The 57671-nt window shown below is 30.0% G+C and carries 59 protein-coding genes (2 of these 59 only partly in view); 26 read left to right on the top strand and 33 right to left on the bottom strand.

Annotated features, from left to right (window positions below; all coding sequences use genetic code 11):
* A protein-coding gene (locus tag PB7211_RS04210; protein WP_008544257.1) for a sugar phosphorylase crosses the window boundary here: on the top strand, window positions 1–837 show its end. It extends 891 nt beyond the left edge of the window; 837 of the gene's 1728 nt are visible here — the last part of the coding sequence; the start codon falls outside the window, past its left edge; the stop codon is at window positions 835–837.
* 30 nt (window positions 838–867) lie between these two features.
* Here PB7211_RS04210 and PB7211_RS04205 read toward each other — a convergent pair whose 3' ends face one another.
* Together PB7211_RS04205 and PB7211_RS04200 are read right to left on the bottom strand one after the other, a co-directional pair.
* Window positions 868–1659 (bottom strand): TauD/TfdA dioxygenase family protein, encoded by a 792-nt coding sequence (locus PB7211_RS04205; RefSeq protein ID WP_008545514.1) that lies wholly within the window; start codon window positions 1657–1659, stop codon window positions 868–870.
* A 6-nt stretch (window positions 1660–1665) separates the two neighbouring features.
* A complete protein-coding gene (locus PB7211_RS04200) occupies window positions 1666–2730 on the bottom strand; it encodes a tartrate dehydrogenase (protein ID WP_008545955.1) in 1065 nt (354 codons plus the stop codon).
* 44 nt (window positions 2731–2774) lie between these two features.
* Here PB7211_RS04200 and PB7211_RS04195 point away from each other — a divergent pair, with 44 nt between their 5' ends.
* Window positions 2775–3734 carry a glycosyltransferase family 9 protein gene (locus PB7211_RS04195; RefSeq protein ID WP_008544951.1) on the top strand — a complete coding sequence of 320 codons (960 nt, stop codon included), beginning with the start codon at window positions 2775–2777 and terminating at the stop codon, window positions 3732–3734.
* Between the two features lie 16 nt (window positions 3735–3750).
* Here the strand turns inward: PB7211_RS04195 and PB7211_RS04190 are convergent, their stop codons facing one another.
* Genes PB7211_RS04190 through PB7211_RS04175 form a run of 4 tightly spaced genes read right to left on the bottom strand, consistent with a single transcriptional unit; the run spans window position 3751 to window position 6478 of the window.
* Window positions 3751–4023 (bottom strand): hypothetical protein, encoded by a 273-nt coding sequence (locus tag PB7211_RS04190; protein WP_029454752.1) that lies wholly within the window; start codon window positions 4021–4023, stop codon window positions 3751–3753.
* Window positions 4023–5318 carry an SAF domain-containing protein gene (locus tag PB7211_RS04185; protein ID WP_008545450.1) on the bottom strand — a complete coding sequence of 432 codons (1296 nt, stop codon included), beginning with the start codon at window positions 5316–5318 and terminating at the stop codon, window positions 4023–4025. Before PB7211_RS04185 ends, PB7211_RS04190 begins: the two co-directional genes overlap by 1 nt.
* Before the next feature lie 5 nt (window positions 5319–5323).
* Window positions 5324–5728: a gamma-glutamylcyclotransferase family protein gene (locus PB7211_RS04180; protein WP_034398996.1), complete on the bottom strand. Its 405-nt coding sequence runs from the start codon at window positions 5726–5728 to the stop codon at window positions 5324–5326.
* On the bottom strand, window positions 5729–6478 hold the full coding sequence (locus PB7211_RS04175) for a competence/damage-inducible protein A (protein WP_008544186.1): 750 nt from the start codon (window positions 6476–6478) through the stop codon (window positions 5729–5731). It abuts the gene before it with no gap.
* 20 nt (window positions 6479–6498) lie between these two features.
* Here PB7211_RS04175 and sfsA point away from each other — a divergent pair, with 20 nt between their 5' ends.
* Genes sfsA through grxD form a run of 9 tightly spaced genes read left to right on the top strand, consistent with a single transcriptional unit; the run spans window position 6499 to window position 13725 of the window.
* Window positions 6499–7197, top strand: coding sequence for a DNA/RNA nuclease SfsA (sfsA, locus tag PB7211_RS04170; RefSeq protein WP_008545781.1), 699 nt, complete (start codon window positions 6499–6501; stop codon window positions 7195–7197).
* Window positions 7190–7960: a type I methionyl aminopeptidase gene (gene map, locus PB7211_RS04165; RefSeq protein ID WP_008545886.1), complete on the top strand. Its 771-nt coding sequence runs from the start codon at window positions 7190–7192 to the stop codon at window positions 7958–7960. Before sfsA ends, map begins: the two co-directional genes overlap by 8 nt.
* 3 nt (window positions 7961–7963) lie before the next feature.
* Window positions 7964–9256, top strand: a complete 1293-nt coding sequence (gene purB, locus PB7211_RS04160; protein WP_008545654.1) for an adenylosuccinate lyase — start codon at window positions 7964–7966, stop codon at window positions 9254–9256.
* A complete protein-coding gene (gene purC, locus PB7211_RS04155; RefSeq protein WP_008544878.1) occupies window positions 9256–10041 on the top strand; it encodes a phosphoribosylaminoimidazolesuccinocarboxamide synthase in 786 nt (261 codons plus the stop codon). Before purB ends, purC begins: the two co-directional genes overlap by 1 nt.
* The gene (purS, locus tag PB7211_RS04150; RefSeq protein ID WP_008544767.1) at window positions 10038–10280 is read left to right on the top strand and encodes a phosphoribosylformylglycinamidine synthase subunit PurS; all 243 of its coding nucleotides are present in this window, start codon (window positions 10038–10040) and stop codon (window positions 10278–10280) included. The genes purC and purS overlap by 4 nt, the downstream gene beginning before the upstream one ends.
* A 4-nt stretch (window positions 10281–10284) precedes the next feature.
* The gene (gene purQ / locus PB7211_RS04145) at window positions 10285–10968 is read left to right on the top strand and encodes a phosphoribosylformylglycinamidine synthase I (RefSeq protein WP_008544708.1); all 684 of its coding nucleotides are present in this window, start codon (window positions 10285–10287) and stop codon (window positions 10966–10968) included.
* Window positions 10965–13157: a phosphoribosylformylglycinamidine synthase subunit PurL gene (gene purL / locus PB7211_RS04140; protein WP_008544104.1), complete on the top strand. Its 2193-nt coding sequence runs from the start codon at window positions 10965–10967 to the stop codon at window positions 13155–13157. The genes purQ and purL overlap by 4 nt, the downstream gene beginning before the upstream one ends.
* Window positions 13157–13387 carry a BolA/IbaG family iron-sulfur metabolism protein gene (locus PB7211_RS04135; RefSeq protein WP_029454763.1) on the top strand — a complete coding sequence of 77 codons (231 nt, stop codon included), beginning with the start codon at window positions 13157–13159 and terminating at the stop codon, window positions 13385–13387. The genes purL and PB7211_RS04135 overlap by 1 nt, the downstream gene beginning before the upstream one ends.
* Window positions 13387–13725: a Grx4 family monothiol glutaredoxin gene (grxD, locus tag PB7211_RS04130; protein WP_034398993.1), complete on the top strand. Its 339-nt coding sequence runs from the start codon at window positions 13387–13389 to the stop codon at window positions 13723–13725. Before PB7211_RS04135 ends, grxD begins: the two co-directional genes overlap by 1 nt.
* Here grxD and PB7211_RS07840 read toward each other — a convergent pair whose 3' ends face one another.
* Window positions 13726–16551, bottom strand: a complete 2826-nt coding sequence (locus PB7211_RS07840; RefSeq protein ID WP_008544421.1) for an autotransporter family protein — start codon at window positions 16549–16551, stop codon at window positions 13726–13728. It lies immediately after the preceding gene.
* A gap of 367 nt (window positions 16552–16918) precedes the next feature.
* Between PB7211_RS07840 and PB7211_RS04120 the strand changes: the two genes are divergently transcribed.
* Both PB7211_RS04120 and PB7211_RS04115 read left to right on the top strand, forming a co-directional pair.
* Window positions 16919–17257, top strand: a complete 339-nt coding sequence (locus tag PB7211_RS04120) for a hypothetical protein (protein WP_008544629.1) — start codon at window positions 16919–16921, stop codon at window positions 17255–17257.
* 52 nt (window positions 17258–17309) lie between these two features.
* On the top strand, window positions 17310–18503 hold the full coding sequence (locus PB7211_RS04115; protein ID WP_232208832.1) for a hypothetical protein: 1194 nt from the start codon (window positions 17310–17312) through the stop codon (window positions 18501–18503).
* A 63-nt stretch (window positions 18504–18566) separates the two neighbouring features.
* Here the strand turns inward: PB7211_RS04115 and rpsD are convergent, their stop codons facing one another.
* From rpsD to PB7211_RS04065, 10 genes are read right to left on the bottom strand one after another with little or no spacing between them, the layout of a single operon-like run.
* The gene (rpsD, locus tag PB7211_RS04110; protein WP_008545739.1) at window positions 18567–19184 is read right to left on the bottom strand and encodes a 30S ribosomal protein S4; all 618 of its coding nucleotides are present in this window, start codon (window positions 19182–19184) and stop codon (window positions 18567–18569) included.
* A gap of 40 nt (window positions 19185–19224) precedes the next feature.
* Window positions 19225–19938 carry an RNA methyltransferase gene (locus PB7211_RS04105; protein ID WP_008545244.1) on the bottom strand — a complete coding sequence of 238 codons (714 nt, stop codon included), beginning with the start codon at window positions 19936–19938 and terminating at the stop codon, window positions 19225–19227.
* A 19-nt stretch (window positions 19939–19957) separates the two neighbouring features.
* Window positions 19958–21559 (bottom strand): citramalate synthase, encoded by a 1602-nt coding sequence (gene cimA, locus PB7211_RS04100; RefSeq protein ID WP_008544359.1) that lies wholly within the window; start codon window positions 21557–21559, stop codon window positions 19958–19960.
* Window positions 21556–22905: a cysteine--tRNA ligase gene (cysS, locus tag PB7211_RS04095; protein WP_008545985.1), complete on the bottom strand. Its 1350-nt coding sequence runs from the start codon at window positions 22903–22905 to the stop codon at window positions 21556–21558. The genes cimA and cysS overlap by 4 nt, the downstream gene beginning before the upstream one ends.
* A gap of 45 nt (window positions 22906–22950) precedes the next feature.
* Entirely contained in the window at window positions 22951–23688 is a 738-nt protein-coding gene (nadE, locus tag PB7211_RS04090; protein WP_008544120.1) for an NAD(+) synthase, read from the bottom strand.
* A 38-nt stretch (window positions 23689–23726) separates the two neighbouring features.
* Entirely contained in the window at window positions 23727–25106 is a 1380-nt protein-coding gene (locus tag PB7211_RS04085) for a class II 3-deoxy-7-phosphoheptulonate synthase (RefSeq protein WP_008546012.1), read from the bottom strand.
* 38 nt (window positions 25107–25144) lie between these two features.
* Window positions 25145–25762, bottom strand: a complete 618-nt coding sequence (locus tag PB7211_RS04080) for a dihydroxyacetone kinase subunit L (protein ID WP_008545276.1) — start codon at window positions 25760–25762, stop codon at window positions 25145–25147.
* A gap of 1 nt (window position 25763) precedes the next feature.
* Window positions 25764–26759, bottom strand: a complete 996-nt coding sequence (locus PB7211_RS04075; RefSeq protein ID WP_008545500.1) for a dihydroxyacetone kinase subunit DhaK — start codon at window positions 26757–26759, stop codon at window positions 25764–25766.
* Between the two features lie 44 nt (window positions 26760–26803).
* Entirely contained in the window at window positions 26804–28624 is a 1821-nt protein-coding gene (glmS, locus tag PB7211_RS04070; RefSeq protein WP_008545794.1) for a glutamine--fructose-6-phosphate transaminase (isomerizing), read from the bottom strand.
* 2 nt (window positions 28625–28626) lie between these two features.
* Complete coding sequence (locus tag PB7211_RS04065; protein WP_008544529.1) at window positions 28627–29244, bottom strand: DapH/DapD/GlmU-related protein; 618 nt, start codon at window positions 29242–29244, stop codon at window positions 28627–28629.
* A 69-nt stretch (window positions 29245–29313) separates the two neighbouring features.
* Between PB7211_RS04065 and PB7211_RS04060 the strand changes: the two genes are divergently transcribed.
* The 4 genes from PB7211_RS04060 to PB7211_RS04045 are packed head-to-tail and all read left to right on the top strand — an operon-like array spanning window position 29314 to window position 33574.
* Window positions 29314–29997: an HAD-IA family hydrolase gene (locus PB7211_RS04060; RefSeq protein ID WP_008544243.1), complete on the top strand. Its 684-nt coding sequence runs from the start codon at window positions 29314–29316 to the stop codon at window positions 29995–29997.
* 54 nt (window positions 29998–30051) lie between these two features.
* On the top strand, window positions 30052–31554 hold the full coding sequence (locus PB7211_RS04055; protein WP_008544431.1) for an MmgE/PrpD family protein: 1503 nt from the start codon (window positions 30052–30054) through the stop codon (window positions 31552–31554).
* Complete coding sequence (gene prpB / locus PB7211_RS04050; RefSeq protein ID WP_008544732.1) at window positions 31554–32450, top strand: methylisocitrate lyase; 897 nt, start codon at window positions 31554–31556, stop codon at window positions 32448–32450. Before PB7211_RS04055 ends, prpB begins: the two co-directional genes overlap by 1 nt.
* Window positions 32450–33574: a bifunctional 2-methylcitrate synthase/citrate synthase gene (locus tag PB7211_RS04045; protein ID WP_008544453.1), complete on the top strand. Its 1125-nt coding sequence runs from the start codon at window positions 32450–32452 to the stop codon at window positions 33572–33574. Before prpB ends, PB7211_RS04045 begins: the two co-directional genes overlap by 1 nt.
* Here the strand turns inward: PB7211_RS04045 and PB7211_RS04040 are convergent.
* From PB7211_RS04040 to PB7211_RS04025, 4 genes are read right to left on the bottom strand one after another with little or no spacing between them, the layout of a single operon-like run.
* Window positions 33565–34128: a nitroreductase family protein gene (locus PB7211_RS04040; RefSeq protein ID WP_008544894.1), complete on the bottom strand. Its 564-nt coding sequence runs from the start codon at window positions 34126–34128 to the stop codon at window positions 33565–33567. The genes PB7211_RS04045 and PB7211_RS04040 overlap by 10 nt on opposite strands.
* Window positions 34129–34133: 5 nt before the next feature.
* Entirely contained in the window at window positions 34134–34787 is a 654-nt protein-coding gene (locus PB7211_RS04035) for a class I SAM-dependent methyltransferase (protein ID WP_008545631.1), read from the bottom strand.
* Between the two features lie 2 nt (window positions 34788–34789).
* Window positions 34790–35797, bottom strand: a complete 1008-nt coding sequence (locus PB7211_RS04030) for a ribonucleotide-diphosphate reductase subunit beta (protein WP_008544435.1) — start codon at window positions 35795–35797, stop codon at window positions 34790–34792.
* Window positions 35788–37725: a ribonucleoside-diphosphate reductase subunit alpha gene (locus PB7211_RS04025; protein ID WP_008544655.1), complete on the bottom strand. Its 1938-nt coding sequence runs from the start codon at window positions 37723–37725 to the stop codon at window positions 35788–35790. The genes PB7211_RS04030 and PB7211_RS04025 overlap by 10 nt, the downstream gene beginning before the upstream one ends.
* 179 nt (window positions 37726–37904) lie before the next feature.
* On the opposite strand from PB7211_RS04025, the gene PB7211_RS04020 reads away from it, so the two are divergent.
* A complete protein-coding gene (locus PB7211_RS04020; protein WP_008545430.1) occupies window positions 37905–39359 on the top strand; it encodes a phosphomannomutase/phosphoglucomutase in 1455 nt (484 codons plus the stop codon).
* Window positions 39343–39630, top strand: a complete 288-nt coding sequence (locus PB7211_RS04015) for a hypothetical protein (protein WP_008544154.1) — start codon at window positions 39343–39345, stop codon at window positions 39628–39630. The genes PB7211_RS04020 and PB7211_RS04015 overlap by 17 nt, the downstream gene beginning before the upstream one ends.
* A gap of 105 nt (window positions 39631–39735) precedes the next feature.
* Here PB7211_RS04015 and PB7211_RS04010 read toward each other — a convergent pair whose 3' ends face one another.
* On the bottom strand, window positions 39736–40134 hold the full coding sequence (locus tag PB7211_RS04010; protein ID WP_008545247.1) for an HIT domain-containing protein: 399 nt from the start codon (window positions 40132–40134) through the stop codon (window positions 39736–39738).
* 61 nt (window positions 40135–40195) lie between these two features.
* On the opposite strand from PB7211_RS04010, the gene PB7211_RS04005 reads away from it, so the two are divergent.
* Window positions 40196–40396 carry a DUF2061 domain-containing protein gene (locus PB7211_RS04005; protein ID WP_008545817.1) on the top strand — a complete coding sequence of 67 codons (201 nt, stop codon included), beginning with the start codon at window positions 40196–40198 and terminating at the stop codon, window positions 40394–40396.
* 8 nt (window positions 40397–40404) lie between these two features.
* On the opposite strand, the gene PB7211_RS04000 is transcribed toward PB7211_RS04005, so the two are convergent.
* From PB7211_RS04000 to dctP, 6 genes are read right to left on the bottom strand one after another with little or no spacing between them, the layout of a single operon-like run.
* Window positions 40405–41712, bottom strand: a complete 1308-nt coding sequence (locus PB7211_RS04000) for a malonyl-CoA decarboxylase domain-containing protein (RefSeq protein ID WP_008545990.1) — start codon at window positions 41710–41712, stop codon at window positions 40405–40407.
* 13 nt (window positions 41713–41725) lie between these two features.
* Window positions 41726–42562 (bottom strand): sulfite exporter TauE/SafE family protein, encoded by an 837-nt coding sequence (locus tag PB7211_RS03995; RefSeq protein ID WP_008544667.1) that lies wholly within the window; start codon window positions 42560–42562, stop codon window positions 41726–41728.
* The gene (dusA, locus tag PB7211_RS03990; RefSeq protein WP_008545399.1) at window positions 42562–43566 is read right to left on the bottom strand and encodes a tRNA dihydrouridine(20/20a) synthase DusA; all 1005 of its coding nucleotides are present in this window, start codon (window positions 43564–43566) and stop codon (window positions 42562–42564) included. Before dusA ends, PB7211_RS03995 begins: the two co-directional genes overlap by 1 nt.
* Window positions 43556–44887 carry a TRAP transporter large permease gene (locus PB7211_RS03985; protein WP_008546011.1) on the bottom strand — a complete coding sequence of 444 codons (1332 nt, stop codon included), beginning with the start codon at window positions 44885–44887 and terminating at the stop codon, window positions 43556–43558. The genes dusA and PB7211_RS03985 overlap by 11 nt, the downstream gene beginning before the upstream one ends.
* The gene (locus tag PB7211_RS03980) at window positions 44887–45381 is read right to left on the bottom strand and encodes a TRAP transporter small permease subunit (protein WP_008544142.1); all 495 of its coding nucleotides are present in this window, start codon (window positions 45379–45381) and stop codon (window positions 44887–44889) included. Before PB7211_RS03980 ends, PB7211_RS03985 begins: the two co-directional genes overlap by 1 nt.
* 53 nt (window positions 45382–45434) lie before the next feature.
* Complete coding sequence (dctP, locus tag PB7211_RS03975) at window positions 45435–46445, bottom strand: TRAP transporter substrate-binding protein DctP (protein ID WP_008545301.1); 1011 nt, start codon at window positions 46443–46445, stop codon at window positions 45435–45437.
* Between the two features lie 88 nt (window positions 46446–46533).
* On the opposite strand from dctP, the gene PB7211_RS03970 reads away from it, so the two are divergent.
* Genes PB7211_RS03970 through PB7211_RS03950 form a run of 5 tightly spaced genes read left to right on the top strand, consistent with a single transcriptional unit; the run spans window position 46534 to window position 51622 of the window.
* Complete coding sequence (locus tag PB7211_RS03970) at window positions 46534–47676, top strand: CaiB/BaiF CoA transferase family protein (RefSeq protein ID WP_008544738.1); 1143 nt, start codon at window positions 46534–46536, stop codon at window positions 47674–47676.
* A 23-nt stretch (window positions 47677–47699) separates the two neighbouring features.
* Window positions 47700–49133 (top strand): aldehyde dehydrogenase family protein, encoded by a 1434-nt coding sequence (locus tag PB7211_RS03965; RefSeq protein WP_008544195.1) that lies wholly within the window; start codon window positions 47700–47702, stop codon window positions 49131–49133.
* 1 nt (window position 49134) lies between these two features.
* On the top strand, window positions 49135–49518 hold the full coding sequence (locus tag PB7211_RS03960) for a VOC family protein (RefSeq protein ID WP_034398987.1): 384 nt from the start codon (window positions 49135–49137) through the stop codon (window positions 49516–49518).
* A 3-nt stretch (window positions 49519–49521) separates the two neighbouring features.
* Entirely contained in the window at window positions 49522–50439 is a 918-nt protein-coding gene (locus PB7211_RS03955) for a homocysteine S-methyltransferase family protein (RefSeq protein ID WP_008544733.1), read from the top strand.
* A gap of 19 nt (window positions 50440–50458) precedes the next feature.
* The gene (locus PB7211_RS03950) at window positions 50459–51622 is read left to right on the top strand and encodes a serine hydrolase domain-containing protein (protein ID WP_008545268.1); all 1164 of its coding nucleotides are present in this window, start codon (window positions 50459–50461) and stop codon (window positions 51620–51622) included.
* 3 nt (window positions 51623–51625) lie between these two features.
* Here the strand turns inward: PB7211_RS03950 and PB7211_RS03945 are convergent, their stop codons facing one another.
* The 4 genes from PB7211_RS03945 to PB7211_RS03930 are packed head-to-tail and all read right to left on the bottom strand — an operon-like array spanning window position 51626 to window position 56054.
* Entirely contained in the window at window positions 51626–52486 is an 861-nt protein-coding gene (locus PB7211_RS03945; RefSeq protein WP_008545563.1) for an HpcH/HpaI aldolase/citrate lyase family protein, read from the bottom strand.
* 53 nt (window positions 52487–52539) lie between these two features.
* Window positions 52540–53436, bottom strand: a complete 897-nt coding sequence (locus tag PB7211_RS03940) for a DMT family transporter (RefSeq protein WP_008546010.1) — start codon at window positions 53434–53436, stop codon at window positions 52540–52542.
* Window positions 53433–54857, bottom strand: a complete 1425-nt coding sequence (locus tag PB7211_RS03935; RefSeq protein ID WP_008544875.1) for an amidase family protein — start codon at window positions 54855–54857, stop codon at window positions 53433–53435. Before PB7211_RS03935 ends, PB7211_RS03940 begins: the two co-directional genes overlap by 4 nt.
* Window positions 54858–54863: 6 nt before the next feature.
* The gene (locus PB7211_RS03930; protein WP_008544589.1) at window positions 54864–56054 is read right to left on the bottom strand and encodes an iron-containing alcohol dehydrogenase; all 1191 of its coding nucleotides are present in this window, start codon (window positions 56052–56054) and stop codon (window positions 54864–54866) included.
* A gap of 40 nt (window positions 56055–56094) precedes the next feature.
* Between PB7211_RS03930 and PB7211_RS03925 the strand changes: the two genes are divergently transcribed.
* On the top strand, window positions 56095–57027 hold the full coding sequence (locus PB7211_RS03925; protein WP_008546126.1) for a DMT family transporter: 933 nt from the start codon (window positions 56095–56097) through the stop codon (window positions 57025–57027).
* Here PB7211_RS03925 and PB7211_RS03920 read toward each other — a convergent pair.
* A protein-coding gene (locus PB7211_RS03920) for a quaternary amine ABC transporter ATP-binding protein (RefSeq protein ID WP_008544913.1) crosses the window boundary here: on the bottom strand, window positions 57020–57671 show its 3' portion. It continues 395 nt past the right edge of the window; the window shows 652 of its 1047 coding nt (coding positions 396–1047); its start codon lies beyond the right edge, outside the window — the gene reads right to left on this strand; its stop codon occupies window positions 57020–57022. The two genes, PB7211_RS03925 and PB7211_RS03920, sit on opposite strands and share 8 nt — an antisense overlap.

The following is a 57671-nucleotide window of genomic DNA, read 5'->3' as shown; positions in this document are numbered from 1 at the left end:
AATTGGATTTATAACTTTTCCCTACCTCCCCTATTAATTTATAGTTTTTTATTTGAAAATAGCTCATATCTCAACAGTTGGAACAAAAAATTACCACAAACAAAAAAAGGAAATAGTTATCTAAATTTTATTGCTTCACATGATGGTATCGGAATGAGACCTGTTGAAGGTATTATAAATAAAAACAATAAAGATAAATTTCTTAAAAGATTAAAAAAAAATGGCTCAAAATTCTCATACAGAAAAGTTCAGAATAAATCGAAAAAAGTTTATGAGGCAAATATTACAATTTTTGATGCTTTAAAAAAATCAGACTATGATCCAAAAGGTAAGTATTTTTTAGAAAGATTTGTTTCTGCTCACTCAATTATGATTTCTTTCGAAGGAGTTCCTGCAATATATTTTAATTCATTATTTGGAACATCTAATGATGAGGCTAAGTATATCATCACTGGAAATAATAGAGATTTAAATAGATACAGGTGGAACCATAAAAATATCACCAAAAAACTTAAAAACTTAAAATCAAAACAGAGTATTTTTTATAAAAAAATTACTAACTTGTTAGAAATTAGAAGAAAACAAAAGGCCTTTCATCCCAATGGGATAAGGTCTAGTGTCAATATCGGTAAAAAAATATTTTGTTTTAAAAGACAAAGTGTTGATAAAAAACAAACTATCCTATGTATAACTAATTTATCCTCTAAAGTTCAAAGTACAAAAATAAATCAAAATTTTTTAACATGGAAAAATTTACTATCTTCTAACAATAATCATATTTCAAATAAAATAATCAAACTTGAACCATTCGAGACTGTTTGGTTATCTAATAGATAATTCTTAATCTAACAAAATTGATTGTAAATATTAATGTATTGTAATTCTATGCATTATTCTGTTGCCTTTAAATGGTGTTGCTTGATGAAGCATTGATCTATTGTCCCAAATAGCAAGCTGGTTTTTTTCCCATTCTAATGAATATTGAAATTTTTTCTTAACTTGATGATTTAATAATAATTTTTTTAGTTTTATTTGATTTTTAATTTCAGGCTTAAAATCTATTAAATGACCAGGGCTACAATAAATTGCGTAATTTTTATTTATTTTTTTTAAAATTTTATGAGTGGAAATTAATTCTTTAATTTTTCTACCCTTTTCCTTAACTCTTTCTTGTGTTGTTATTGATATTGGCCCCTCAGATGAATAAACACCCTTAGATAATCTTAATTTCTTTTTAATTTCAGCTGGTAATTGTTTATAAGCTAAATATTGAGAACAAAACTCTGTATTAGCTAAACCTTTTTTAGGAACAAGTTTTGAAAACAACATCGTAAATCTTGGTGGTTTTTTTGTGTAAATCGAGTCTGTGTGAAACTGTTCACCAAAACTAGGTCCTTTATCTGAAGATTTTCTTTGAACTACAGTAATTTGAGGATACTTTTTACTTAAACCTTTAAGTCTTGGATATTTTGCTAATTTCCCAAAATTTTTAGCAAACTTAATGTAAGAACTTGATGTTAAAATTTGTTTTCTAAAAAAAATAACACCATATTTATAAAGCGCTTGTTTTATTTTTTTCAAATCTTGATTTGAGATTTTCTTTAAATCACATTCAATTTCAGCTCCAATATCTTTTTTATTTGGAATAATTTTAATCATTTTTAATTATAAATTATCCAATACTGCTTGAGCACACTGAATAGTATTGCTTTCTCCATTTAAATCTTTTGTTCTATTCTTTTTATCAAATAAAGTTTTTTCAATTGATGTCATAATTGAATTAGCAGCTTCTTTTTCACCAAGATAATCCAACATCAAAGCACCAGACCAAATTTGTCCGATAGGATTAGCAATGCCTTTTCCTGCAATATCAGGAGCAGATCCATGAACTGGTTCAAATAATGATGGAAATTTTTTTTCAGGATTGATATTTCCAGATGGTGCAATACCAATGGTTCCGGTACAAGCTGGACCAAGATCTGACAGAATATCTCCAAATAGATTAGAAGCTACAACAACATCAAACCATTCAGGATTTAAAACAAATCTAGCAACTAAAATATCAATATGAAATTGATCAGTTTCAATATCTGAATAATCTTTTTTATTTTCATTAAATCTTTCATCCCAGTATGGCATTGTAATTGAAATACCATTTGATTTAGTTGCACTAGTAAGTTTTTTTCTTTTTCTAGATTTAGCTAATTCAAAAGCAAATTTTTGAACTCTATCAATTCCATGCTTAGACATAATGGTTTCCTGAAGTGCCATCTCTCTATCTGTGCCCTCAAACATTCTTCCACCAACTGACGAATATTCTCCCTCTGTATTTTCTCTAATAATAACCATGTCAATGTCACCAGGTTTTTTGTCTGCTAATGGTGATTTAACACCTGGAAACAATTTTACCGGTCTTAAGTTAATGTATTGATCAAATTCTCTTCTAAACTTTAATAATGAACCCCATAAAGTTATGTGATCAGGATATCTGTCAGGCATCCCAACCGCTCCAAAAAAAATAGCGTCATGTTTTTCAATTTTTTCTTTCCAGTTGTCAGGCATCATTTTTCCATGTTTTTCGAAGTAATCACAAGATGCAAAATCAAATTCATCAATTACTAATTTGAATTGATGTTGTTCTGAAATTTTTTTTAAAACTTTGTGTGCTTCTGGAACAACCTCTGTACCTATCCCATCTCCAGCAATTGATGCAATGTTGTATGTTTTCATGAGATAACTTATAACTTATCTAAATTAAATTTGAACAGTTTATAATGAAAATTTTAATTTATAATTCTGGTGGGGGATTGGGAGATTCTATTCAACTTTTTAATCTTATTTATAGTTTAAATCTAAAATTTAAAAATAGTCAAATATGGTATCTTGGAGCTCACGAAAATCATTTTCAAAATAGTCTTAAAGAATACAACATAAAAACTAAAACATATGATTTAAGTTTGAAATACTTTGGTTTTAGATGGAAGCATTGGTTTCAAGTTAAAAATAAACTTAAAAATGATTTAAATATAAATTTTGATTTAATAATAGATTTACAGTCAAAATTCAGAAATACAGTAATATTAAAAAAAATTAAATCTAAAATATTTTATTCACCAACACTAAATTTTTCATTTTCAAGTGAAAAAAAAAATTATATTAGTGCTAAGAATAATATAGATAATATTTTATTAAACCTAGAAAAACTTTTAGAAATAAATATTCCACTAATTAATTACGATATTAACAAAATTGATAAAGTATTTTTTGATGAAGCAAAAAAACTGTTACCAGATAATGATTATATTGGTTTTTCAATTACACAAGGTAACAAATATAGAAAAAAAACTTGGCCAACAGAAAAATTTATAAATGTTGCGAACAATTTAAATAATCAAATACCAGTTTTTTTTATTGAAAAAAATAATAAACAATTAATAGAAGAAATTTCTTCAAGAGTAAAAAAAGCAATATTTCCTGAAACTAATACATCTTTATCATGCCCAGCATTAATTACTGCTCTTTCCACAAGATTAAAAAAAGCTATTACAATTGATAATGGAATAATGCATATGATGGGCTTAGCTAATATACCTATGATAACTTTATTTGGTCCTACTAATTCAGAAAAATTTGCTCCTAAAAAACGAAATGTTATTATTCTTGATAGTAAAAAACTTTATAACTCTAATGATATTTCAAAAATTACTGAAACTGATGTTTTAAGAGAGATATAATAAAAATTAATATATTTTACTGCTTATATTGAAACTCTAAATTACCTCTAGAATTTACTCTTTTTTGTACATGTTTATAATAACTAACATCATTCAAAAGTTTAATTAGGTCTATTCCCTTATCTTCATATCTTCTTTTTATTGTATTTCTTGAAACCATTACAAAATTTAAATTTTCAACAAAACTTTCTGACCATTGTTTTTCTATCTTATCTTTAATCATCTTTTTTAAAAACAGCCTGAAGTCTGAACAGCTGATCATTTTTATTTTATCATTAACTAAAGTCATTATTTCAATGTATTATACTGATATTCCCTTGCTTTAACAATATCTTCGGGAAGATCTAAATCAACATCATCTAATTTTATAATATCATCTTTGTTAATATCTCTTATTAAAATAGCATTATCTGTAAGACCCAATGGTAAGATTTTATCTTTTTTAGATTTTTCAGATGTCACTAAGCGTCCTCTTGCACAAAATCCACCCTCGCCATCAAGTTTATCACCTTTTTTTAAATCTTTTTTTGCATAACTTGCAACATCTGCATTATAATTTTTTGTATATCCTGTTGCCCTATTATCTAAAGCAATTGAATAAATAGATTGAGCAAGTTCTAAGCCTATATAATGGTAAGGCCTCCAAATAGCTGAATAATTTCCAGATGTATCTGTGACCATTCCATAGTCTTTAAAACAATTTTTTACATATTCATTTTGTGCTTTAATGACAATGTAAACACCCCATCTTAAATCATTTTCTATATCTTTTTTATCAAAATCAATACTTGATATAACTTCAACCTGTCCTTCAAAGTCTAATAATCCACCATCGGACTTTGGTATCATTTTTTTTGCTATATCATAAACTCCTATTGGTGGAAATGTTAAACCATTTTCAGGACATTTTAGATTAGCTGCATTACTTACTGCACACATTTCAATAGCTGACTTATCACCACATAAAAAACTATTAAACATTTTAGGATTCATACCAGACTCAATTTCAGCACGTTCTTTTGTTAATCCATAGTAATCCCAAACTGTATCGGGTGTAGAGTATTCAAATGTTGGATGATACTTTGTGCCTTTTCCAGCACATACTACAGAAAAACCATTTAATCTTGCCCATTCAATTTGCTCTAATATTAACGACGGTTGATCGCCATAAGCCATAGAGCAGATAACATTATTATCTTTTGCAAGATCGGATAGATATTTACCACAAGTAATATCTGCCTCAACATTAACCAAAATTAAGTTTTTCTTATTTTTGATTATTTTTACAGCATGAACAGTTCCAATAATCGGGTTTCCTGTTGCTTCAATAAAAATATCAATATTTCTATCTAAAATATCATCCAAGGAATTTGTAAAATTTATTTCATCGATTGAGGACGATTTAATGCCGCTATTTATACAATTTTTCTTTGCTATATCTATATTTAAATCAACTATGCTATCAATTTTGATTTTATCTAAATGATTGTATTGAGCTAGAAACATGCTCACAAATTTTCCACAACCTATAAAAGCAATTCTTATAGGTTCTTTTCTATTTTCTAATTTTGTATGTAAAAACATTTATCTTAAATAGCTTTTAATCCCTGGTTGAGAAATTTTTTATCAAGACCACAATCTCTATATCCACGTTTTACAACATTTAAATACCGTTCTGTTGGAAATTTAAAAGGAGATTTTTTAACCATTGTATAGGTCATTACTTTTTTTCCATAATAACTAAAATAATATTTCTTATATAAAGTTGGAAAATCTTCATAAAGATCTAGTTTTTTTTCATCGCTTTTTGAAATTTCAAACAAACCACCTGGTACAATAGAATTCTTCTTTGGCTCAATATCGGCAGCTCTATATTTACTTCTAAATGTTAATCTAAAATCTTTAAGATTTATTTTTTTTAAAAAAATACTATCTTTGCATCTACGTTTCATTTGAAAATGATGTAAATTACTTCCATAAGCAAAATAAAGCATTTAACGGTCCACTACTTCAATATTTTTTTCATTAACAAAATTTAAAATCTGTAAATTGCATTCATCAATTCTGGATTGATTTTCTGAACGTAAAACGATTGACACTCCTAATTTTCCAGCATGAAAAAAAGGGTAGCTTCCAATTTCAACATCTTTATTATTATCTTGAACTTCTGTTAAAGAGTTTGCTATTTCGCTTTCAACAGTTTTTAAACTAATTGTATGGCTTAAAATAGGTTCCCCACCAACTATCTTATTTATTAATCCGCCTAACATCGATTTCATAATTGATGGAACACCAGGAAGGCAAAATACATTTTCAACACTAAATCCAGGTGCACCACTTGTTGGGTTTAAGATTAATTCAGCGTTCTCAGGCATCCATATCATCTTTTGTCTACCTTCGTTAAATTCACCTGGTTTATAGTAAGCCTCTAAAATTTTGTAACCTTCTTTATGGATTTTATATTTTAAACCAAATGCTTTTGAAACAGATTCTGCTGTTATGTCATCATGAGTTGGTCCTATACCTCCAGTTGTAAAAACATAATCATTTTCTTTTCTTAAAACATTTAAAGTATCTACAATTGTTTTTTCAATATCTGGTATTACTCTAACTTCCTGAACTTTTACCCCAATTGAATTTAACCAAGTTGCTAAGGTTGAAGTATTAGTATCTTGAGTTCTCCCAGATAAAATTTCATTACCAATAATTAAGATTGCAGCATTAACTTTTGTGTTTTTAGTCATTTTAATTGTATAATTTAGAAATGGAATTTACCAAGTCTTTAGTAAAAGGCAAACTAATCAAAAGATATAAACGCTTCTTTACCGATATAAAATTGGGTAAAGAAATTGTCACAGCACATTGTCCTAATACGGGCTCAATGAAAGGCTTATTGGAAGAAGGAAATGATGTCTACTTACTTCCAAATAATGATCCAAAAAGAAAATTAAAATATGGACTTGAAATCATAAAAACGCGAAAAAATTTAGTTGGTGTTAACACTCATATGGCCAACAAAATAGCTCAACATGCTTTAGAAAATAATCTTATCAAAGAACTTAAAGACAATAATTTGGTAAAGCCTGAAGTTTTTTTTAATAAAGAAACTAGATTTGATTTTCTACTCGAGAAAAAAAAACAAAAAATGTTTGTTGAAGTTAAAAATGTGACCTTATTTAGAGATAAAAATACAGCTGAATTTCCAGATGCTATCACTTCACGTGGTTCTAAACACTTACTTACCCTTATTGATGCCATAAAAAAAGGTTATAAAACATATCTATTATTTTTAGTACAAATTCAAAATATGGAATATTTTAAAATAGCAAAGGATATTGATACTGAGTATTATAAAAATTTTTTAATTGCAAAAAAAGCTGGTGTAAACTTTTTAGCTTATAGGTGTGATATAAGTTCTAAAAAAATTTTTATTGATAAAAAACTAAAAATTATTGATGACTGATTATAAAGAAAAATTTGAAAAGATGAGAATTGCAGGAAGACTAGCTGCAAACACGTTAGATATGTTAACTGAAAATATTAAAGAAGGTGTTTCAACAGACTTTATAGATAAACTTGGATATGAATTTATTAGGGATAATGGCGGACATTCAGCACCACTATATTACAGAGGCTTTACAAAATCTCTATGTACATCTTTAAATCACGTAGTTTGTCATGGTATTCCATCTGATAGAATTTTAAGAGATGGAGACGCAATTAATGTGGATGTGACTGCAATAGTTGATAAGCATTATGGTGATACTAGTAGAATGTTTTCTGTAGGCAAGACTTCAGTCAAATTGAAAAATCTTATTGATACAACATATGAGTCTATGATGAGAGCTATAAAAATATTAAAACCTGGAATTAGATTAGGTGATATAGGATATGAAATTCAATCTTTTGTCGAAGAAAAAGATTTTTCTGTTGTAAGAGATTTTTGTGGTCATGGAATAAGCACAACCTTTCATGAACCACCAAATATTTTACACTATGGAAGTAAAAATTCAGGTATGGATTTAAAACCGGGTATGACATTTACGATCGAGCCAATGATTAATGCCGGTAAATATGATGTAAAAATGTTGAATGATGGTTGGACAGCTGTTACAAAAGATAAATCTTTATCTGCACAATTTGAACATACGTTAGGAATTACTGAAAATGGTTATGAAATCTTTACAGAATCTGCTAAAGGTTTTTCTAAGCCCCCGTACTTATAATTAATGATTAAAAGATACTCGCGTAAAGAATTAACTGACATTTGGTCAGAAGAAAATAAATATCAAATTTGGCTTGATGTTGAAATTGCTGCAGCTGAAGCAATGGAAAAACTAGGTCAAATACCAAAAGGTGTTGCCTCAGTTGTTAGAAAAAAAACAAAAATCAATGTTAATAGAATTCATAAAATAGAGTCTAAAGTCAAACATGATGTTATTGCTTTTTTAACATCAGTTACAGCGAAAGCAGGTATTAAAGCTAGATATTTACATCAAGGAATGACTTCATCTGATGTATTGGACACAAGCTTTAATATCCAAATGGTTCAATCAGGAAAAATTATTCTTAAAGATATTGATCAAATTTTAAAAGTTTTAAAGAAACAAGCTAAAAAACATAAATTTACTCCATGCATGGGAAGAAGTCATGGCATTCATGCAGAACCTTTAACCTTTGGATTAAAATTAGCATCATTTTATGAAGAATTTAAAAGAAACCGTAAAAGATTAGTTGATGCCATAGATGAAGTTTCAACTTGTGCAATTTCAGGTGCAGTTGGGACTTTTGCAAATATCAATCCAAATGTTGAAAAACATGTTGCAAAAAAATTAGGTTTAAAAGTAGAACCCATATCAACACAAGTGATCCCTAGAGATAGACATGCTTTTTATTTTTCAATTTTAGGAATTATTGCTGGATCAATAGAAAGAGTTGCAATTGAAATAAGACATTTACAAAGAACAGAAGTGTATGAGTTGCAAGAATATTTCTCAAAAAATCAAAAGGGCTCTTCAGCAATGCCTCATAAAAAAAATCCTATTTTAAGCGAAAACTTAACGGGGCTTGCACGAATGGTCAGAAGTGCTGTAATACCTGCTTTAGAAAATATTGCTTTATGGCATGAAAGAGATATTTCTCATTCAAGTGTTGAAAGAAATATTGGACCTGATGCAAATATTACAACTGACTTTGCTTTAGTAAGATTAACAAATATTTTAGACAACATGATTGTGTATCCAAAGAAAATGATAGAAAATTTGAATATCACCAAAGGTTTAATCTTTTCACAAGAAGTTATGCTTGAATTAACAAAATCAGGTTTAAGTAGAGAGCAATCCTATAAAATGGTTCAAAGTTATTCTAAAAAATGTTTTGCTGAAAATTTAGATTTATTTGATGTTATTTCATCTGACAAATTAATTATGAGTAAAATTACACCAAAAAAATTAAAATCTATATTTAGTTACGCTAAGCACTTTAAAAATGTAAATTTGATCTTTAGAAGAATTTTTAAATAATGAAAAAAGGTAAAAAATTATACGAAGGTAAAGCTAAGATCATTTATGCTACAAATGATAAAGGTTTAGTAATTCAATATTTTAAAGACGATGCAACAGCTTTTAATAATCAAAAAAAATCTGTAATTGAAGGAAAAGGTGTTTTAAACAATAGAATATCAGAACATATTCTCTCAAATTTATCACAAATAGGAATTAAAAATCATTTGGTAAAAAGACTTAATATGCGTGAACAAGTTATTAAGTTAGTTGAAATCATCCCTATTGAATTCATTGTAAGAAATGTAGCATCTGGTTCTATAACTAAAAGGCTGGGAATAGAAGATGGTACTGTTCTAAAAGAACCATTAATTGAGTATTGCTTAAAGGATGACAAGCTAGGTGATCCGTTAATCGCTGAAGAACATATTTTAGCTTTTGAATGGGCTACTAAAAAAGAGATCGAAAAAGTAAAAAAAATGATCTTGAGAATTAATGATTTTATGATTGGAATGTTTAGAGGTGTTGGAATAAAACTTATTGATTTTAAACTAGAATTTGGAAGGCTAAAAGTTAATGGTAAAGATGAAGTTATACTAGCAGATGAAATAAGCCCTGACACTTGTAGACTTTGGGATAGCATAACAGATAAAAAATTAGATAAAGATAGATTTAGAAAAAATTTAGGTGATCTTATCCCAGCATATACAGAGGTTGCAAAAAGGCTTGGAATACTTCATGAGCAATCAAATGTATCAGCAGTAAATGTTACAAAACTATCATCTGTAAAAAGAAAACGAAAATGAAAATTTCAGTAATTATAACTCTTAAAAAAGATGTACTTGATCCTCAAGGTAAAGTTATTCATCAAACTTTAGACGGAATGGGTTTCAATGATGTCAATGAAGTAAGACAAGGAAAATATTTTGAAATTGATACTAAAGAAAGTGATCCAAACAAAGCTAAAGAAAAAGTTGAAGAAATGTGTAAAAAACTTTTAGCCAATTTAGTTATTGAAAATTATAAAATTATTGATGCACAATAACTAAATGAAATCATCCGTTATTACATTTCCTGGTTCTAATTGTGATAGAGATATGGATGTTGCTCTAAAAAAATTTGGTTTTAAAAATAAAATGGTTTGGCATGATGATGCTGAACTTCCCAAAAGTGATTTGGTCGTATTGCCTGGGGGATTTTCTTACGGTGATTATTTAAGATGCGGAAGCATGGCATCAAAGTCAAAAATAATGAAGTCAGTTATGAACTTTGCAAACTCAGGTGGAATGGTGATGGGAATTTGTAATGGATTTCAAATTTTAGTTGAAACTGGATTGGTACCTGGAGTTTTATTAAGAAACAAATATTTAGAATTTATTTGTAAAAATGTATTTGTAAAAATTAAAAATAAGAAAAATACCTATTTTCAAAACATTGATAATGATGTTTTAGAATTTCATATTGCTCATAATGAGGGAAATTATTTCTGTACGAAAGATCAGTTAACAGAAATTGAAGATAATGAACAAGTTGCAATTAATTACTGTGATAAAGATGGAAAAACAGAAGAACAATTTAATCCTAATGGGTCAATAAAAAATATTGCAGGTATTTTTAATAAAGAAAAAAATGTTTTAGGAATGATGCCTCATCCCGAGAGGATGATTGACCCTTCACTATCAGGTGAAGACGGTTCACTTTTTTTTAATAATTTGATTAATAACCTTAAATGACAGTAAACGAACAAGTAGCGATCGATCATGGTCTTAAAAAAGATGAATATGCTAAAATTTGTGAGTTACTGAAACGAACTCCAAATATTACAGAACTTGGCATTTTCTCAGCTATGTGGAATGAACATTGCTCTTATAAATCATCAAGACTTCACTTAAAAAAACTTCCTACTAAAGGAAAACAAGTCATTCAAGGACCCGGAGAAAATGCAGGAGTAATTGATATTGGTGACGATGATGCAATCGTTTTTAAAATCGAAAGCCACAACCACCCATCATTTATTGAACCTTATCAAGGAGCTGCAACCGGTGTTGGTGGAATAATGAGAGATGTATTTACAATGGGAGCAAGACCTATTGCTAATTTAAACTCTATTCATTTTGGATCTCCTCAACATAAAAAAACTAAAAACTTATTAAGAGGTGTGGTTCACGGTATTGGTGGATATGGTAATTGTATGGGTGTTCCAACAATTGCAGGTCAGACAAATTTTGATAGCTCATATAACGGTAATATCTTAGTTAATGCGATGACTTTAGGGTTGGTTAAAAAAGATAAGATTTTCTATTCAAAAGCTGCAGGATTAAACAAACCTGTAATTTATGTTGGATCTAAAACGGGTCGTGATGGAATTCATGGTGCTAGTATGGCTTCAGCTAGTTTTGATGAAAAAATTGAGGAAAAAAAACCAACAGTTCAAGTTGGAGATCCTTTTACTGAAAAACTATTACTCGAAGCTTGCTTGGAGTTAATGGCAGGTGACTCTATAATTGCCATTCAAGACATGGGTGCAGCTGGACTTACTTCATCTAGTATTGAAATGGCATCTAAAGGAAATCTTGGAATTGAAATTAATCTTAATAAAGTTCCTTGTAGAGAAGCAAAGATGACACCATACGAAATTATGCTTTCAGAAAGTCAAGAGAGAATGTTGATTGTTTTAGAAAGTGGCAAAGAAGAACAAGCCAAAAAAATATTTGATAAATGGAACTTAGATTTTGCTGTAATTGGTAAAACTACTAAATCAAAAAAAATTGAACTTTATTTTGACGATGATCAAGTGGCTGATATTCCAGTTAATACTTTAGTTGAAAATTCACCTATGTATGACCGTAAATGGAAAAAAGCAAAACTACCTAAAAAAAATAAAATTAAAAAAGAAGATCTTAAAAATTTAAAGATAATTGATGTCTTAAAAAAAGTTTTAGCAAATCCAAATGTTTGTAGCAAAGAATGGATTTGGCAACAGTATGATCATACAGTTATGGGAGATACTATTCAAAAACCAGGTGGGGACTCGGGAGTTGTTAGAGTTCATGGAACAGATAAAGCTGTTGCAGCATCAGTTGATAGCTCTGCTGTATATTGTTGGGCACATCCTTTGACAGGTGGAAAACAAGTTGTTTGTGAAAGTTTTAGAAACTTGATTTCTGTTGGTGCTAAACCAATAGCCATTACAAACTGTTTAAACTTTGGTAGCCCTGAAAATGAAGAAAACATGGGTGAGTTTGTTGAGTGTGTTCAAGGTATAGGTGAAGCAGCTGAATACTTAAAATTCCCAGTCGTTTCAGGAAATGTATCTTTTTATAATCAAACAAAAGATGAAGGTATCAAGCCTACTCCATCGATTGGTGGTGTTGGTTTGATTAAAGATTATAAAAAAATGATCACAATGGACCTTAAAGAGGTTGATAATATAGTGTTAGTTATTGGCAAAACTGAAGGTCATATTGATCAAAGCTTATTTGCAAGAAATATACTAGATGAAAAAAATGGACCCCCACCCGAGATAAATCTATTTAATGAAAAAAATAATGGAGAAACTTTATTAAAATTAATAAATAGCGACTTAGTTCAAAGTGCTCATGATGTATCAGTTGGTGGAATAATCACTGCAGTTAGCAAGATGTGTATTAAAGGAAATAAGGGTATTGATCTTAAAAAACCAAAATATTTAATTAATGAAATTGAATACTTTTTTGCTGAAGATCAAGGTCGGTATATAATTGAGATTACCAAAAAAGATCTAAAAAAAGTAACTGATATACTTAATAAAAATGCTGTCCATTTCGATGAATTAGGAACGGTAAATGAAAACGAGCTATTTATTAATGAAAAGACAAAAGTTACAATTGACGAATTAAAAACTTCTAATACAAGTTGGTTAACTAAATATATGAGTAAATAATGGCAATGGATTTAAAAGAAATTGAGAGCTTAATTAAAGAGGCACTATCTGACGCCACAGTTGAAATTCAAGATTTAGCTGGAGATGGTAATCATTACTCAGCAACTGTGACTTCATCTCAATTTTCAGGTAAAAGTAAAATTGAACAACACAAAATGGTATATAACTCACTTAAGGGTAAAATGGGTAACGAACTTCATGCCCTAGCAATTAAAACAAAGGAGCAGTAATGGACGAAAATACAAAAAACACAATTCAAAATCATATCGATACAAATGAAATATGTCTGTTCATGAAAGGAACGCCTGACGCTCCTCAGTGTGGATTTTCAATGGCAGTAACAAATATGTTAAAACTTCTTGAGGTAAATTTTCATAGCGTAAATGTTTTAGAAGACCAAAATATTAGAGAAGGTATTAAAGCTTTTAGTGACTGGCCAACTATTCCTCAGCTTTATATTCAAAAAGAATTTGTTGGTGGTTGTGATATTGTAAAAGAGATGTACGAGAGTGGAGAATTATCAAAACTACTTGAGGCTAAAGGAATAAGTTTTAAAGCTAAAAACTAATTAAAACGATCTTGATAAAGATACATTAGCTGTCTGATCAGAGTTTTCACTTAAAGATCGGTTTGCGTAAAAGTTTATATCAAATCCATTTACATTTTTTGTAATATCAAATCCAGCATTTAAATCTTCAGATCCATCAATGCTCATTGCATATTCTGTCTCTCGTTTAGATTTAAAGTTAACAGATACATTCAAAATATCAGTTTGCTCACTCTCATTACCTTGAATTCTTTTATAGCTTGAAATGATTTCTAGATTATCTTTTGTAATATATTCAAAGCCAATCACAGAGGTAATCAAATGATTAGAATTTGCGCCTTGAGTGTATGTATAAATAGTTGAAGTATCTGATACATAATTCATCTTAGCTTCTGATGAATTACTAAAATCCATTCCATATTCAATGGATCCAAATGGCTTTAATTTATTGTCATTAAATTTTACAATATCACTTAACTCTAGTCCGACGGAAGCTAATCCACTTTCAATAGTTTGCTTACCATAAGACAAAGCATCTGTTCCAGTCTCTTTGTACGCATCTAGTTCAGTGTATCCTAAATCAATACGTCCAATAGGCGTTAAATTAAAATCTCCTTTATCTAAAGTTTTACCATAATTAATTGACCCAAATATTTGTGTTCCACTTCTAGATCCAGTTAGTGTATTAGCACCACTTATCCTTTTTAAATCACTTTCTATTAAACCAACCCCAAACATTCCTTCAATAAAGTTATCGTCATCTAAAGGTCTTGTTCGATAAATTGATATATTTATATTTTCACTATCCGTTGAACTTCCACTGGATCCAATATCCGTATCACTTTTGCCATACTGAATAGCAAATCCTAATAAATCACTATCATTTAATTTTGTATCAAATCCAAATGCAAGAGCTTGAGCATCTGTCTCACTTGAAGATGAGCCTGTTCTATCTCCTATTTTAGAAGAACTTAATGACCCTTCAGACCATGAAGACCAGTTATCTGGTATTATTGATTTATCATTTTTAGCTAAAAGCTCATTTGTGAGTGATGTTAGAATAGCATTACCAAAATCTAATTTAATATTTTGTTTTGATAAATTTTGATTATCTTTATTTTGTCTTAAATAACTCAATCTACTTGAAACTGTAATAGTTGATTGAGTAATTGAATTTTTTGCTAAATGAGATTGTACATCAATTGAACCTACTACATCTTTAACAGTAGTTGGATCAACCATACTTTCAGTTGTAAAACTTAATGCTGTTGTTGAGCTTATCCCAGTGTATGATCCACTACTAACATCATCAAACGCTGTTGCATCAATTAATACATAATACTCAGTTTCTGCTTCGAAATTAGAGGTTGGATTTATAGTTATTTGAGTAGTTCCTGTGCCAGTTACATTTGAACTTGTAACATCAATTGTCTCAAAAGTACTATCATCTGAGGTTTTCTTGATAGTTATGTTTCCAGTTTTAACATCAACTATTTCACTAAAGTTAAAAACTATATTTGCATCCCTTGCAACGTCTGTTGCATTATCGGCTGGGGTTGATGAGCTTAAAGTTGGCAAAACGTTAGCTGTTGTAAAACTTAAAGCAGTTGTTGAACTGATACCTGCGTAAGAATTACTTGAAATATCATCAAAAGCTGTTGCATCAATTAAGACATAATATTCAATATTAGGATCAAAATTTGAAGATGGATTTACTGTGATTTGACTTGAACCTGAGCCACTAACTTTACTTCCAGTAACACTAAAACTTTCTACAGTTGAATCATCTGATGTTTTTTTAATTGTAATGTATCCAGTTTCAGCATCAACACTCTCACTAAAGTTTAGAACAATATTTGCATCTATAGCAACTGCTGTTGCATTATCAGCTGGCGATGATGAACTAAGAGTTGGTGCTGTGGTGTCATATGTAATTTCTAAAGATCCGTTACCAGTAGCTGTTGTGTAACCTTGTGTGTGCGTAGTAGATGAACAATAAGTTGGATCACAGTAAGATGATCCTCCACCACCACCACCGCCAGCGTCACTTCCATTTTTGTGACCTCCACCGCCGCCGCCGTAATAGCCACCGCCACCACCACCGCCGTGTCTACCAGAGTTACCGCCTTGACCACCGATGCCTAGTGTTCCATCTGAACCTGACACAGAGCCTCCAGCTCCACCAGCCGATGAAGTACCACCTCCACCACCAGCTCCGCCTCCTGTAGCATTAGGGCCTCTAGTTAAATCTGAACTTGATTGATTGGTTCCACCACTTCCACCTTTTGATCCAGCTCCACCAGTAGTACCTCCACCGTGACCGCCATCTCCGCCGGGTTGTGACTCCCTTCTTTGATTTGCACCACCTCCGCCACCACCGGCAACATAAATTCTATTAGATAATGCGGTACCACCAAATCTTATATCTGTAGCTCCGCCTCCTGCGCCAGCAGAAGTTTGACCTCCCTGAGTTCCACCATTGAAACCTCCTTGGCCGTTTCCAGCTTCATATGGATTATAGCTTGGTTTGTAATTTGCTCCAGGATTTGATGTGGTGTTACCACCTGAACCTCCGACATATATGTTTAGTGTAGTGCCAGGTGTTACACTGATATTAGTTTGAACTCTTCCACCTAATCCTCCACGACCATTTCGGTCACTTGCTCCATGGCCTCCCATAGCACCATAACCATCTACAGTAATTAATGTAACTCCACTTGGTACTGTCCATGTTTGTGCAGAGCCAGTATAACTGAAAGTTACAGTGACAGCGTTAGCAATACTTGCATTTAAAAATAATGTAAATGTTAATAGTAAAAAGTATTTTGGAAAATTTAAATTTTTCATTTTTAATATGATGTTAACAATATTAAAAAATTTAAATTTTTTAATAATCACTTATCATTTATTTAATTAATACAAAAAAAAAAATAATTAAATTTACTACCAAAAACTAATACTAAAAAATTTTATTAAATTGTTATTGGTATACTTAGTTTTTAAACCGTGAAGAAAACAATACCTTATGTGATAATTTAGCACTTTAACATAACAAGAATATTATCAAAATTTAGTATCAAAAATTAATATTAAATAAATGATATTAAATGGGCCTAAAAGACATTAAGCTCTGATCTCAATGCATATCTAAAGTGACATATTATCACTGTAAAACTACCAACAAATAGTAATAAATTATAGTAATTAAATTTTTATGAATTCAAAATTTTTACAAATTTCAAAAGATTTAATTAACAATTCACGCGACAAAGGTGAGATATCTTATATTTTTAAAACTAAAGTTCATGCAATAATAGTTTTTCAAATTTTTGGAAATAAAAAGATTACCTTTGAAGATTTATGTAAAAATTTAGTCACTGTTGCCAGTAGAACTACTATTCAATCTATTTTGATAGATGGTGTAAATAAAGATTATTTATCAAAAGAAGTAGATCAAAAGGATAAAAGAAAAAAATATTATAATTGTAATAATCTTAAAGAAGTTATAACTAAATGGTTTCAAAGAAATAAGCTTATATTTACTTCACAGTAGTATGCATAAGCTACTTAAACAGATTTATTTCATAATCTTTTTTTATTCATTATTGTTCTTAAATACTATTGGGTATTCAATTGAAGTTTCTTCATTTCAACCTGAAAAAAGATTAGAATTTAATGAATTATTTCCCCAAAAAATTTGTGACGATATTTATAGTAACAGTAATTTTGGTTTAGCAAAAAAACCAGAAAGAGAGATTATGTTAATGAATTATATTAATCTCAAAAAATTAAAACTAAATGAAACAGATGCAGAATTTACCATTTATCTCGATCAAAGAACTTATTCTTATAAAGAGCCAAAATTAGATTTAATAATTTTTAGAAGTTTATCAGACGATTTTTCTGATCAAATACAATCAATTACAGAAAGAATCACAAAAGCAGGCACAAAAAAAATAGTAGTATGTGAATATGATTTGGCTAGTTCATTAAAAAATGGAAAGTTTTTTGATTTTAAAATGTCATTTGATAATTCTTTAAAGGTACTTACAAATGAAAATCCACAACTCCAACCGAAAATCTTAATTTATTATGATGGAACTATAGAATATGTTCATTTTGATGAAGAAATATATTATGCAGTTCCAGAATTTGATTACAGAATTTACCCTTTTGACAGCCATCAATTCAGATTTTCTATATCATCAAAAATCTATGAAAATTTATATTTTGAAAATTCAAATAAATTTAAGTTGCTGTTAGATGAAACAAAGAAAAATAATTACTTAAATATATCCTCACCTGGATGGACAATTAATCGTTATATTTCTTACTCAGCAGTAGACTCTTTAACCGATGCTTACTCTGAGTATTCAAAACATTCAATAAAATCTGATTTAATAATGGAGAGAAACTGGTTACCATATTTATTAAAATTTATTATACCAATTATCGTAATATCATTACTTTCTTATGCCTGTTTATATATTTCTTTATCTCACGGTAGAGCGACTTTATTAGGAACTTTGTTAGTATCATTTGTAGCTTTTAACTTTGTATTAATTGGAAGGATACCTGAATTACCTTACGTAACACTGTTAGATTGGACAATTTTGATGGGATATTTAATCTCTGTTTTGTCCATAGTTGCACTATGTGTTGAGTCTTTTTATTTAACTTATTATTTTAAAGGATCAGTAAAAAAAAAATTGAGTAAGGTTACAGTTTTTTTTAAAATAGCATTTCCAATTTTTTATATATCGTTATTATTACTTGGATTTCAAAAATTTATTTTTTAAAAATTTAAATTTAATTAAATTTCAACTTAAGATTTAATAGAGTGAAAATCAGAGGTAATTATATTATCTAGAATAATATTCTATAACTAGATTTGGTTCCATTACGATTGGATATGGAACTTCTTCGAATTTAGGTGTTCTTACAAATTTAAATTTTTTATTTTTCTCATCCATTTGAATATATTCTGGAGCTTCTCTTTCTTTGTTAGCTAAAGCAATATCAATGATTGCAAGTTGCTTAGACTTATCTCTAATTTCAATTGAATCTTCTTCTTTAACTAAATAACTTCCAATGTTAACTTTTTTACCGTTAACTCTTACATGGTTATGATTGATTAATTGTCTTGCAGAAAAAATTGTAGTTGCAAACTTTGCTCGATAAATAACCGCATCTAATCTTCTCTCTAATAAGCCAATTAAGTTTTCACCTGTATCACCTTTAAGCATAACTGCTTTTTTATAAATATTTCTAAATTGTCTCTCGTTGATATTTCCGTAGTAAGCTTTTAATTTTTGCTTAGCTTGTAACTGAATTCCATAGTCTGATGGTTTACCTTGTCTTGACTGACCGTGTTGTCCTGGTCCGTAAGCTCTAGTATTAAATGGACTTTTAGGTCTGCCCCATAGGTTAACTTTTAATCTTCTATCTACTTTATGTTTAGAGTTTAATCTTTTAGTCATTTGATAGAGGGGTTTATAAGCTTACAGGATATTTTGTCAATCAACGTTTTTTACCCAAACTAGCGAATACACTAGCTAATATTCTTGTCTCTTTAGCTGATAATTCCATTTTATAGAAAATATTTCTTAGATTTTCCAACATTATAGGTTTCTTTTCTTTGGGTTTAAAAAAGTTAATTTCATCCAAGTTTTTAATACATAAATTAGTCATAGCGTGTATTTCTTTTTTTGATGCAGTTTTAACTTTTTTGGATTTTTTAAAATTAGATGTCTTTGATTTAATTATACTTGAAACATATTGAGCAATAATGATTAGACTATGAGATAGATTTAAAGATTTAAAATCAGGGTTGGTGGGTATTTGTAGTGTATAATTTGCATAACTAACCTCATTATTAGATAAGCCTGATGCCTCTGATCCAAAAAGAAACGCTATTTTTTTTGTAAAATCAATTTTTTTTAAGTCTTCTAATTGAATATGTTTAATATTTTTGTTTCTAAATCTTGCTGATGTTGCAATCACATAATCAATGTTTTTTAATGCTGGTTCTAGATTGTCAAAAACTTTACTTTTACTAATTATATTTTTTGCACCAACAGAAGTTGCTAAAATTTTATCATTTGGAAAAATAGGTTTTGGATCTATTACAATTAATTTTTGAAAATTAAAATTCTTCATCCCTCTCGCACAAGCTCCAATATTTTCTGATAGCTGGGGTTTATGTAAGATAAAAGTAATATTGGTTGATGACATAATATTAATGTATCAATTCTTATAAGCTTGCAGGAGCTTTATCCTTAAATAGCTTGTAATCTAAACTATCAACCAATGCCTTAAAAGAAGCATCAATTATGTTAGGTGATACCCCAATTGTAAACCAATTTACTCCTTTTGAATCTGTACTTTCAATTGAAACTCTAGTTACCGCTTCAGTACCAGTGTTTAAAATTCTAACTTTATAATCAACTAATTTTAAATCTTTTAAATATTCAGAATATTTTGCAAGTTTATTCACATTTTTTCTAATTGCATTGTCTAAAGCATTTACAGGTCCGTTACCTTGACCTTCACACAATATTTTTTCACCATCAACAACTAGGTTGGCTTTTGCATGAGAAATAATTTCACCTGCATTATCCTTTTTAACTGAAACATCGTATTCATTAATCAAGATATATCTTGGTATTTCACCCATTAATCTTCTAGCTAACAATTCAAATGAAGCATCAGCTCCATCATAACTATAGCCAATAAACTCTCTATCTTTTACTTCACTTAAAAGTTTTTTAATTTTTGGATCATTTTTTTCAACCTCAATGCCAATTGATTTTAATCTAGACATTATATTTGATTGACCAGCCTGATCAGATACAACAATATTTCTTGAATTTCCAACTTCTTCTGGATCAATGTGTTCATAAGTTTTAGGGTTTTTTTGAACTGCTGAGACATGCATACCACCTTTATGCGAAAATGCTGATGCACCAACGTATGGTAAATGTTTATTAGGTTTTCTATTTAATAATTCATCTAATAAACGAGAACATTGAGTTAAATTTTGTAAATTTTCATGTTTGATATTGATTTCAAATTTTTCACTAAAATCTTTCTTTAAGAATAAAGTTGGAATTAAAGACATTAAATTTGCATTTCCACATCTCTCCCCTAATCCATTTATTGTACCTTGAATTTGTCTCACTCCTGCTTGAACTGCAGCTAAACTATTTGCAACTGCATTTTCTGTATCATTATGTGCATGAATTCCTAAATTTTCACCTGGAATATGTTTTGCGATCTCTGAAACTATCTTTGATACTTCATGTGGAAGAGTTCCTCCATTGGTATCACATAATACAATCCATCTAGCACCTTGATCATAAGCTGCCTTTAAACAAGAAAGTGTGTATTCTGGATTAGCTTTATAACCATCAAAACAATGCTCTGCATCAAACATAAACTCTTTACCTGAGCTAACTATATGCTTAGCACTCTCACTTATATTTTCTAAATTTTGTTCATTAGTAATACCTAGTGCTACATCAACTTGAAAATCCCAAGATTTGCCAAATAAACATACTGAAGAACTTTTTGAATTGATTAGAGATGCCAACATAGGATCATTTTCTGCACTATGTTCAGACTTTTTAGTCATACCAAAAGCAGTAAGTTTGGCATTTTTAAAACCCTGGTCTTTATTGAAAAATTCAGTATCTGTCGGATTGGCTCCTGGCCACCCGCCTTCAATATAATCAACCCCTAGAGCATCTAAAGAAGTAGATATTTTTTCCTTATCATCAATTGAAAAATCAACTCCTTGAGTTTGTGCCCCATCTCTTAACGTTGTATCAAATATATATAGTCTTTCTTTACTCATTTAAATTTCCAAATTGTTTTACCATCTTTATCCTCTATTAAAACTCCTTTATCTAAAAGATAATCCCTAATATTATCAGCTTCCTTATAATCTTTATTAGCTCTTGCAGTATTTCTAAGCTGTATTTTGTTTTCTATTTCTTCTTCGGAAATATCTATTTTATCTTTTTTATGATTTAACCACACTTCTTTTGTCTCTTGAAGTAAACCTATAAAATTACATGCAGAGTTAAAAATTTGTTTATCTTTTTCATCTCCTTTATTGGCTTTATCATAAAGCTTATGTAAATTTGCAATATAACCAGGTGTATTTATATCATCATACAAAGGTTGGATAATTTCTTCGTCCAAATCGTTATCAGATGGCAAATAAACATTGTACCATTTATCAATTGTATTTTGACAATCTTCTAAAAGTTTATCATTCCAATCCAGAGGTTGTTTATAATGAGCACTTATTAACGCTAGTCTTAAAACTTGACCACTAACTTTATTTCTAAAATCTTTTATCTTTAAAATATTTCCCTGAGATTTTGCCATTTTTTCATTAGACATTGTAATAAAAGCATTATGTAACCAATAATTTGCAAAAACATCGGTATCATTTGCACATCTTGATTGTGCAATTTCATTTTCGTGATGAGGAAAAATTAAATCTATACCTCCCCCATGAATATCAAATTCATTACCTAAAAATTTCTTAGACATTGCTGAACATTCTAAATGCCAACCTGGTCTTCCCTTACCCCATGGTGAGTCCCATGCTGGTTCATTGTCTAAAGATGGTTTCCATAATACAAAATCTTCTGAATTTTTTTTGTTATCACTAACTTCAATTCTAGATCCTGCTATTAAATCCTCTAATTTTTTATTTGATAATTTTCCATAATCATCAAATTTTTTTACTTCAAAATAAACATGTTGATTATTTTCATAAGCAAAACCTTTTTTAATTAATTCAGAAATCATCTCAATCATTAAATCAATATGTTCAGTTGCTTTTGGTTGTTGTGAAGGATTTTCACAATTTAAATAATTACAATCTTCATTAAAACTTTTTATAACAGTTTGAGTTAAATCAGAGATCGATATGTTTTTTTCTTTTGATGATTTAATTATTTTATCATCAACATCAGTAATATTTCTAACATAAGTTACATTTGAAAATTTTTTTTTAAGAACTTTAAAAAGAATATCAAAAATTACAATTGGTCTTGCATTTCCTATATGAGGATCATCATAAACTGTTGGGCCACAGACATACATACCAATATTTTTTTCATCTAAAGGGACAAACTTTTCTTTTTTGTTACTTAGATTATTAGTTAAAAAAATATCATTTCCCATGATTTTAGAAATATACTTAAAAAATAGATTTGTGAATCTATTTGATTAATTCGGAATGATGCATACCGGAATTGGCTCCATTTTATGCATATTTTGTTTTCTTATAGTTTCGTATTTAGATCGATTCGGTGAATTTGGATTAGACATAGCCTCCTCCAATTCTGCATATTTTAGTCCTAGTTGTCCTTCATCTGTTCTTCCGTCATCCCACAACCCATCCGTTGGAGCAGCTTCAATTATTTCTTTTAAAATTCCAAGTTCTTTTCCTAGTTCCCAAATTTGAGTTTTATTACAATCAGCTATTGGTGAAATATCAACTCCACCATCTCCATATTTTGTATAAAAGCCAACACCAAAGTCTTCTACTTTATTCCCTGTGCCTACAACAATTCCTTTATTGGCTGCAGCCACCTGATAAAGTGTTGTCATTCTTAATCTTGCCCTCGAATTTGCCATTCCATGCTCGTTATCAAACTTAGATAAACTGTTACTAAAAGCTAAAAATAATTCATCAAGATTAACAGTGTGTCCTTCAACGTTTTTAAAATTTTTTATTAACCACTCTTGATGTTTTAAACTTAAATCATGCTGATGTGATTTTTGCTTAATTGGCATGGACAAAACAATTGTTTTTAAACCTGTCATAGCGCTTAAGGTGCTTGATACAGAAGAGTCTATTCCTCCAGAAATTCCTATAACTAAAGACTCTGCTTTAGACGGCATATTATCTGCATAATCTTTAATCCAATTAGAAATAAATTTAACTTTTTCAGAAACAATCATATTATCTAAATATTAATTATTTTTTTTTTTGCAATGATTTAAGATGCCGCTCTATCTGCATTTTTTGAATATGAGCTATTCTTTTTAATCTCATCTGATATTAAAAAAGCTAATTCTAAAGCTTGATTTGCATTCAATCTTGGGTCGCAATGAGTATGATATCTTGAAGATAGATCATTCTCAGATATTTTTTGAGCACCACCTATACATTCCGTTACATTTTGACCAGTAAGCTCAATATGAAGGCCTCCAGCATAACTTCCTTCGCTTTGATGACAAGCAAAAACGTCTTTAACTTCTTTTAAAACTCTGTTGAAAGGTCTTGTTTTGAATCCTGTCACTGCTTGAATAGTATTACCATGACAAGGATCACATGACCAAATTACATTTAGACCTTCTTTTTTGATTGCTCTAATTAGTTTGGGCAAATGTTTTGAGACATTATCTGCTCCAAATCTTGATATTAATGTAATTTTACCTTTTTCATTTTTTGGGTTAATCCTATTACATAGATTGATCAAATCATCTGCTTTTAAAGTAGGGCCACATTTAATACCTATTGGATTTTCTATTCCTCTGCAAAATTCAACATGTCCACCATCTAATTGTCTAGTTCTATCTCCAATCCAAACAAAGTGAGCTGAGGTATCATGATTCTCACCCGTAGTAGAATCTGTTCTTGTCATAGACTCCTCAAATGGTAACAACAAAGCTTCATGTGATGTCCAAAAATTTACAGTGTACAATCTGTTATTAAAATCTGATGTAATTCCACATGCTCTCATAAAAGCTATAGCATCAGCAATTTTATCTTCGAGGTCTTTAAATTTTTTAGCTTGTGGACTTTTTTTTATGTAATCAAGATTCCACAAATGTACTTTATTTAAATCTGCAAAACCTCCTTTTGAAAAAGCTCTTATAAGATTAAGCGTTGCAGCTGACTGAGAATAAGCCTTAAATAATCTTTTTGGATCAGGAATTCTTGCTTTTTTATTAAATTCCATGCCATTAATATTATCACCTAGATAACTTGGTAGCTCGACACCATTTTTTGTTTCAACTGGTGAACTTCTCGGTTTTGAAAATTGACCAGCTATTCTTCCAAGTTTTACAACTGGTAAAGATGCTGAATATGTTAAAACTAATGACATCTGTAACAGTAGTTTAAATGTGTCTCTTATGTTATCTGGATTGAATTCAGCAAAACTCTCAGCACAATCTCCACCTTGAAGAAGAAAGGCTTTACCATCCACAACATCAGCAAGTTGTTCTTTTAAATGTCTTGTCTCTCCTGCAAAAACTAAAGGTGGAAACGTACCAATCTTATCTAAAACAGTATCCAGTTCATTTTTGTCTGGATAATCTGGAATATGTTTGACCGGATATTTTCTCCAACTATTTTTTTTCCAATTTTTCATATGCAACTGGGAATTGTTTACCAGAGATTATTTATAATTCAACTATTTTGAATTTTTTTTACAAAAACTTCACTTAATTTGCTTAAAGCAAGCATACCAGGATCATCAAGTTCTCTGGTTTTGTCCTCAAACATTCTTGCTCTACCAATTAATATTTTTTTACCCTTAAAAGCGTCCAAAGCTTCTTTGGTGCTTGATTTAAATAATTCTGGATAATTCACATTATTCTTATTTGCTCTCAGATTATTTAAAATAAAACTTAAACTATCCAAAATAGTTTTGTCACCTAATTTAGTTTTTCCTCTTTCTTGAATAGTTTCCATAGCAATATTAATCATATTTATTATGTCCTCATTGTCACACGTATTTTTACCTTTTAAATTCTTTGAAATATTCATAAATGCAAAAGCTATAAGGGTTCCAAAACTTGATCCTGATTTTTTTACAAATGCTTGTGAGCAAAGCATAAAATTAATACTTAGATCATCTTTAAATTTATCTATATTGTTGTTAATTTCTTCTAAACCATTTAAAATTGTAATTCCAAGATCGCCATCTCCTATCTTTCCATCTGCAGCATTAAATTCATCATATAAATTTTTAGCTTGAGATAATAAATTTTTAAAGACATCGATCATTACTAGCTTATTAAACATTTTAATTAATCCAAAATGGACATTCGCTATGAACTAATAATGCTTTTTTTAAATCATCATCTAGCTTTAATACAGAGATAGACATACCTGCCATCTCTAATGATGTTGCGTATCTTCCAACATATGATTTAACAATTTCAATATCTTTTTTTGAAAAAATTTCATTTACTCTTTTTGATACAATATAAAGTTCTTCTAATGGAGTTGCACCTAAACTATTAATCATAATTGAAACTTTATCACTATTTGATAGTTCAAAATCTTCAAAAATTATTTTACATAAATCATCAACTAATAAATCTGCTTTTCTTAATTTTTCTCTTTTAATGCCAGGCTCACCATGAATTCCCATTCCTATTTCAATTTCATCATTTTCAAGTTCAAAGGTAGGTTTGCCAACTTCCGGTAAAATACATGAAGAAACAGCAACACCAATTGTCCTTAAATTATTATTTGCTTTTAAGGTTAAATCATAAACTTCTTCAAGCGATGCCCCATTTTCTGAAGATGCTCCTGCAATTTTAAATGCAAAAATTAATCCTGCTATTCCTCTTCTTTTTAATTTATCCTCGTTACTTGCGCTTGCAATATCATCTGAAACAATAATCATTTTTGTTTCAATCCCCTCAGATTTTACAATTTCACATGCCATTTCAAAATTCATAACATCGCCACCATAATTTCCTAAAACACACAAAACACCACTACCATTATTTCCGTTTCTAATTGTAGATGTTATTTGATCAACAGAAGGAGATGCAAAAACTGAACCAACCGCACAAGCATCTAACATTCCTTTTCCAACATAACCTGTAAATACTGGTAAATGTCCAGAACCACCTCCTGATACAATTCCAACTTTATTTTTTGCTTTGTCGGTTCTTTTAATTACTCTTTGATTATCATCAGCAAAAGAATAAACTTCTGGATGAGAAATGACTAAACCTTGAATAGACTCTTCAACAAAATCTGATGGATTGTTAATAATTTTTTTCATTAATTTAATTTAACGTATAAAAAAAATTAACTAAATATATTTTATTATTCGACAGTTACTGATTTAGCTAAATTTCTCGGTTTATCTATATCATAACCTTTTTTAAGGGCTGAATAATAAGCTAATTTTTGAAGAGGAATAGTTAAAAGAAAAGGTAATAAATCATCATTTGTACTCTCAACTTCGATAGTTTCCCAAATATTTTCAGATAAAACCTCATCTGTACTTTTATTTGTTATTAACAAAACTTTTGCACCTCTAGCAACTACTTCCTGCATATTAGAAATAGTTTTTTTATAATAACTATCTCTTGGCGCTAATACCACAACAGGCATTCCCTCTTCTATTAAAGCTAAAGGTCCATGTTTCATTTCTCCAGCTGGATAACCTTCGGCATGTACATATGATAATTCTTTAAGTTTTAAAGCACCCTCTAGAGCTATTGGGTAAGAAAAACCTCTTCCTAAAAACATAGAACCTTTTGCTTCATTAAATGTAGAAGCAATAGATTGAATATCGTTATCAATTAATAAAGTCTTTTCAATTAAGGTAGGTAAATTTTTTAAATCTTTAATTTTGTCTTGATAAACTTTATTTTCAATCTCATTTCTTAAAGATCCCAGTTTAATAGCAAGTATATAAAGTACAAGTATCTGACCTAAAAATGCTTTCGTAGAAGCTACACCTATTTCAGGTCCACAATGAATTGGTAATACAAAATTACTGTCTCTTGCAATTGAACTTTCAATTACATTTACTACAGCACATGTTTTCATTTTATTTTTATTACATATGTCTAAAGCGGCATAAGTATCAGCTGTTTCACCTGACTGTGAAACAAATACATATAAGGTATCACTTTTAAATCTATTTTTTCGGTATCTAAATTCTGATGCAATATCAATATTAACATCTAAAGAGGTTAATTCTTCAAACCAATATTTTGCCATCAAACATGAGTGATATGCAGTACCACACCCAATTAAAGTTATTGAATTAATTTCTTCAATTTTCCAGGGGAAATTATAGATATTTATATCGTTATTAATGTTATTTATGTATTCTTTAATACCTGTTTTTAAAGTCACTGGCTGCTCTTCTATTTCTTTAGCCATAAAGTGTTTAAAATCACCTTTATCATAACTTTCTTCTTTTGATGTAAGTTCTAAAATTTTTTTATTAATTTTTTTTCCTTTGTTATTAAAGAAATTAACTTCATCTTTTTTGATTATACAAAACTCTCCATCTTCCAAATAAGTAATTTTATTTGTCATTGATTTTAATGCATATGAGTCTGATCCAAGATAATTTTCATTGGGACCATATCCAACAGCAAGAGGTGAGCCACGTCTAGCCCCAACAATTAAATCTGGTTTATCCTTAAAGATAACGCCTAAAGCAAAACTACCATGAAGTTGTTTAAGAGTTTTTGTTATTGCTTCCTGTAGCTCAAAAGATTTTAGATTTTCTGTAATCAAATGAACAATTACTTCAGTATCAGTTTGTGATTTAAATTTATGGCCCTGATTTGTTAAATGTTTTTTTAATAAAGTTGAATTTTCTATTATACCATTATGTACAACAGAAACATTTTCTGATGAATGTGGGTGTGCATTAATACTGTTAGGCACTCCATGTGTTGCCCATCTAACATGACCTATTCCAATATTTCCAGATAAAACCTTCAAATCAAAATTTTTTTCTAAATTTTCAACTCTACCTTCAGATTTAACTTCGTTAATATTGCCATCTGACAGAGTTGCAATGCCAGCTGAATCGTAGCCTCTGTACTCTAATTTTTTTAAAGAATTCATTATATTAGCTGAAACAGGTTTGTTACTAGAAATTCCAATTATTCCACACATAATTATTTTCTTTTATAGTTTTTAATTTCAGTTTGTAACGATCTTGTTAGCGCCAAAGATTTCTTCTTTACACTTTTGGTAATTACGGAGCCTGCTCCAATTATACTTTTTTCTTCAATAGTAACTGGCGCTACTAATGCAGAATTAGAGCCTATAAAAACATTATCTTTAATTTTTGTTTTACTCTTTTTAATTCCATCATAATTACATGTAATGGTTCCAGCGCCAATATTTGAAGATTTTCCGATAGTGGTGTCGCCAATATAAGATAAGTGATTTACTTTAGATTTTTTTCCTACAATACTTTTTTTGACTTCCACAAAATTTCCAATCTTTGAACCTTCTTTTAAAATTGTATCAGGTCTTATTCTTGCATAAGGTCCAACTTCAACTCTATTTTCAATTTTACAAGACTCAATGTGTGAAAAAGATTTAATAATAACATTGTTTCCTATGTTAACTTTTTTTCCAATGACAACATAGGGTTCAATAGTAACATTTTTTCCAATTTTAGTGTCAGTAGAGAAAAAAATTGTTTCAGGTCCCATCATTTTAACACCAGATTTTAAAAATTTATTTCTAAGTTTATTTTGAATTTTATATAAATTTAATTCTTTCATTTTAAAATTCTTTACATTAAGTATACTTCTTAATTAATTCACATAATATTTCTTTAAAATACTTTTAAAATGAAGCAAAAATTTACAGTTTTATTTGATCTTGATGGCACACTTGTTGATACAGCACCAGATCTAATGCGTGCTCATAATCATGTAATGAAAAAATTTGGATATCCAACAAAGTCTACAGAAGAAATTAGAAATTTAGTTGGCAAAGGTGCTGGAGCTTTAATTGGAAGATCTATTTGGGGTCAAGCAAAAAAAGAATTTCATAGTGTAATTGATTTAAAGATTAAAGATGAAATGTCTAAAGAGTTTGTAAATTATTATGGAAAAAATATTATTAACGAAAGTACACTTATCAAAGGTGTAAAAGAATTTTTAATTTGGTGTAAAGATCAAAACATATCAATGGCTGTGTGTACAAATAAACAAGAACATTTATCAAATGATCTTTTAAAGAAGATTGGCATTTATGATTTTTTTGAATATGTGGCTGGTTCAGATACTTTTGATTATTGTAAACCTGATCCTAGACATCTTACTTCAGTAGTTGAAATATTAGATGGTGATGTAAATAAAACTATTATGATTGGAGATAGTGAGACGGATGCAAATGCAGCAAAAGCTGCAGAGATCCCTGTTATTTTACTTGAAAACGGTTATACTGAAAAAAATACAAACGAAATATATCATAATCACTTGATAAAAGACTTTATTGGAATTGAAAAAATAATTTCAGAATATCTTTAATATTGATTATTTTTTTTTAACTATTAAAACAAAATCACTACTTAAGGAGTTTTTTTGTTATTACATACAGTTAAAGTTTATCCGTCTAAAATACACCTTCCAAAAAAGAAACAGCTTGCTTGGAAAATTGCTGAGATTGCAAGTGATAATGCAAAATTAAATAAAGACGCAATAGAGATGGTAATTAATAGAATAATTGATAATGCATCAGTTGCCATAGCCTCTTTAAATAGAAAGCCAGTAATTTCTTCTAGGGAAATGGCTTTAAAACATGCAAGAAAGAACGGTGCTACTTTATTTGGAGTAAATTCAAAATTAAAATTTGATTGTGAATGGGCTGCTTGGTCAAACGGCACTGCTGTTAGAGAATTAGATTTTCATGATACTTTTTTAGCAGCAGACTACAGTCATCCAGGAGATAATATTCCACCATTATTAAGTGTTGCTCAACAAAATAAAAGAGGTGGAATTGATTTACTGAGAGGAATTATTACTGCTTATGAAGTGCAAGTAAATCTTGTAAAAGGCATTTGTCTTCATAAACACAAAGTAGATCATATAGCACATCTAGGTCCAAGTGTTGCCGCTGGATTAGGTGCTATGCTTAAACTTAATACTGAAACTATTTATCAAGCTGTTCAACAAGCTTTACATACTACTGTCTCTACAAGACAATCTAGAAAAGGTGAAATTTCAAGCTGGAAAGCTTATGCTCCAGCACATGCTAGTAAACTTGCTATTGAGGCTGTAGACAGAGTTATGCGTGGTGAAGGTGCACCAAGTCCAATTTATGAGGGTGAAGATAGTATAATAGCTAGAATATTAGATGGAAAAAAAGCAAATTACAAAGTCCCATTACCTAAAAAGAATGAAAGTAAAAAAGCGATACTAGAAACATATACTAAAGAATATTCTGCAGAATACCAATCTCAGGCATTAATTGATTTAGCAAAAAAATTAAAAACTAAAATTCCAAATTTAAACCAGATCAAAAAGATTGATATATTTACAAGCCACCATACGCACTATGTAATTGGAACAGGTGCTAATGATCCACAAAAGATGGATCCAAATGCAAGCAGGGAAACACTAGATCACTCTATTATGTATATATTTGCTGTAGCATTGGAAGATGGAGATTGGCATCACGTTAAGTCTTATACGAAAGCAAGGGCAAATAAAAAAAGTACAATAAAGATTTGGAAATCAATTACAACTTATGAAGATAAAAAATGGACTAGGAAATATCATGATCCTAATCCTATGAAAAAATCTTTTGGAGCAAAAGTTGTCATTACTTTAAATAATGGAAAAAAAATATCAGAGGAGCTTGATCGAGCAGACGCACATCCTTATGGAGCAAGACCATTTAAAAGACTAAACTATATTAATAAATTTAAAACATTAACAGATAATATTTTAGAAAAAAAAGAAAGTGATCGTTTTTTAAAAGTAGTTCAAAATTTAAAAAAATTAAAACCAGGTCAATTAGATAAACTGAATATAGAAACTAAAAAAAATAAATTAAAAAGAAATTTAAAAAAAGGAATATTTTAGTGCATTTTGTTAACAAAGAGCCAAGTCAAAAAAGAATAGATTTTGTTGATAAATTAAATTCCAATAAAATTTTAAGAGTTCCTGGAGCTTATAATCCTTTAACTGCAAAACTAATTGAAGAAATTGGATATGATGCTGTCTATATTTCAGGTGGTGTAATGGCAAACGATCTCGGTTTTCCTGACATTGGTTTAACTACCTTACAAGATGTAAGTACAAGATCATATTTAATATCAAGAGTTACAAACTTGCCTACAATTGTAGATATAGATACAGGATTTAAATCTTGCAAAGAAACTATAGAAACTTTTGAAGAATTTGGAATTGCTGCTGTTCATCTAGAAGATCAAATTGAAAGAAAAAGATGCGGTCATCTTGACAATAAAGAGCTAATTACAACCGAGGCAATGGTTAAAAAAATTAAAGAATGTGTAGCAGCTAAAAAAGACTCTAACTTTAAAATTATTGCAAGGTCTGATGCTAAAGGAGTTGAGGGTATCGATAAAATGATTGATAGATGTAAAGCTTATATAGATGCTGGAGCTGAAATAATATTTCCAGAAGCTTTATATGATGAAAAAGATTTTGAAAAAGTAAGAAAAGAACTTTCTTGTTACTTACTAGCTAATATGACTGAATTTGGAAAATCAAAACTCTTTAATTTTAAAGAGTTAGAAAACTTTGGATATAATATTGTAATTTATCCAGTTACTACCCAAAGATTGGCTATGAAAAACGTTGAGGATGGACTAAGAGACATTTTTACGAATGGACACCAAAATAATGTTATTGATAAAATGCAAACAAGAAAAAGGCTTTATGAATTAGTTGATTATGAAAAGTACAATTCACTAGATGAAAAAATTTATAACTTTAGTACAGAAGGACATGAATAATGAGTGATGAAATTAAAAAAGGTTTACTGGGTATAGTTGTTGATGAAACTGAAGTTTCTAAAGTAATGCCTGAAATAAATTCTCTAACTTATAGAGGTTATGCTGCTCAAGATTTATGTGAATATTGTAGATTTGAAGAAGTTGCGTATTTAATTTTAAATAAAGATCTTCCAAATTCAATTCAACTTAGAAAGTTTGAAAAAGAAGAAAAAAATAATAGAGATTTATCAAAAAATTTATATGAGATAATTAAACATATGCCAAAAAAATCTCATCCTATGGATGTAGCAAGAACGGCTGTTAGTGTAATGGGATTAGAAGATAAAGAGACCTCAGACTCATCTCCAGAGGCAAATATGAGAAAAGCTCTAAGAATTTTTTCAAAAACTCCAACAGCATTAGCTGCTTTTTATAGAATCAGAAGTGGTAAAAAAATTATAAAACCAAAAAAGTCTTTATCTTTTTCTGAAAACTTTTTTTATATGTGTTTTGGAAAGGTGCCTCAAAAAGAAATTGTTAAAGCATTTGATGTTTCCTTAATATTATATGCTGAACATAGTTTTAATGTATCAACTTTTACAGCAAGAACTATCACCAGTAGCTTATCGGATATTCATGGAGCAATTACAGGAGCTATAGCTAGTTTAAAGGGACCATTACATGGTGGAGCAAATGAAGAAGTAATGCATATGATGAAGAAAATTAAAAAACCTGCAAATGCATTAAAATGGATTAACAATGCTCTAAAAAATAAAGATGTTGTAATGGGTTTTGGTCATAGAGTTTATAAATCAGGAGACTCTAGAGTTCCAACAATGAGGGAATATTTTGGAAAAGTTGCTAAAATCAAAAAAGATAAAACCTTCGAAAAGATTTATGACATTGTTGAAAAAGTTATGATTAAGGAAAAAAATATTCATCCAAACGTAGACTACCCTACTGGTCCAACTTATCATTTAATGGGATTTGATACTGATTTTTTTACTCCAATATTTGTAATTTCAAGAATTACAGGTTGGTCAGCTCATATTATGGAACAACATGCTGCAAATAAACTTATACGACCACTAGCTAGCTACAAAGGTAATAAGCACCGAAAAGTAATGCAGTTAAATCAAAGATAATTTATAATTTTTGAACGATCTGGTCTTCTTCTTTCACTAGGTTCTTCTATTTTGTGACCAATATAGATAAAACCTGAAATCTTATCTATTTCTTTTCTACCACCTAAAAAAGTTAACATTTTTTCATTATATGCATACCATTCTGTAAGCCATTGAGCTGCATAACCAAATGATTGTGCACAGGAAAGTAAATTCATACATACTGCGCCTGAAGATAATCTCATTTCCCACTCAGGTATTTTTGGGTGTTCTAAAGGGGTTGATAAAACTGCTAAAATCACTGATGCTCTCTGAAATCTTTTAGACTCGATCTCCAACTGTTCTTGATTTGCATTTGGATTTTCTTTTTCAAATTCACTTAAAATTATTTCGTTATCAATTAATTTTCTTTTTTCTCCTTTAATAACTATAACTTTCCAGGGATTTAAGGCACCATGATCTGGTACTCTTATTCCGGCATCTAATATTATTTTAAGATCTTCATCTTTAATTGGTTCAGATGACATCTTTCTAGCTAAAACAGATCTTCTTTTTAAATAAAAATTATCACTCATATCATTTAATGATTTTCGTTATGTATATGAAATTTTTCTATTTTTGCAAATCTACCATTACATATAATTGAACAATTAAAAGAATTTTTTTCAATAAAATCATCAATCGCTTTTTTAACACCTGGTGCTTGTTTTAGATCATAATCATCACATAAAACTGTTCCATCGTTATTTATTACTTCAAAACAACAATTAAGATCATTAAGTACTGTATTATATTCATGACCACCATCTAAGAAAACATAATCAATTTTAGACATATCTATTTTTTTTAATACTTTATTAGAGTTCCCTTTAATTAAATGAATATTATCTTTAAATTTTTTTAATAGATCTTTTACAGCATCTAAACTGTAAGGGTTTTGTCTTTTTATATATTTATAATAAAATTGTTTTATAGGGTTAGAAGAAAAAGAAGTATTTGGTATAACTTCGTGTTTATTTTCATCGTTCTCCTCGAATAAATCTAAACCAATATACTGAAAATTGTTACCGTGGATTTTAAATAAAAGCTCACAAACATTTCTAGCTGTCACACCGTGAAATACGCCAATTTCTAAAAAATATTTTGGTTTTTTTTTAGATATTTCCTCTAAAAAGAAAGAACCGACACCCTTTTGTTTTAGACTGGTTTTTCTATAGTATTTTTTGTATTCCAAAATTAATTAAATGCTTCAGCCCATGTTCCTTGAGTTGATGCTTTAGAATATTCTGTAGCTCTACCTTCAAAGAAGTTCATATGCTCTACGGCATTTAACATTGTATCTAGCCAACCAAGTGGATTTTTATCTACATCATAAATTGGTTCCAAGCCTAATTGAGTAAGTCTTCTATTGCCAATAAATCTTATGTAATCTTTTACTTCTTGGGCAGTTAAACCTTCCATGGGACCCATTTCAAAAGCTAAATCAATAAAAGCATCTTCATGAGCGATAATAGTTCTACATGCCTCATAAAGTTCTTTCTTTAATTTAGGAGTCCAAATTTCAGGGTTTTCATTGATAAATTCTTTAAATATTCTTATCATAGAATTACAATGAAGAGTTTCATCTCTAACAGACCAAGTAACAATTTGACCCATTCCTTTCATTTTATTGTGTCTTGGAAAATTCAAAAGAATTGCAAAACTTGCAAACAATTGTAGTCCTTCCGTAAATGCACTAAATACGGCAACTGTTTTTGCAATGTCTTCTTTTGAGTTTACATTAAAATCTTGCATGTAATCATATTTATCTTTCATTTCTTTATATTTCATGAAAGCAGAATATTCTGACTCGGGCATACCAATAGTATCTAAAAGATGTGAGTAAGCTGCTACGTGAACAGTTTCCATTGCAGCAAAAGCTGTCATCATCATTAATACTTCAGTTGGTTTAAAAACAGTAGTGTAATGTCTTAAATAGCAATTATTAACTTCAACATCTGCTTGAGTAAAAAATCTAAAAATTTGTGTTAATAAATTTTTTTCTGACTGAGATAAATTTTTTTGCCAATCTCTTACATCATCTCCTAATGGAACTTCTTCTGGTAACCAATGAATTCTTTGTTGAGTTAACCATGCATCGTAACACCATGGATATCTAAAAGGTTTATAAACAGGATTTTCAACTAGTAATCCCATTTTTTTTGGTTGAATAATTTCTGAATTTACTTTTTTTACTACTGACATGATAAACACTCCTCGTACTCTGGTTCTTCAGTTTTGGTTGCTTTATTTTTATAAACGTTAGCCATAATATCTGTTGATTTTGCATCATTGATATTTTCAGCTCTTTGAATTGATTTTGATCTACAGTAATAAAGACTCTTTAAGCCTTTCTTCCAAGCATCAAAATGAATTTTGTGTAATTCTTTTTTATGAACATCAGCTGGTAAAAATAAATTAACAGACTGAGCTTGTGAAATAAATGGAGTTCTATCTCCACTTAATTCTATAATCCAGTTTTGATTAAGTTCAAAAGCTGTTTTAAAAACATCTTTCTCTAAATCAGTTAAAAAATCTAGGTGTGAAACTGAACCTTGATTTGTAGTAATTGTAGACCAAGTTTCATCATCATTTTTTCCATGACTTTCTAATATTTCCTCTAAATACCTGTTTCTAACATTAAATGACCCTGACAAAGTCTTATGCGTATAGCTATTTGCTGCAATTGGCTCTACACCTGGTGAAGCTCCACCACAAATAATTGAAATAGATGCAGTTGGAGCTATTGCAGTTTTGTTTGAAAATCTCTCTTGATAACCATACTCTGCAGCATCAGGACAAGCTCCTCTTTCTTCAGCTAGATCTTTTGATGCTTGATTTACTTGTGCATCAATTTGTTTGAATATTTTTTTATTCCATGATTTTGCCATCACTGACTCAAGTGGAATTCTATTTTTTTGCAAGAAAGAATGGAAGCCCATTACACCCAAACCAACACTTCTTTCTCTACCTGCTGAATATTTTGCATCTTTAAATTGATCAGGGGCTTTATTTATAAAATCAGATAAGACATTATCTAAAAATCTCATAACATCACCAATCATGTCAGGATCATCTTTCCATTCATCATATTTTTCTAAGTTAAGTGATGATAAGCAACATACAGCAGTTCTATCATGACCGTCTTTATCAATTCCTGTAGGTAAAGTTATTTCACTACAAAGATTTGAAGTTTTAACAGTTAGATTAGCAAGCTTATGATGCTGTGGTATTAATCTATTAACTGTATCGATGTAAATAATATATGGTTCACCAGTTTCAATTCTTGCAGTTAATAATCTTATCCATAAATTTCTAGCAGAAATAGTTTGTTGAATTGTTCCATCAGCAGGACTTTTTAATGCCCATTGTTCATCAGTTTCAACAGCTCTCATGAATGCATCTGAAACTAATACACCATGGTGTAAATTTAATGCTTTTCTATTTGGATCTCCACCTGTTGGTCTTCTCATTTCAATAAATTCTTCAATTTCAGGATGGTCAATTGGTAAATAACATGCAGCTGATCCTCTTCTCAATGAACCTTGACTGATTGCCATAGTTAGAGAGTCCATAACTTTAATAAAAGGAATTATTCCAGAAGTTTTTCCAACTTTGCCAATTTTTTCTCCAATTGATCTTAAGTTACCCCAATAACTTCCAATACCTCCTCCTTTTGCAGCAAGCCAAACATTTTCACTCCAAAGATCAAGGATACCACCTAAGCTATCAGAGGCTTCATTTAAAAAACATGAAATAGGTAAACCTCTTTTCGTTCCACCATTAGATAGAACTGGTGTTGCTGGCATAAACCAAAGGTTACTAATATAATTGTAAATTCTCTGAGCATGTAAATTATCATCAGCATATGAACTTGCTACACGCGCAAATAAATCTTGAAAAGATTCGTTATGACCTAAGTATCTATCCTTTAAAGTTGCTTTACCAAAATCTGTTAGGTTTGCATCTTTAGAACGATCAATTTTAATAATAATCCCTTTATCATTTTGAAATAATTCAGTTTCATTGTTTAATGAAAAAAGATCTGGTCTTTTATCGTTTTGAACTTCATTAACTTTAGGGCTATATTCAGAGACAGCTTTCTTTAGGGCTTGTGATAAAATTTTGTTCATAAATTTAATTATATTTTGTTTATTATACGAAAACAACTACATGTTGTAGGCGTTTTGAGTTAATATACTATATAAACAGTAAATCAACAGAACATTTATAGAACGTGACAAATTATTTATCAATAAAAAAAATTAAAAAATTACAATTAATTAACATAAAAGGGTTAAGAAATTAACAAATGTCACAAAATATTAAAATTGACCCTTATGGTTTCAGAGAATATGACGCACGATGGTTGTACGAAGAAAACATAAATAAAGCAGGTATAGAGAATCTTGGAAAAGGTTTTGGAACACAAATAATTAATCACACCAAAAAAAATAATCCTACAGTTATAGTTGGTCATGACTACCGTTCCTATAGCGAAGAGATAAAAACAGCTCTAAAAAAAGGTTTAATGTCAACTGGTTGTAATGTTGATGATGTTGGATTGTCATTATCACCAATGGTTTATTTCGCCCAATTTAATTTAAACTCTGATGCTGTTGCAATGGTAACTGCAAGTCATAATGAAAATGGATGGACTGGAGTTAAGATGGGTATCAAAAAAGGATTAACTCATGCACCAGAGGAAATGAAGGAATTAAAAGAAATAACGTTAAATGAGAAGTTTATTTCGGGTCAAGGGGATGAAAGACAAATTGAAAATTTTAAACAAATCTACAAAGATGATTTAATAAATAACAATAAAATCGATAAAAGAATAAAAGCTGTAGTTGCTTGTGGAAATGGTACGGCAGGTGTATTTGCCCCAGATATTTTAAGAGGTATAGGTTGTGAAGTAATAGAACTTGATTGTGAATTAGATTGGACCTTTCCAAAATATAATCCTAATCCTGAAGACTTAGAGATGCTTCATGCGATTGCTAAAGCTGTAAAAGACAATAATGCTGATATTGGATTTGGGTTTGATGGTGATGGTGATAGAGTTGGAGTAATTGATAATAATGGTAATGAAATATTTTCAGATAAAATAGGATTAATAATTGCAAGAAATTTATCTAGTAAATATAAAAATTCGAAATTTATAGTTGATGTAAAATCTACTGGACTATATTCAAAAGATAAAATTTTATTAGAAAATAATTGTGAGACCATATATTGGAAAACAGGTCATTCTCACATTAAAAGAAAAGTAAATACTGAAAAAGCATTAGCTGGATTTGAAAAAAGTGGTCACTTCTTTTTTAATCAACCACTAGGTTATGGATATGATGATGGTATTAATTCAGCAATTCACGTCTGTCATTTGCTAAATGATCAGAGTAAAAAAATGAATGAAATTATAAGTGAATTACCAAATACTTTTCAAACACCGACTATGGCTCCTTTTTGTAAAGATGAGGAAAAATATAAAGTAGTAGATGATTTAGTAAAACAAATTGAAAAAATTAAAACAAATAAAATTAAAATTGATGATCAAGAGATTAGTGATGTACTAACAGTTAATGGAGTAAGATTTTCATTCAAGGATGGATCATGGGGCTTAATAAGAGCCTCATCTAATAAACCATCTTTGGTTATTGTTACTGAAAGCCCAACATCAGATATAAGAAAGAAAAAAATCTTTGAATTTATTGATGATCTACTTCAAAAAACTGGGAAAATTGGGGAATATGATCAAAAAATATAGCTTAATTTTACTTTTATTTTTACTAATCCCTTTTAAAAACCAAGCATTAAGTGAGATAAATCAACAACAAATCTATATTGGATGTTATCAAAATTCTAAGCAGTATTTAGGCTCAAATAAAGCGAAAACTTATTGCATGTGCACCATTCAAAAGTTGGGTGAAAAATTTAATGATGAGGAATTAAAAGAAGTTTTTAAACAAAATCCTGAAAAAATTATTGAGGATACTCAATTTGCATCTAAATTTTGTGAAAAAGAAATCTCAAAATAAAGTTATACAATTAATCAAGATTCAATCAAAACGTGCTTAGTTATTAGCAGAGAATCGTTTAATCTAATTCATGAGGTGATGGAGGGAGACTGAAATCACCTCTTTCTATTTAAAGGCTAATCTAATTTTATTTATTAATTTATTTAAAACTTTAGCAGAATAAGGTTTTCCTTTAACAACCCATACAGATAATGGCCATGAACTATCAGTTTTTTTTCTAGCAATAATATGAATATGTAATTGTGGAACTATATTTCCTATTTTTTCAACATTAAGCTTAGAAGTTTTGAATATTCTTTTAACAATTTTACTTACATAAATAATTTCCTTCATTAGCAATACTTGATCTTTAGAATTAAGTTCAGTCATGTCTTTAATATTTTTTCTTCTAGGAATTAATATCAACCACGGAAACTTTAAATTATCATTTAATCTAATCGAACATAATTTTAGATTTGTTATAGGATAAGATGATTTTAAAAAATTTTTGTTTATTTTATTCATTAAATCTAAAGTTAACTATTTAAAGATTTGTTACAATAATTATTTATTATATAATTAAATAATGGCAGATAAAAAAATTAGATCTATTGCAAAAACATTTTCCTGGAGATTTTTTATTTTCATTTATTGGATGATTTTTGGCTATATTTATACTGGCACATTTACAGGTGCTGGCATATTAGGTGTTGGGTCAATTATTCCTCTCTTTTTCTACTACTTCCATGAAAGAATTTGGAATAAAGTTAAATGGGGAATTAATTAAATTATACTTTAAATAATTTTTTTAAGTTTATCAGAGATTATTATTGTTTTGTTATTGATATATTCTTCGTGATTTTTTTCAATATTCCTAAGCTCATATAAATAATTAACCATCACACCAAATGATCTATTTAAACCCACTTCTGATACATTGGCATTTATAATAATATCATCAATTATAGCTCCATTACCTAAATGAAACCTACAAACATCATTTATTGGTAATTGTTTATTATTTTTTTCATTCATTAAATAATGTGCAACTAATTTTGTAATAGATACTTTGTTTGAAACAATCCTTGGATCACCAACTTTTAAGTCTGGTGATTTTAAAAAAGAAATATTTTCTATTGGCGCATCTCCTAAAATATTTTTTATTTTTGCATCCTCTAGATATGAAAACCAATCTCTAAAACCAGGTATGGGTGAAAGTGTTCCAAAATGTTTGATATTTGGCAATTCTTCTTGGATTTCAAACACAACTCTTTTAATTAAAAAATTTCCTAAAGTAACTCTAGATAACCCTTCCTGACAGTTACTAATTGAATAAAAGGTTGCTGAGTCATATTTTTGATCTCCATCTGACCTTGGTTTTGTAATTTCTTGAATAGATCTACCCAAACCATTAGTTAGAGCAACTTGTACGAAAATTATTGGTTCATCTTCAAGCGCTGGATGAAAATAAGAAAAAAATCTTCTATCTTCTCCAAGCCGTCTTTTTAATTCATCCATATCTTTAATTTCATGAACTCTTTCATATTTCATAATTTTTTCTAAAACAGCAGCTTTAGTTTCCCAGGTAATTTTTGCTAATTTTAGGAACCCTGGATTAAACCAAGATTTAAATAATTCTCTTAAATCATCATCTAAAGGCACAAGATCTTTATTTTCATCCAGTATTTTTAATAAATCCTCTCTTAATGAAACAATTGTTGATATTCCATTTGGAGCCATATTCATTCTTTTGAAAAGCTCCCTTCTCTTTCCTTCAGATGTAATAAATAATTTATACAAATTTTTATCATTTTGAGTTTTTTGATAATTTTCAATTGCCTCAGTCACTTTTGTATGACTTGGTTTATATTTTTCATTTATCTTTTTAAAAAATAGAAGCTTATTTTCAGGTGAAAGTGTTTGATATAAATCAGTTATATCTCTTGCAACTGTAATTCCAAAAGCAGCTCCTTTATTAGAAATTAAATCATCACATAATGAAACTATGGTCTCTAAATCATCTTTTTTAAGTTCAGTTTTTTTAAATAGTTTTTGACCTACGTCAGCTATTGAGGAAATAATTTCTTTTAAATTAAACTTCATAATTTATTTTTTTTTAAGTTAAATTTAAATACTCAATAAAAGATCTTATAGAAACAGCAATTAAAAATGTTCCAAAAATCTTACTTAATAACTTTTTATCTAATTTATACACTGCTTTTGCCCCTATACGTGCCATTAACATCGTCACAGGAACAAATACAATAAATCCAAGTAAATTAATATAACCAATGCTAAAAGGTGTATTTATATTTGCAGCTATTTTACCTCCCGTTATCATTGTTATAGTTCCACTTAATGCAATTAAAAAACCAATTGCAGATGCTGTTCCAATTGATTTTCTTATATCATAACCAAAAGTTCTCATAAATGGGACCATTAAAGAACCTCCCCCTATACCAAGTAGTACAGAAATAAAACCTACGATAATCCCAGAAATATTTTTAATTGAGTCTTTGATTTTTTTTGGATTTTCTACGACTTTTTCTCTAAAGAAAATAAAAAATAAACCAACAATAAATGCCATTACTGAGAAAAATAAAACAAATGTGGATGTCTTAAGATTAACTGCTAAAAATGTTCCTCCAATTACGCCTAGTACAATAAAGATGCCGAATGATTTTACTAACTTAAAATCTACTGCATCGTATTCCATATGAGTTTTTGATGAAATAACTGAAGTTGGAATTATTATTGCCAAAGAAGTTCCAACAGATAAATGCATTCTTGTTGCAATATCAAAATCTAATACTGTAAAAGCATAGTACAGAGCTGGAACCATTATAATACCTCCGCCAACTCCAAGTAAGCCAGCCATAAAACCTGCTACTGATGCAGCTATTGACAAAACAACTAATAAATTAATTATTTCATTTATATCTAAAATTTCCATTAAGAATTAGCCTGGATAGCTTTCTCATTGTTTTGAACAATTGTCATAATATGTTTTGTTTTCTGAAAATCGGACTCTCGGGCCATTAAGTTATCACTTAAATATCTTTTCCAATCTTTTGAACCTGTCTGTCCATGGTACAAACCTACTGTGTGTCTCATTATATGATTAATCTTTGTTCCTAATTTTACTTCCTTATCAGCATATTCTAAAAGTTTTTCTACAACCTGTTCTCTAGTTGGATTGTTGTGGGTATTAAAAATATCTCTTTCAATTTCTATTAATGAATATGGATTTTGATAAATTGATCTTCCTATCATAACACCATCACAAAATTTTAAATGATTATCAATCTCACTTACCTTTGAAATTCCTCCATTAATAATTATTTCTAATTCAGGATTTTTTTTCTTTATTTCATAAACCATATTGTAGTTTAGTTTGGGAATATTTAAATTTTGTTTTGGAGATAAACCAGTAAGCATTGCTTTTCTTGCATGCAAAATAAATGTTTTGGTCCCTGCATCTCGCATTTTATGAATAAAGTTGTTCAAATAATCAAAATCCTCAGTTTGATCAAAACCAATTCTTGTTTTTGCTGTAACAGGAATATTGCACGAATTTACCATTGAATTAATACACTCTGCAACAAGATCGGGCTCTTTCATTAAACATGCTCCAAACATATTTTTTTGAACCTTTTTACTTGGACAACCCAAATTAATATTGATTTCATCGTATCCCATATCCTCTGCGATCTTAGCAACTTCTGCCAACTCATCTTTATTTGATCCACCCACCTGTAATGCTAAGGGTTTTTCTTCAGGACTATACGATAGGATTTTTTTTCTATCTCCATGAATTGCAGATTTTGTAGCAACCATTTCAGAATAAAGCATTACGTTTTTACTCATTAATCTTAAGAAAAAACGATCATGTCTATCTGTGCAATCCATCATTGGAGCAACAGATATTTTTCTACTAATTTTATTATTAGTATCCAAGAGGTTTACCCATTATTTTGTCAGGAAGCCATGTAACTATTTCTGGAAAAATACATAAAATTAAAATAGCTAAAGCCATTATAATCATAAATGGTATAGAGCCTTTCAAAATTTCTGACAAACTAACGTCTGGGGTAATTCCTTTAATAATATAAAGATTTAATCCAACAGGAGGTGTGATTAATCCAATTTCCATATTGATTGTAAATACAATTGCAAACCAATAAGGGTCAAATCCTAGAGTTGTTATAACTGGTAATAATATTGCTGATGTCATCACAATAACAGCAACTGGAGGTAAAAAGAAACCAGCAATCAAAAGAAATATATTTATTAATATAAACACTACCCATTTATTTGAGCTTAATTCTACCATGCTCTGAGCTAAAGACTGAGTTACATAAAGCTGGGAAAGAGTAAATGCAAAAAGATAAGAAGCTGCAATAATGAACATAATCATTACACTTTCTTTCATTGATACTTTAACTATGTTCCATATTTTTTTTGGTTGATAAATTTTGTAGACTACGGCTATCAATACAAATACTAAAAATGCTCCAACACCAGAAGCTTCAGAAGGAGTTGCTACACCGCCATACAAAACATATAGAACTCCAGCTATAATTGCTAAGAACGGTAGTATTCTTGGTAACACCTCTAGTTTTTCTTTTAAGGTTGGTCTTACTCTATTACTTAAAGCTTTTGCTGCTTCTTTATCAATGAAGTAACTATGTATTAATGCCCAAATAGCAAACATGCCGGCCAACATAAAGCCTGGAACCAAACCACATAAAAATAATCTTCCAATTGATGTACCAGTTGCAATTCCATAAACAATTAAAACTATGCTTGGAGGAATCAAGACTCCTAATGTTCCACCTGCTGCAATAGTACCTGTAGCAATTTGGTCAGAGTAACCTCTCTTTCTCATTTCTGGTATACCCATTGTTCCTATGGCTGCACATGTAGCTGGACTAGATCCACTTAAAGCAGCAAATATAGAACAAGCACCTATATTAGAAATAACTAATCCCCCTGGCACTCGCCAAAGCCATCTATCTAAACCAGTATAAAGATCCTTTCCCGCAGGAGAATTTGCTACTGCCATTCCCATTAAAATAAACATTGGAATTGAGAGAAGTACGAAAGAATTTAGGCCCGCATAAAATGTTTCTGCAAAAACATCGAGCATTTGAATACCTTCAAATGCAACCAATAAAACTATTGATACAAAACTAAGACCAAAGGCTATCGGTATTCCAGAAAATAAAACTATCAATGTAAAAACAGCTACTATAACTGCTATTATTAGAGGATCCATTAATTTTGCTTAGCCTCATCCGTTAATTTAATAATTTCCGCAATATATTGAAGTATCATTAAAACAGCTCCTATCATCATTGATGAATAAGGTATCCATAATGGTGGGTCCCAAACTGTTCCTGTAGAATAGTTTTTAGTAAATGCTTCCTCTACCATTAAAAAACCAAAATAAAACAAAATTAAAAAAAATAATAAACTTAAAAATGAAGTGAATATTTTGAGACGTAAAACACTTTTTTTTGACATAAAATCATAAATCCACTCCATACTAACGTGAGCTTTTTCGCTTAAAACATAAGCACTTCCTATAAATGTGGAAGCAACTAGTAACATTGTTACAAGTTCAGTTTGCCAAGTTATTGCTCTTTGAAAAAAATATCTTTCAAATACTAGTTCCACAATAACTAATATAGATAAAAGTAAGGCCAAAACAGCAAAAGCTCCACAAGCTTTTGCTGTAAAATCACAAAATTTTAAATATTTATTTTTCATAAAAAAAAACCCCTATTTAAAATGAATAAATAGGGGTTCTTTATATAGTATATTTATTTAACTGCCAAAGCCATTTCCATTAATTTATCTCCACCTGGAACTTTCTCAGCAAAAGCTTTGTGAGAAGATTTTTTTGCTATCTCAACCCAAGCAGCGTGATCTTTCTCATCCATATAAACTAATTTTACACCAGCAGCTTTATATGCATCCTCAAACTTTTTATCTAAGTTTTCAACTTGAGCAGTCATATATTTTTCTGCAACTTTTCCAGCGTCCATAAGTGCATTTTGTTGTTTTGAGTTTAAAGCATCAAAAGACTTTTTAGACATAAGAATTGGCTCATACATAAACCATAAACCAAATTTTCCTGGAGGTGTTGCACAACTAACTTGTTCATAAATTTTATAACTTACAAAACTTCCCGAACTAGTGTTTGCACCTGTTAATACACCTGTTTGTAATCCAGTGTAGATTTCTGAAGAAGGCATACTTTGAATACCAGCTCCTGCTGCTTCTAACATTTGGTTAAAAGCTTTTCCAGCAGCTCTCATTACTTGTCCTTTTGCATCACTAGGATTTTTTATACATTTAGATTTTGATGCAAATCCTCCACCTAACCATGCATCAGACAGAACTACTACACCAGCGTCAGTAATAATTCTTTTTATTTCTGTCATCATTGGACCTTTATTAAATCTCAATGCATGATCATGATTTTTTACAGTTCCAGGCATTAATGTTGCATCAAATTCTGGATGAAACTTTGAAGCATATGCTAAAGGGAATGCTGATATATCCAATTGTCCAGTAGTCATTGGTTTCCACTGTTCTTTTGGTTTATATAAAGATTTTGCTGGGTAGATTCTTATATCTATTCCAACGTTAGCTTTTTTTACTTCATCCGCAATTATTTGAACCATTTCATGACGCGGATCATATGATCCATCAGCTCTTGGAGTTCCTGGCCATTGGTGACTTGCTTTTAAAGTAACAGCATAAGCTGAACCAATCATTGTGAACGCCAAAACTAATGAAGTAAAATATAAAGATAATTTTTTAAACATTATTTTTTCCTCTCAATTGTTATTTAATTCGTGCATTAAAATGAAGATGTTGATAAGAGTCAAGTCTTCAAAATAACTACAAAAATTTATGGATGGACCTTTAAAAAACTTATTAGTAGTTGATTTAACTAGAGTATTAGTTGGGCCTTATTGCACAATGATATTATCTGATCTTGGTGCAAGAGTTATAAAAGTTGAGGCTCCAGAAATTGGCGATGACTCGCGTAAATTTGGCCCATTTGTTCAAGACTATTCTGCTTATTTCATGTCGCTTAATAGGGGGAAAGAAAGCATTGCCTTAAATTTAAAAAATGAGGATGATAAAAAAATTTTTGATAAAATTTTATCTAAAGCAGATATTTTAGTAGAAAATTTTAAACCGGGCACGTTAAAAAAATGGGGTTATGGTTGGGATGAAGTAAATAAAAAATATCCTAAACTCATTTATGCATCTGCTTCTGGTTTTGGACAAACAGGTCCTTTAAAAGAATTGCCAGCATACGACATGGTAGTTCAAGGTATGGGAGGATTAATGAGTGTTACTGGTCAACCCAACTCAGAACCAACAAGAGTCGGCACATCCATTGGTGATATCACAGCTGGATTGTTTACAGCTATTGGTATTAACGCAGCTTTATATGACAGACAAAAAACTGGAAAAGGAATGTTCATAGATGTCTCTATGCTAGATTGTCAAATAGCTATACTTGAAAATGCAATTGCTAGATATTTATCAAAAAATGAAATACCAAAACCAATGGGTTCAAGACATCCTTCTATTGCACCTTTTGAAGCTTTCAAAACAAAAGATAGCTACATTATAGTTGCTGCTGGTAATGATAAATTGTTTGAAAAATTATGTAATGTTTTAAAAATTCCAGAAGTTAGTATAGATGAAAAATTTAATTCCAATTCTGCTAGAGCAAAAAATATGGATAAATTAAAAACTATCCTAGAGGATAAGTTGTCGTCAAAAACAACAAACGAGTGGGTAAATGAAATGGAAAAAGAAAGAATTCCTTGTGGCCCTATATACAACATTAAAGAAGCAGTTGAGAATCCACAGGTTGAAGCAAGAAATATGATTGTCAAAGCTTATCATAAAGTTATTGGGGATTTCAAATTAGCAGGTAATCCTATTAAAATGTCAGCTTACAAAGATCCAAATAAAAGAGGTGACATACCCGATTTAGATGAACATCGGGAAAAAATACTTAAGGAATTTAATTAAATATATTATAAGGAGACATTATTATGTTAGACAAAAGAAAATTTTATATAAATGGAAAATGGGTTTCTCCAAGTAAACCTAACGATCTTGATGTAATCAATCCATCTACCGAAGAAGCCTTTGCAACTATCTCTCTTGGTTCAAAAGAGGATACAAATGCTGCAGTTAGTGCTGCAAAAAAAGCGCTAGTCACATGGAGTGAAAGTTCGAAAGAAGAAAGGTTAAAACTTCTTGAAAAATTGTTAGATATTTATAAAAAAAGATATTCTGAAATGACAGAAGCCATATCTATGGAAATGGGAGCTCCAATGGATTGGTCAAATGATGCTCAAACTTCAAGTGGTCAATCACACTTAGAAGATTTCATAGTCAGATTAAAAGAATTTAAATTTGATGAACAATTTAGTCCTGAGTCAAACAATCGAATTTGTTATGAGCCTATAGGGGTGTGTGGTTTGATTACACCATGGAATTGGCCTATTAATCAGATAGCATTAAAAGTTGTTCCTGCATTCGCAACTGGATGTACCATGATCCATAAACCCTCAGAAATTGCGCCTATATCAGCTATGTTGTTTGCTGAAATGATAGATGAAGCAGGCTTTCCTGCCGGTGTTTTTAATCTAGTAAACGGTGATGGTGTTGGTGTGGGTACTGATATTTCAACCCACCCTGATATTGATTTAGTATCTTTTACAGGATCAACACGTGCAGGAAAACTAATATTAAAGAATGGAGCTGATACGATTAAGAGAGTTTGTCTTGAGCTTGGTGGTAAAGGTGGAAACATTGTTTTTGCTGACTCCCACCCTAATGCGGTTCGTGATGGTATTAGAAATGTAATGAGCAATTCAGGCCAATCATGTGATGCACCTACAAGGATGCTAGTTGAAAAATCAATTTATGAAAGAGCTATAAAAGAGGCTGCCGAAGAAGCTAATTTGATAAAAGTTGATCACGCTTCTAAAAAAGGAGATCACATAGGTCCAGTTGTTTCAAAAGTTCAATACGATAAAATAATTAGTTTAATACAGAGTGGTATTGATGAAGGTGCTACCTTAGCCGCTGGTGGTCCTGAACTACCTAATGGTATGAATAAAGGTTACTTTATTAAACCAACCATTTTTACAGATGTGACTAATGATATGAGAGTGGCTAAAGAAGAAATATTTGGCCCTGTTCTTTCAATTATTCCATTTGAAACTGAAGAAGAAGCTATCAAAATTGTAAATGAGACAGAGTATGGTCTTGGAAACTATTTGCAAACTGAAGACAAAGAAAAAGCAAAAAGAATTTCAAAAAAACTTAAAGCAGGAACAATTTATGTTAACGGTAATGGCGCTGACCCAGGTGCTCCATTCGGTGGTTATAAACAATCAGGGAATGGACGTGAAGGTGGAATATGGGGATTGCTCGAATTCTTAGAAGTAAAAACAATTACGCACTGGCCAAAATAATATGATCGGTTACATCATGGTTGGAACTAATGATTTAAATCGTTCAATCAAATTTTATGATGAACTATTTAAAATTTTAGACTTAGAACGAATTGAGACTGATGATGTTTGTGCAGGCTATTCTCAAAAAGGTGGTGATGGAAAAGTTGAGTTTTATGTTACAAAACCTGTAAATAAAAAAGAAGCAACTATAGGAAATGGTTCTCAGGTTTCATTTATAACTAATTCTAGAAATATTGTAGACAAATTTCATGAACTTGGTTTGCAACTTGGGGCAACAAGTGAAGGTTCAGGCGGTGAAAGACCTGAAGGTTCTGGAGTTTATTATTCTTATATTCGTGATTTAGATGGAAATAAAATCTGTGCGTTTACAAATAACAAATAGGTAATGTCTTACCAGTTCATAAAAAAAAAATTAGATAAAAATAGTGTTGTAATACTTGATGGTGGAAATGGTGGGGAACTAGAGCAAATTGGTGCAAAGATGGACAAAGATTTGTGGGCTGGAAAGAGTGCAATTGATGATCCAGATAAACTTTTTCAAGTTCATGAAAATTATATAAAATCAGGAGCAGATGTAATTACATCAAATACTTACGCAATTACCCCTATATCAATGAAAGAATATGGTTATGAAAAATTTACTCAGGAATGGAATAAAAAAACTGTTGATATAGCATTAAAAGCTGCTGCCTCGACTGAGAGAGAAATTGCAGTTGCTGGTTCCGTTTCTACATCTGGTAGTTGGGATAAATTAACAAAGAATGAGATAACACCTGGATTTTCTGAACAGTTAACAATTTTATCAGATGCAGGTGTTGATTTGATTATTTTAGAAGCAATGACTTCTAAAGATGAAACAGTTGAAAGTATTATTGAATGTTCATCTAAAATTAATTTACCAGTATGGCTTTCTATCTCTTGTGCAATGAATAATGAGGAAGGAAAGTTAATGCATGGGTATCAAGAGAGTGTGACTAATTCCAAAGCTCAGTTTTATGATTATTTAGAAAATTCATTATTGAAATTTACTCAACTTCATAAAGGGCCAATTTTAGTTGCTCACTCTGATATTAAAGTAACAAGTGAAGCAGTAAAAATTCTTAAAAAAATTCACAAAGGATCAATTGGTGCTTATCCTAATAATGGATATTTTGAAAAACCAAATTGGAAGTTAGTAGATGATATTTCACCATCTTCGTATCTTGAAGAGGCAAAATCATGGGTATTAAATGGTGCGCAAATTATTGGAGGATGTTGTGGCGTTGGACCAGATAAAATTAAAGCTATATCAGTTTTAAAATAAATTATGTATTTTAAATTTAATGTATAAAAAAAAAATTTTTAGTGAACCAAACCCCTCTCTCAAAATTATAAGAGATAATAAACCAAAATGGTATTTACCTGAAACAAGAAGAGAAGGATACAGAAATTTACACAAAATAAATAGGTATGGTTTGTTATTTAGATCTGATCAAGTTTTAACTTTAAATACAAAGTATAATCCTGAAATTGAAAAAATTATATCTGTACAAAAAATGATAAGTCATAAATATTTCTGCTCATTATTAGTTGGCAAAGATCAAGATATTCTTTTTGAGAAATACGCAGATGATTTTAGTGAACATACTCCCCAAACTATTATGTCTATTACTAAAATGTTTGTAAATTTATTTATTGGAGAACTTGTCGAAAAAAATATAATTGATTTAAACAAAACTGTTTCAGAATATTTACCAAATATTAATTCTGGATATGCTTCAGCAAAAATTCAGGATGTACTAGATATGAATATACAAAACTCTTATAGTGAAGATTATACGGATCCCTATACATCATCTTTTTTACATGAGCCTGTTTGTGGATGGAGACTTCCTAACGACCAAAATTATAAAATTGTTCAAGAAGAGTTTCTAAATTCAATTGAGTCTATTAAGGGAGAAACATTAGAAAATAAAAATGATTTATCTCACTATAAGTCAGCAAATACTGATGTCTTAGGTGTAATAATTGAGAAAGTTAGTGGAAAGAAATTAAAAGACTGGTTATTAGAAGCCGTTGAGGCGGCGGGTTTTGAAGATGCTATGTATATGGGAACTGATAGAGATAGTATGCCGTGGATTTCAGGTGGAGGATGCTTGATTTCAAGAGATTTTTTAAGGTATGGACTTTTATTCTCTAGAAAAGGCCATGGTGTAGAAAATAGAAAAGTTGGCTCAGAAAAATTTTTAAGTGAAACTCTTACAAATAAGGGTACTAAATATATGGAGTTATCTACTGACAAATATCTATACTATTCTAATTCATCTATGAAATGTGGTGATTGGATTGGTCATTCTGGTCTTGGTGGTCAATTTTTAGCAATAAATTTAAAGAATGGAATTGTTGCATCATACTTTTCTGTCATTGAAACAGACTCTGGCACTGATGAAAATTACAAGAGAGATATGATCAATATGTTAGATGAAATTGTTAATAAAAATTTCTAGAAATTAACTTTGATTAATTTTATCTGCTATTAAAATTTTTCTCTGCATTTCTCGAAGAACAGGTTTTTCAATAAGCTTTCCATCAATTACTACTAAACCGGTATCCGACTCATTGAATTGGTCTACAATTCTTTTAGCTTTAATAATTTCTTCTTTAGAAGGTGTAAAAATTTCATTCAACATATTTATTTGTTTTGGATGGATAGAACCTTTTCCTGTAAATCCTAAATCTCTTACAAGTTCAGCTTCTTTTTTCATTCCATCCATATCCTCTAGATCTAAATATGGTACATCTATAACATCTACACCAACACTTGCTCCTGCATGCACTAATCTAGATCTTGCGTATATCAAATTTTTATATTCATTCGGAACTCTAAGCTCTGCAGCCATATCTACACCTCCAAAATATAGTGCAACTATTCTTTTGCTTGCATGAGCAATGTCATAAATACTCTCAAGTGCCTCATTAGTCTCCATTATTACATGAAGATCAGTGTCTAAACCACAATCTGTCAACATATCATCAATAAAAGTAATTTCATCAGGTGTTTTAACTTTAGGTAACATTATTGCTTTCACATTTGTTTTGCTTGAAACAACAGCTTCAAGATCCATGAGACCAAATTTAGTTCGTTGACAATTTACTCTAACAACTAACTCAACACCACTTTTAACTTCAAGAGTCTCAAGTGCTTTAAATGTATTTTTTCTTGCTTCATCTTTATCTTTGATTGCTATTCCATCTTCTAATTCAATACAAACCATATCTGCACCTGACGAAATAGCTTTTGGAAACATTTCTGGTTTAAGACCTGGTGTAAAAATAAAACTACGTCTTACATTTATTTTATTTGAATTCATCTAATTACTATATCTCATAATTTAAAATGTTATAAATTTTTTTTTGCTCGTTATTATTTACTGACATCTTCTTTTGGAGATAAAACTACAGCCACTATTCCACCAATAACAATTAAAGAACATCCAGTGATTTGACGCCAGCCAAATGGTTCATCAGTAAGAATGCTTGAGCTAATTGCACCAACTATTATTTCTGATAAAAATAAAATTGAACATATTCCTGCTCCTATTTGGGTTGGGGCCCAAAGGATTATAATACCAGTTGGGATAAAATAAAAAACTGAAATTAAAACAAGAAATGTTGTCATTGAAATAAATGCTTCTATTGATGGCATTGGTCCAAGATAATCTACAAGTAAAAAGCCAGCTACTATATTAAACAATGTGCCATAAAAGAAAAAACCAAAAATTATAGGAAATACTCCGTCAGTTTTTATAACTTCAAGTCTAATCATTCCTCCTGCAAACATAATTCCACCTAGAAGAGCTAACCAGTCTCCTGCATTTTCTGGTAATGGAATATTGCCACCTTGGCCAAAAACTACCCATAATCCACCAAGTGCTAAACCTAAACTAACAATTCTTTGCCAACCATGTTTTTTCTTTAAAAAAATAATTTCGAAAATAGTTGTCCAAACAGGTGTCATATAAAACATTATTAAAGCTCTGACTACGTCAGTTAAAAGAAAGCTTAATGCATAACATATAAAACCTCCCCCAATTAAAATTCCCATACCAGGGAGCTCTAATCCGGTACCTTTTTTTTTGCTCATTCTCCAAAGTGCAATAGGCATTAATATTAGAGTTCCAATTATCATTTGGGAAATTGTACCCCAGCCTCCAGTTAAACCACCGTCCTCAAGAATTCTTTGTGGTAACCAGTATATTCCCCAAGCACCAGCGGATATCGCAAGAGCAATTGAAATTTTATAATGGTGGGGGTGTCTCATCTTAACTTATCTAATTTAGGTTTAATTTTACTAAAATTGAAAATATCTTCATATTTACTTGCAAAAGAATATAATTTCAAATCATCTTTATTTTTCCCAATAATTTGCATACCCATAGGCATGCCATCTTTGTTAAAACCTGCTGGAATTGTAACTGTAGGTAGTTCTAAAAGGCTGGATAATATAAAAACTTCTAACCAACGATGATAAGTATCTAATTCTTTATCATTAATATTTTTTGGAAATTGTAATTTTTTATCAAAGGGAAAAATTTGAGCTGATGGTAATACTAAAAAATCAAAATTCTCAAACATTAAATTTATTTGATTTAAACATTCTTGTTTTTGATTTAAGGCTATTTTTAGATCTTCGGCTTTAATTTCTTTGCCTTTGTTATATTCCCAAATTGCTTGATATGTCATTGAACTAATATCTATAATATTCATAGCTAAAGTATCTTCATAAATACTTTTGGCTCTTAAAGTTGTCCAACTCTTCCACAAAATATCAGTATTTATTTTTGGTTTAAGATTTTCTACTCTAAGATTTATTTTTTCTAAATCTTTTAATTTAGTCTCACAAATTTCCAATATATCTTTTTCTATAATATAATTCCCATTCATATTAGAAAGCCATCCAATTTTAAAAGATGAAAATTCTTTTTCACTTATATTTTGATTTTTAAAATAGCCATCTAAATCAAATGAAAATTTGTCAACTGAGTCACTTCCTACAATTTCATCTAATAAAATCGACATATCTCTTGGATTTCTCGCAAAACATCCTGGCGTCGTAAGTATTGGATAATTTAAATTTTGTCCTGAGCGATCTGAAGGGATTAGACCTGGTGTGGGTCTAAAACCATAAATATTTGCATATGCTGCAGGTCCACGACATGATCCCATTTGATCTGTACCATCAGCAAATGGCAATAATCCAGCAGCAACAGCTGAACTTGCACCTCCACTTGATCCTGCTGCTGATTTTGATAAATCATAAATGTTTGATGTTGGTCCGAAAAGCCTATTAATTGTATGTCCACCTACACCAAGTTCTGCTGTGTTTGTTTTACCAATAACAATTGTTCCTTTATCAATTAATCGATTAACAAATAATGAGTTTTTTTTTGGTTGGTTATTTTTTGATCCTGGAAATCCGTATGTAGTTTTAAAACCCACGACATCTGTCAGATCTTTAATTGCTATTGGCAATCCATTTAAAGGTTTGTCAATTTCCTTGATATTATCCTTTTCAATTGCCTCTTTTATGATTAATTCACGATCTTTTTGAAGAACAATAGCGTTTAAATCCGGATTAAATTTTTCAATTCTGTCTAAATAATACTCAACAACCTCTTTAATTGAGATTTGTCGACTTTTTATATTGTTTTGTATTTCTTTAACTGATTGATTTTCAAGCATAAAAGCTTATCGAGCTTTTTTAATACTTTGCAAAACCATTTCTTTCATTTCAGCTAATGAAGCTACTTTAGGATTGGTTGCATACGCTTGATCTTTCATTGCTTTTTCAGCAATTCTTTCAGCACAATCCTCTGGAACATTAATTTCACTCAAACTATTTGGAATTTTAATTCTATCTAAAAGGTTCTCTAAATTTTTTATAAATGCGTTTACAGAATGATCTTTGTATTGCATTGCTTCTGACATTCTTTGAACTTTTTCTTCCATTCCTGGCAAATTATATTTCATGACAACTGGTAAAACTATTGCGTTAGTTAGTCCATGATGGGTATTATATTCTGCTCCTACCATATGGGAAATAGAATGAACATTTCCTAAACCTTTCAAAAATGATATTCCTGCTAAACAAGATCCAACATGCATACCACCTCTTGCTAATATATTCTCAGGCTCTTCAACTGCTTTAATTAATGATTTTGAAATTAAAGAAAGTCCTTCCAGTGCTGCCCCATCACACATTGGATTAAATCCAGGCACACAATATCCCTCTATAGCATGTATTAAAGCATCAGCTCCTGTCCATGCTGTTAAATTAGATGGTAATCCTATTGTTAACTCGGGGTCAATTAATGCTAAAGACGGTCTAACATCTGGATGCCACATACAAAATTTCATACCTTCTTTTAAGTAGGTAACCATTGCTGTTATCTCTGTTTCAGCTCCTGTGCCTGCTGTTGTAGGAATAGTTATAATTTTTGGAAAAGGGTTATCTTTACTAATTATTGGAGGTGTAAGTTCAAATTCAAAATCTCTTAGTGGCACATCATTATTTGCTGTGAGGCATATTAATTTACCTCCATCCATGGCACTTCCACCACCGATAGCAATTATTGAATCATGTTTTCCATCGTTATATTTTTTACAACCCACTGATATTTCATCCTCTCGAGGATTAGGCGATATATCAAAAAATATATCTGACTTTACATTTGAGTTATCTAAATATCTTTGTAAATTTGTTACAAATGGTAATTTTGGGCTACCTTTATCTGTTACTATTAGTGGATTCTTGATATCTAAATTATTACACATTGTGCCTATTTCTTTTAAACGACCAGGACCATATGCAATGTTAGTTGGGAATGTCCAATCTTGATTAGACAAGATATCAGATTCATTTAGTTTAAAATTACTCATTTTATTTGTAAGGTTTATACAATTTTAAAAAAAATTATACATGAAAATTTCCTCAGAAAAGATTGATATTAAAAAAACTTATCTTGCAGTGACTACTATGCTAATGGCAATTCTATGTGTTGATTTATATATGGTAGTAATTAAATTTTTAGGAGATGAATATTCTGTCATTCAACTTGCAGTGTTTAGAAATATTGCAGGTATTATACCTCTAATTTTGCTGATTTTATTTACAAAAGAGCATTTTACGATATTTAAAAATCTTAATAAGACATTCATTACACTCAGTTTTTTTAGAGGTTTGGGATTTTTAGCAATGAATATTTTTATATTTATTTCTGTAATAAATCTTGAATTTGCAACTGCAATGACTCTTACTTTTTCATCCCCTTTTTTTATAGTTATATTTTCAATATTTTTTTTAAAAGACATGATTGGTATTTATAGATGGTCAGCAATTTTTATAGGTTTTTTAGGTGTTGTTTTAATTATGAAACCCACCAGCGAGATATTCAATTTCTATTCTATCTTCCCTATTTTAACTGCTATCGCTTGGGCTATAACAGTTATAATACTTAAATTTATTCCTGAGGGTCACTCAACTGCAAAGATACAACTATTCACTCTTATGTTTAATGTTATAGGTGGTGTAATTTTATATTTTATTACAACTGGCCATGTTGAAATAAAAAGTATTGAAGATTTCTTTTTGATGACTTTAACAGGTATATTGGGTGGAACTGCTGCAATTTTATTTATCTATTCCTATAGATTAATCTCAGCAAGTAAAATGGCTTCATTTGAATATTTGGGTATACCCTCCTCTTTTGTTCTTGGATGGATTTTTTTTAAAGAAGCACCTTGGGAACAACTTTTTCCAGGTGTGATAGCAATTGTTTTAGCTGGTATGATAATTATTTGGAGAGATAAAGTTAAACAAAAAAGTATTAAAGGAAATAATCAGTTTAACTAGCTGATTTCATTGATTTCATTACTATCGCTCGATCTATTTCGCCTAACAAATCTCCTGTATCGCTACACACTACCGGAAACGATTTATCGGAGTCGACTAACTTATCTATAAGTGTCTCAATTTTAGAATTATCAAGTATACAATGTGATTTATCTCCATATAACTTTTTAGTATCATCACAACATTCTTTTCTCATGACTTTTCCTGCACTAAGAACTTTATATTTTGGAACATCTTCACAGAAATCTTTTACATACTGGTCTTTTGGATTTGCGACTATTTCTTCAGGTGTCCCAACTTGAGAAACTTCGCCATCTTTCATAATTGCAATATGGTCTCCCATTTTAATTGCTTCTAAAAAATCGTGAGTAATAAAGACCATTGTCTTTTGAAGCTTCTCTTGAAGTTTTAATAATTCATCTTGCATCTCTCGTCTTATCAAAGGGTCTAGAGCTGAAAATGGTTCATCAAAAATTAAAATTTCTGGATCTACAGCTAATGCTCTTGCAAGTCCTACTCTTTGTTGCATGCCCCCCGACAATTCTCTTGGGTAGTTATTTTGCCAACCATCAAGACCAACCATTTTTAAAACTTCCATAGCTTTGTCTGTTCGTTCTTGTTTTTTATTGCCTCTAATTTCTAGT

Origin of the sequence: Candidatus Pelagibacter sp. HTCC7211, assembly GCF_000155895.1 — a bacterium.
Classification (GTDB): domain Bacteria; phylum Pseudomonadota; class Alphaproteobacteria; order Pelagibacterales; family Pelagibacteraceae; genus Pelagibacter.
Note: the sequence above shows the minus strand (reverse complement) of the source record. Positions and strands in the feature narration are given on the sequence as shown.

What these genes read in the sequence shown, in the direction of transcription:
- PB7211_RS03995 (WP_008544667.1), bottom strand. Translation starts at nt 42,562, where the DNA reads ATGGAAATTTTAGATATAAATGAAATAATTAATTTATTAGTTGTTTTG.
- PB7211_RS03950 (WP_008545268.1), top strand. Translation starts at nt 50,459, where the DNA reads ATGTATAAAAAAAAAATTTTTAGTGAACCAAACCCCTCTCTCAAAATT.
- PB7211_RS04065 (WP_008544529.1), bottom strand. Translation starts at nt 29,244, where the DNA reads ATGAAAGAATTAAATTTATATAAAATTCAAAATAAACTTAGAAATAAA.
- PB7211_RS04205 (WP_008545514.1), bottom strand. Translation starts at nt 1,659, where the DNA reads ATGATTAAAATTATTCCAAATAAAAAAGATATTGGAGCTGAAATTGAA.
- purB (WP_008545654.1), top strand. Translation starts at nt 7,964, where the DNA reads ATGATTAAAAGATACTCGCGTAAAGAATTAACTGACATTTGGTCAGAA.
- PB7211_RS04200 (WP_008545955.1), bottom strand. Translation starts at nt 2,730, where the DNA reads ATGAAAACATACAACATTGCATCAATTGCTGGAGATGGGATAGGTACA.
- PB7211_RS04085 (WP_008546012.1), bottom strand. Translation starts at nt 25,106, where the DNA reads ATGAAAAATTGGAAAAAAAATAGTTGGAGAAAATATCCGGTCAAACAT.
- PB7211_RS04195 (WP_008544951.1), top strand. Translation starts at nt 2,775, where the DNA reads ATGAAAATTTTAATTTATAATTCTGGTGGGGGATTGGGAGATTCTATT.
- PB7211_RS07840 (WP_008544421.1), bottom strand. Translation starts at nt 16,551, where the DNA reads ATGAAAAATTTAAATTTTCCAAAATACTTTTTACTATTAACATTTACA.
- PB7211_RS04015 (WP_008544154.1), top strand. Translation starts at nt 39,343, where the DNA reads ATGATCAAAAAATATAGCTTAATTTTACTTTTATTTTTACTAATCCCT.
- PB7211_RS03940 (WP_008546010.1), bottom strand. Translation starts at nt 53,436, where the DNA reads ATGAGACACCCCCACCATTATAAAATTTCAATTGCTCTTGCGATATCC.
- rpsD (WP_008545739.1), bottom strand. Translation starts at nt 19,184, where the DNA reads ATGACTAAAAGATTAAACTCTAAACATAAAGTAGATAGAAGATTAAAA.
- PB7211_RS03935 (WP_008544875.1), bottom strand. Translation starts at nt 54,857, where the DNA reads ATGCTTGAAAATCAATCAGTTAAAGAAATACAAAACAATATAAAAAGT.
- sfsA (WP_008545781.1), top strand. Translation starts at nt 6,499, where the DNA reads ATGGAATTTACCAAGTCTTTAGTAAAAGGCAAACTAATCAAAAGATAT.
- PB7211_RS04175 (WP_008544186.1), bottom strand. Translation starts at nt 6,478, where the DNA reads ATGACTAAAAACACAAAAGTTAATGCTGCAATCTTAATTATTGGTAAT.
- PB7211_RS04020 (WP_008545430.1), top strand. Translation starts at nt 37,905, where the DNA reads ATGTCACAAAATATTAAAATTGACCCTTATGGTTTCAGAGAATATGAC.
- PB7211_RS04010 (WP_008545247.1), bottom strand. Translation starts at nt 40,134, where the DNA reads ATGAATAAAATAAACAAAAATTTTTTAAAATCATCTTATCCTATAACA.
- PB7211_RS04135 (WP_029454763.1), top strand. Translation starts at nt 13,157, where the DNA reads ATGGCAATGGATTTAAAAGAAATTGAGAGCTTAATTAAAGAGGCACTA.
- PB7211_RS04005 (WP_008545817.1), top strand. Translation starts at nt 40,196, where the DNA reads ATGGCAGATAAAAAAATTAGATCTATTGCAAAAACATTTTCCTGGAGA.
- purL (WP_008544104.1), top strand. Translation starts at nt 10,965, where the DNA reads ATGACAGTAAACGAACAAGTAGCGATCGATCATGGTCTTAAAAAAGAT.
- PB7211_RS03960 (WP_034398987.1), top strand. Translation starts at nt 49,135, where the DNA reads ATGATCGGTTACATCATGGTTGGAACTAATGATTTAAATCGTTCAATC.
- PB7211_RS04000 (WP_008545990.1), bottom strand. Translation starts at nt 41,712, where the DNA reads ATGAAGTTTAATTTAAAAGAAATTATTTCCTCAATAGCTGACGTAGGT.
- PB7211_RS04120 (WP_008544629.1), top strand. Translation starts at nt 16,919, where the DNA reads ATGAATTCAAAATTTTTACAAATTTCAAAAGATTTAATTAACAATTCA.
- PB7211_RS04080 (WP_008545276.1), bottom strand. Translation starts at nt 25,762, where the DNA reads ATGTTTAATAAGCTAGTAATGATCGATGTCTTTAAAAATTTATTATCT.
- cysS (WP_008545985.1), bottom strand. Translation starts at nt 22,905, where the DNA reads ATGGGAAATGATATTTTTTTAACTAATAATCTAAGTAACAAAAAAGAA.
- PB7211_RS04105 (WP_008545244.1), bottom strand. Translation starts at nt 19,938, where the DNA reads ATGTCATCAACCAATATTACTTTTATCTTACATAAACCCCAGCTATCA.
- PB7211_RS04185 (WP_008545450.1), bottom strand. Translation starts at nt 5,318, where the DNA reads ATGTTTTTACATACAAAATTAGAAAATAGAAAAGAACCTATAAGAATT.
- PB7211_RS03925 (WP_008546126.1), top strand. Translation starts at nt 56,095, where the DNA reads ATGAAAATTTCCTCAGAAAAGATTGATATTAAAAAAACTTATCTTGCA.
- map (WP_008545886.1), top strand. Translation starts at nt 7,190, where the DNA reads ATGACTGATTATAAAGAAAAATTTGAAAAGATGAGAATTGCAGGAAGA.
- PB7211_RS04045 (WP_008544453.1), top strand. Translation starts at nt 32,450, where the DNA reads ATGAGTGATGAAATTAAAAAAGGTTTACTGGGTATAGTTGTTGATGAA.
- PB7211_RS03930 (WP_008544589.1), bottom strand. Translation starts at nt 56,054, where the DNA reads ATGAGTAATTTTAAACTAAATGAATCTGATATCTTGTCTAATCAAGAT.
- PB7211_RS04060 (WP_008544243.1), top strand. Translation starts at nt 29,314, where the DNA reads ATGAAGCAAAAATTTACAGTTTTATTTGATCTTGATGGCACACTTGTT.
- PB7211_RS04180 (WP_034398996.1), bottom strand. Translation starts at nt 5,728, where the DNA reads ATGCTTTATTTTGCTTATGGAAGTAATTTACATCATTTTCAAATGAAA.
- PB7211_RS04075 (WP_008545500.1), bottom strand. Translation starts at nt 26,759, where the DNA reads ATGAAAAAAATTATTAACAATCCATCAGATTTTGTTGAAGAGTCTATT.
- PB7211_RS04025 (WP_008544655.1), bottom strand. Translation starts at nt 37,725, where the DNA reads ATGAACAAAATTTTATCACAAGCCCTAAAGAAAGCTGTCTCTGAATAT.
- nadE (WP_008544120.1), bottom strand. Translation starts at nt 23,688, where the DNA reads ATGATTGTTTCTGAAAAAGTTAAATTTATTTCTAATTGGATTAAAGAT.
- PB7211_RS03970 (WP_008544738.1), top strand. Translation starts at nt 46,534, where the DNA reads ATGGATGGACCTTTAAAAAACTTATTAGTAGTTGATTTAACTAGAGTA.
- PB7211_RS04190 (WP_029454752.1), bottom strand. Translation starts at nt 4,023, where the DNA reads ATGACTTTAGTTAATGATAAAATAAAAATGATCAGCTGTTCAGACTTC.
- PB7211_RS03945 (WP_008545563.1), bottom strand. Translation starts at nt 52,486, where the DNA reads ATGAATTCAAATAAAATAAATGTAAGACGTAGTTTTATTTTTACACCA.
- purS (WP_008544767.1), top strand. Translation starts at nt 10,038, where the DNA reads ATGAAAATTTCAGTAATTATAACTCTTAAAAAAGATGTACTTGATCCT.
- purC (WP_008544878.1), top strand. Translation starts at nt 9,256, where the DNA reads ATGAAAAAAGGTAAAAAATTATACGAAGGTAAAGCTAAGATCATTTAT.
- dctP (WP_008545301.1), bottom strand. Translation starts at nt 46,445, where the DNA reads ATGTTTAAAAAATTATCTTTATATTTTACTTCATTAGTTTTGGCGTTC.
- purQ (WP_008544708.1), top strand. Translation starts at nt 10,285, where the DNA reads ATGAAATCATCCGTTATTACATTTCCTGGTTCTAATTGTGATAGAGAT.
- grxD (WP_034398993.1), top strand. Translation starts at nt 13,387, where the DNA reads ATGGACGAAAATACAAAAAACACAATTCAAAATCATATCGATACAAAT.
- PB7211_RS03965 (WP_008544195.1), top strand. Translation starts at nt 47,700, where the DNA reads ATGTTAGACAAAAGAAAATTTTATATAAATGGAAAATGGGTTTCTCCA.
- PB7211_RS03980 (WP_008544142.1), bottom strand. Translation starts at nt 45,381, where the DNA reads ATGAAAAATAAATATTTAAAATTTTGTGATTTTACAGCAAAAGCTTGT.
- cimA (WP_008544359.1), bottom strand. Translation starts at nt 21,559, where the DNA reads ATGAGTAAAGAAAGACTATATATATTTGATACAACGTTAAGAGATGGG.
- PB7211_RS03985 (WP_008546011.1), bottom strand. Translation starts at nt 44,887, where the DNA reads ATGGATCCTCTAATAATAGCAGTTATAGTAGCTGTTTTTACATTGATA.
- PB7211_RS04030 (WP_008544435.1), bottom strand. Translation starts at nt 35,797, where the DNA reads ATGTCAGTAGTAAAAAAAGTAAATTCAGAAATTATTCAACCAAAAAAA.
- PB7211_RS03955 (WP_008544733.1), top strand. Translation starts at nt 49,522, where the DNA reads ATGTCTTACCAGTTCATAAAAAAAAAATTAGATAAAAATAGTGTTGTA.
- glmS (WP_008545794.1), bottom strand. Translation starts at nt 28,624, where the DNA reads ATGTGTGGAATAATTGGAATTTCTAGTAACAAACCTGTTTCAGCTAAT.
- PB7211_RS04040 (WP_008544894.1), bottom strand. Translation starts at nt 34,128, where the DNA reads ATGAGTGATAATTTTTATTTAAAAAGAAGATCTGTTTTAGCTAGAAAG.